Below are 40451 nucleotides of genomic sequence, written 5' to 3'. Positions count from 1 at the left end.
ACAAGACATTAAGTTTTTTGTGGGGAGTAGGGGTTGGGCGTCCCGCCCGCCCTTGAAAAACTATTACACAGCACCGAATTCTCAAGAACAGGCAAGATGCCTGTTCCACAAGACATTAAGTTTTTTGTGGGGAGTAGGGGTTGGGCGTCCCGCCCGCCCTTGAAAAACTATTACACAGCACCGATTTATTTGCGCCAACCTCAAAATTCCACATCTTCGCGCTCATTTTCGTCTGTTCTGGGAGTATCCAAACCTTTCGCAGCCCAGCGCATTGTTTCAATGTATTTTGCCAGACTCGCCACAGTCGGAGCCTCAAACAAATTGCTGACCGATAACTCGACTTGCAAAGCGTCTCGGATGCGAGAAATCAACTGAGTTGCTAGCAGGGAATGCCCCCCTAGTTCAAAGAAATTATCGTAGATACTAACCTGCTGTTTTCCCAAAACTTTAGCCCAAATTTTCCCGATCGCACTTTCGAGATCAGTCCGAGGCGCTACATAATTTTCTGTTATATCCTCGCTGTCTGTATCTATCTCAGGCAATGCGCGGCGGTCTACTTTGCCATTAGGCGTCAGTGGCATATTCTCCAACACTGCATAAGTTGCAGGAACCATATATCCTGGTAACTTTTCTTTCAAAAATTGGCGCAAGTCACTTGAGTTGAGATTGGGAATTTCTGATTTTTCCTTAATGCCGTCAGGAATAACATAAGCTACCAAATGTTTATCGTCGGGGATGTCTTCCCTCACAATTACTACTGCTTCGCCCACTTGTGGATGCTGGCACAAAGCCGCTTCAATTTCTCCCAATTCGATGCGGTAGCCGCGAATTTTTACTTGGTCGTCAATGCGGCCTAAAAACTCGATGTTGCCGTCAGCTAAGTAGCGACCTAAATCACCTGTTTTATAAAGGCTACAACCTGATTTATTGCTAAAAGGATTAGGAATGAATGCAGCAGCAGTTAAATCCGGCTGGTTGAGGTAGCCTTTCGCCAGTCCGTCACCGCCGACGTACAATTGACCAATAACACCGATCGCCACCGGCTGCAAATCCGCATCTAGGAGATAAATCTGCGTGTTGGCGATCGGGCGGCCGATGGGGATAGATGCTGCGGTTTCGGGTACGTCTTGCACGCAATAATAAGCGGAAAATGTGGTATTTTCTGTAGGCCCGTAAACGTGAATTAATTTAGTGGTTGAATTTTGTTTGAGAAGTTTTTTAACCCATCTCATATCCACCGCTTCTCCGCCAAACAGCAAGCAGCGCAGCGAATCAAAAGCTTGCGGTAAAACTCTAGCAATTTGTTGAAATAATGCCGTTGTTAAAAACAAAACGGTGATGCCTTGTTGGCGCAGTTCTAAGGCTAAATCGTGAGGCGAAAGGGTAATATTTGTGCTAATTCCCACGAGGTGAGCGCCGTTAAGCAAGGCTCCCCAAATCTCGAATGTGGCTGCATCGAATGAAGCGTTTGATGCTTGGGCAATTTTATCGGTAGGTTCTATTTTTATATAGTTGGTGTTGAGTACCAGCCGATTTACTGCTTTGTGGGTGACAGCAACTCCCTTGGGTTTTCCGGTTGAGCCAGATGTGTAAATAACGTAAGCTAGGTTGTCTGCTGTTACGGTGTTGGCGGGATTTTCGGCGCTTTCTTTGGCTATGTCTTCCCAGTCGCGATCGAAGTAAATCACCGAGTTTGAGAAGTCTCGGAAATTCTCAATCAATTTATCCTGAATTAGCAAGACTTTAACTTGAGCATCTTCCAGCATCAAGTTTAGCCGATCGCGCGGATAGCTCGGATCTAACGGTAGGTAAGCTCCTCCCGCTTTCAGTATAGCCAACATCCCGACAATTAGGTCGATCGATCGCTCTGCACAAAGCCCCACTAAAACCTCCGCCCCCACGCCCAGTTTTTGTAGGTAGCGCGCCAGTTGGTTGCTGCGACTGTTGAGTTCTCTGTAAGTCAGGTGCTTGCTATCGAAAGTTAGGGCTACATCCTCCAGATGCTGCTGAACCCGCTCTTCAAATAACTGATGAATGCACTTATTTTGAGGATAATCTGTCCGAGTATCTTTCCATTCTCTGAATAATTGATTCACTTCATCCTCGCTCAATAAAGGTAAGTTAGCGATTCTTTGTTCTGGATTAGCAACAATGCTTTCCAGCAGCGTTTTAAAATGCCTCAGCATTCGGGCGATCGTAACTTCATCAAATAAATCTGTATTGTACACAGCTACGCCTCTCAGGCCTTCCGAATCTTCCCACTGTTCGCCGTATCTGTTCCTAAACTTATCGGAAGCTTCCCACAAATGCAGCTCTAAATCAAAGCGGGTTGTTAGAGTCTCCAAATGAAAAGAACTCAACTTTAATTCGGGCAATTCTAGCTCGTCCACAGGCCCATTTTGCAGGCCGAATACCACCTGAAATAGCGGGTGGCGATTCAACGATCGCTCTGGATGCAATTCCTCGACTAGCTTCTCAAAAGGCACATCTTGGTGAGCATAAGCTCCCAGGGTTACTTCCCGCACCCGGCCCAAAAAATCTCGAAATGTCGGGTTTCCTGAGCAGTCTGTTCGCAGCACTAAAGTATTGACAAAAAAACCGATTAATGCTTCTATTTCGCTGCGGTTGCGATTGGCGATCGGCGAACCTACTACAATATCTTCTTGTTGCGAGTAGCGGTAAAGCAAAGTTTGAAATGCTGCGAGCACTGTCATAAATAAAGTCGCTCCTTCTCGCTGCGATAGCTCTACAAGTGCGTCCTTCAGCTTTTTAGGCAGTTCTAAATATTGAGTTTTCCCCCGATAATTTTGCCTAGCTGGTGCAGGGCGATCGGTAGGCAAATTTAACACAGAAATTCCGTGCAATTGCTGCCGCCAATAAGCTAGCTGAGTTTCTAATACTTCACCTTGCAGCCATTCGCGCTGCCACTCTGCAAAGTCGGCATATTGAAGGGATAATTCTGGTAGAGGAGATGGCTGTTGATTTATAAAGGCTGTATAGATAGCTTCTATTTCTCGAATTAGCACGCCGATCGACCAATCATCAGAGGCTATGTGGTGCATATTTACCAATAGAATATGCTCGGTTTCTGTCACCCGCAGGATGGTTACTCGCATCAGCGGCCCGGTGGATAAATTGAAAGGGCGAAGAGATTCTGCTGCGGAGAGTTTCTTTGCTTCTGTTTGTCGTTGTGCTGGCGGCAAATCTTGCAAGTCTAATATTTTTAAATTAGTCTTGAAAGCCGCAGAGATTATCTGCACTGGTTGGCCTGATACCGCTGCAAAAGTGGTTCGCAAAGTTTCGTGTCGCTGCACTATTTCGTTGAAGGTTTCCTCTAAGGCTGTTAAGTTGAGGGAACCAGTTAAGCGCAGTGCTGTTACTACATTATAGAAAGGGTTTTCCGGTGCGAATTGGTCGAGAAACCACAAGCGCTGCTGGGCAAATGATGCCGGAAAGACAAACACTTCGGCTTCTGAGGAAATATTCAGTTTTTCTATATCCTTTGTCAAGGAATTGTCAAAAATTTCGGAGGCCATATCTGTTGCTCTTGGGGGATGGGATGTGTTAATTTTTTGATGGCGCGGGGGGGATTTTTGACCGACAGCATCCAGGATACAAGCTCGCGGATTCATTCCTTCGCAGACTCAGGACGGAGAAATAAAAAACCTGTATCCGAGAAACTGGCCCCCCGAATTTATCCGTGGGGTCAATGCTTCAATCTAAAATCTAAAATCTAAAATCTAAAATCGATTGAGGGTGCGATCGCCTCTTAAAACTTTCGCAAGCAAAAGATCGGAACCTTTAATATAATAAATCCGGGTGCAGGAGTGCGGGAGAGACGCGGGGAATAGAAACGGGGTTTCTGCCTGCAGGATAAAGTTATCCATTGAGGGGCTAGGAGTGCCACCCCCCAATCAAATTTAGTCACAGAACGGGATCTTAGGTTTGTGAGTCGGGTGCAATCGGGTGAGTTATATGCGAGAATTACCGGGAGCAATTCGTGGAGAGGTCAAGCTGTATAGCAATCCTCAATGATTTGTGTAATTCTTGTAGGGGCAAACCCCCCGTGGTTGCCCCGCCTTGGCTGGGGTAGGCACTCTTAGCACTACCCCTACATATTTTTACAACTGATTTAGGATTGCTATAGTATGATTTCTAATTGCACAAAGTGTTCTTGGGGCGATTCCCTTCGGGATAGCTTTGCTTCACGCAATTTTCTCACATTTGTAGCTTAGCGACTACTATTGATTCAACAGTGTTCGCAATCTTTTAGAGCCACTCACTAGAACTTGCGACCAGATTTGCCAAAATACTTAAGAACACTGAACGTGCAGTTTAAATTAGAGGTTATAGGCTAATGGCGCAGCGGAACGTATACTCGTCAAAGGACGAGCCAGAGGATACACAATCAGCAGAAGAAGTCCTCCACTCAGTAATGCAAGAACTGGACGCTTTGCATCAAAATGTCAAAGGTCAGTTAAATCAAGACATTACTCGGCTGCAAACTGAAAAAAATCACCTGATTGAAGATATTGAAGACCTCAGAGAGCAATATCGCAAATTGCAGTCTCAGCAAATGGAATCTCTGTCTGGGCGATACATTCAGCAGCAGCAATTGTGGCTGAAGCAGTTGGCTCAAGTTTTGGCTCACAATTTGCAGGATTTGTTGGTGCAGCGGTTCAACGAACTCAGCGCTAATTCGGGAAATTCTCTCAGCAGCCCTATTCCCAGTGGCGAGTTCCCGATACCCTTGCCACCCAGCAACTACGACGAACGGGCCTCGCAGTTGCTGGCGGCGCTGGATGAAAGGATCGATCGCAGTTTCCAGATGCTGGAACAAGATTTAACCAGTTACGAAAGCGAGCTTTCTGTGCGGCTCAACAACATGAAAACCCTGGAACTGCAAGGGGAAGAGCTGTTACAAAATCTCGTAAACCGCATCAGGGAAGAACTCGAAGAAGAAGAAGCATATCTTGAGAATCCTTTCGATGCTCAAGATTCCTATGTCGAGGAATCAACTAATTCTCTTAATTCTGTCCGCCCGCAATTTCTGCAGCCAACACCTGCGGAAACGCCGCGAGAACCGGTGCCCCAGCCTTCTTCAGCGCCTGCTGCAACTGTTAAAGCATCTTCTCAAGTACAGACAGGTTTGGTGCTGGCTTTGTCTTCGGCGGTGGTATTGTCGCTGTTTAATGTTTGTTTGAGAATTCTGATTAAAAGCAAAAACCCTCGGATGGTTTTTGGGTTGTTTGAATTTCCGGGGGTGGTGACTCCTGGTTTTGGAAATTCTTTGTTGATTTTGTTGATGCGACTGATCGTGGTGATGGCTTTGATGCCGATATTGGCGACATTTCTGTATCCTTCTGTGTGGAAAGATATTAGGCGGTTGTTTGAGTCGGGCGATCGAGCTTTGTGGAGTAAGGTTTTAGGAAGCGCATTTTTTCTGTTTTTGTCTCAGGTTTTGATTTATTTGGCGATCGGCAATATTCCAGCCGGGATTGCGATTACGATTTTCTTTATTTACCCGATCGTCACCGTACTAGGTTCTTGGATCTTGTTTGGTTCTCGCCCTAGCAAAGTCGGCTTTTTGGCCATATTCGGGATTACCGCAGGTCTGATTTTAGCTGGGTGGCCGAGTTTTGCGGCCCCAGCTCCGGGCGGCGGCAATGTGGGAGTGGGAGTCGCAGCAGCACTGGCTTCTGGGATTACCTTTGCAGGTTACGTATTGCTGACGCAAATGGCCGCGGGCAAGCTGCACCCAATTCCTTTTAGTTTAGTCAATTTCGCCGCGATTTTTGTATTTTCCTCCCTGAGTTTGTGGGTGCCACTGTCGGAAAATTTTTCTCCTAAAATCGACCCAAATGTTTGGCCTGGTTTGATTTTGGGAGGCGTTGTTTTAGGGGTGCTGACGCTGTTTAGCTATCTTTTGAATAATTTTGCCATCCGGTTCGCGGGGGCGGCATTAGCGTCAGTAATTGGCACTTTGGGGCCGGCAATGACTGCACTCTTCGGTTTTCTAATTATCAATGAGAAGTTGCAGCCTGTGGCAATTCTCGGCATGGCTGTGGTGACGTTGAGCGTGGCTGCTATGAGTGTGGAACGCATAATGGCTCCTCAGAAGAAGGCTAGTTAAGGCAAGAATTTGGGCGATCGTCCATTCAGAAACCCGGTTTCTTCAAGAAACCGGGTTTCTCTGTGCGGAGACAAGATTAAACAACAGAAACAACCACTCGAAAACCCACAATACTAGCCTTACAATCCGGCTGATATCTGAGGCGACACGCGCTGCGACAATTCGGAGGATGATCGTTCCAAGAACCGCCCCGCAACAACCTCAGCGAAGACTCCCCGTCGGACTCCCAAACGCTACCATCCGCAGGCGCACCGTTATAATTATTGTGCCAAGAATCCGCGCACCATTCCCAAACATTTCCGTGGAAATCGTACAATCCAAAAGCATTAGGTTTAAAACTGCCAACATCTGTCGTTTGAAAGCGATAAACTCCCTTCGGCGCGTCAGCGTAATTAGAATTTCCGTTGTAATTTGCTAACTCGCTGGTAATCGTTTCCCCAAAATGAAACGGCCCCGTAGTTTGCCCCCGGCAAGCATATTCCCATTGGGCTTCGCTAGGCAAGCGATAATTCTTACCAGTTTTGCGAGAAAGTCGATCGCAAAACTCCACAGCCTCGTACCAAGATACATTTTCTACAGGTCGATTTGCACCTTTAAAACGGGCAGCATCGGGATTGAGAAACATTTTAATTTCCGGCAGCGCCGCCACTGCTGTCCACTGGGCCTGAGTGACTGGAAATTTGCTAATATAGAAAGAGCCTAAAGTTACTGGGTGCTGAGGTTTTTCGTCGCTGTCACCCCGATCTTTTGGAGAACCCATGAGGAAAGTACCGCCAGGAACAGATACCATTTCCAGCATTGTACTGCTACCAAGATGTTCTTCAAAAAAACGCGCTTGGCCGCTGTTAACATTAGTTGGCTTCCCGCGCTTGTCTACTGTCACCACCTGAAATTCAAAAGTGCTTTTGACAGCGGAAATTCTCTGTGCTGCCTTGTTCGGAGGCGGATTGGTGTTAGATTTTTCCCTCGGATTGACAGAGATATTGCTATTAATTTGCCCGCTTTGATTGAGCGGGGTATTGATGGCAAGTTGTCCTCCCTTTGTCCGAAAAGAATTTAGAGCAAGTTGTCCTCCATTGGCACAATGGGGTTGGGGAGGTAAAGAATAGAGATTTAAAGCTTTGATTACTTCATCAGCAGATTGATATCTATTTTTGAGATAATCTTGAATTAATTTATCTAAAACATTTGCCAACTCGCTGCTGATTTTTGTGCCGGCTGGCAACCGTTCTCTCCACATCCAGCCGCCGTTTATCGGGTCATAAAGGTCATCGGAACCGTCAATTTTTGGCAAACATTGAGTTAGTAGTCTCAGACAAGTTATTCCCAAACTGTACAAATCGCTGCCGGGAAAAACTTGACCGCGCATTTGTTCTACAGGCGAATATCCGGGCGTTCCTACCGTCGTGCCTACTTTGCTCATCAGCGAGCCCGTCACTTGTTTAGAAATGCCGAAATCTATCAAAACTAACTCTCCCCGGCCTCCCCTTCGGAAAGCTGAATTCCGAAATTTTCCCGCCTTTGGTAGGGATGAGCTAACAGAGGTGCGGCGCCGCATGATATTCTCAAGTTTGATGTCTCGGTGAATGACATTGCGATCGTGCACAAATTTCAAAATCGGCAGTACATCTGCCAACAACTGCCAAATTTTTTCTTCGCTAAAAACGCCCTGCTGAGTTAATTCTGCTAGTAAAGTTTGCCCCTCAATCAACTCTTGTACTAAATAAAGTCGCTTGTCTTGTTCAAAATAAGCAATTAATCGAGGAATTTGGGGATGTTCGCCGAGTTCGTAAAGTCGTTTCGCTTCTTCTTTAAACAATTGTGCGGCTTTTTCAAGTGCTGAGGTTCCTTGAAATTGGGGTACAAACTGCTTAATTACGCAGGGATCGTCCATGCGATCCGTATCTACCGCTTCGTAAGTTCTGCCAAATCCCCCTTCGCCCAACAGTCGAATCACGCGGTAGCGGTTTCTGAAGAGAGGCGTGAGGTCGGACTTGCCGCAACTTTGACAAAATTTAGAGTTGTCTGGATTGAAAGGATTAGAACATCTGGGATTAGAACAGTAGAACATATCTGGGAAGAAATGATCCGGTTAAGATGATGATATATCTTTTTGGCTTCCTCCAGGAAGACTAACAATTCATAATTAATTATTGACAATTGACGGTAGGGAGGGCATTACCCCCTGCTTGTGTAGCCCCAAGGGAGAAAGTAGAAGGCAGAATTTAAAACGCCAATTAATCCAAATAAAGTGATTTGAGGGCAAAAAATGCCAGCCTTATCGACCGATTTTACCAACCCGCTTACCGCCGATATTCGTCTGGGGATCTTGGTAATTGCTTTACAGAATCCAGTATAGTACAACTTGGCGATCGCCCAAACCAAAAAGCGATCGCACTCAAAGAACTATCCGACTATAAACTAAGAAAGCGATTTCAATAAGCAATTCCATCGCTTCATCGGGGTGTAAGAGTTCTACAAGCTCGATCGTCTTTAAAGGCGATCGGGGAAATTTTAACCTAAAATGTCATATTTATGCTGCTTTCACCAATATTGTAATCGCGCTAAATAACTTTATTTTTGAATAGTTTGACTAATAAAATAACTAATAAAAACAGACCACAGCATGATACTGACACTATTGTTTCGGTGATATTTGGTGAGATAAATATGATAAATCCCTGATCTTTAATCAAGGCAGAGAAGCTTGAGACACAAAATGGCATGAGATATAACCTGAATGCCTGCCAATGATCTCTTTTGCCTTTACTAGAAGAAACACTTAGCATCAGACCCGTACCGATTACAGCACTTATACCAATTGAATTGAGCCATATCTTGACCGAAGGATCGAAATGAAAACAAACTACTATAATATACCAAATGAGATAGCACCAGAGAATAGCTTTATCTAATTTGATTTCGTAAAGATATTGAATCAACCCTTTCATGGCTCTAAAAATGCTTGGCTTTTTTCAATTGTATTGATTAATACAACCCGGTGGATTGAATAATTAGGGATGGATAGCAAAAGAGCCTTCTAACGAGACAAAGCGGTTATTTTTAGCGACCAACCATGTCGCTCAAACATTTTGCCGAGTCCTTTGCCAGCAACATATTTCGCCTTAATCTTCATGATTAATCTATAATAGCTATCTGAACAGGATTTTAGCGCATCGCTTCAAAACTTGCTCCGGCGCGATCGCTCTACTGGTAATTTTAAAGTATGGGGTATTGCGATCGCGACCTAACGACTCGGTTCAGTGGCAGACAGCCCCGCAAGACCCCAAACATACACGCAGAAACAGGGTAGGCTTTCCGCTGCACGCTCATTGTTCGGCAACTTTTGATAACTTCTACCTGATTTGAACGAGGTTAATTGATTGTGCCAAAGTGGATAAGTGCTGCGCGGATCGCGATGAACCACACCGCGAGCGTGGCAAATAGGTAGAGGTAGAACCGAAGTATGATGAGATTGAATGTGCAATGGACAGCACTATGCAATGTGCGAAACACAACGAATACCCACGCGGCGTTCACATACACTGTATCCACCTGCTTTGTGATGAACAGATATAGGACAAGCGCATAGAAAAGTACCGGAACCTCGAACAGGTTTTTTAGATTATCCGATGGATTGGATACGCTGGGTGGCGAAATTTGTGCCAGTGTACCCGGTACAGCAAGCTCTTTTGGGCTGAGCTTTATATTGGTGATAAAACTGATACGGCGGATGTACATATACACCCAGACTAGGAATGTTAGAAACACTGTTGCAAAGAAGGGACTGAAAATTGTATCTTGCGTCATTTATACCTCTCAAATTTGATTATTGTGATAGTTGCTGAACGATAAAGTAGACGATATACGATGTACAAGGCTTGAAGAAACATAGAGTAACGTAAATCCAATTAGAGGATGCAGTATCTCTAGGTGAAGAGGACTTTTGAGATGAATGCTGGAAAATTGTAGTCCAAGCAGGATTGGCAAACTGGCGGCGAGATGTCGTATTCTGCGTGAGAATGGGGCGATTAACGACCATCCCAGTAATACTAATGACAGCCCACTGTACTCTCGCACGAACCAAACATGAATATTCCACCATGCAGGATTATGGAAGTAGGCAACTCCAACCGTTAATAACTGAGCAATCAAGCAGACATTAAAGATGATTGAAGTCACATAAAAGCTGATGAGTATCCCACGTGTGGGAGTGCGATCGGACTCGGTTTCCAAACTTGTTATCATGTCAAGTTGTTTTTGAGATTATAAGGGTAATATAAACTGAGTATTGCCATGCTTCCAGACCTCGATCGGGTACTCTTTTTGACACTCAAGCAATTTGGTTACAAGCCCCCAGATTCATCCGTGGAGAAATCAAAAACCTGTATCCGATAAAGGATCCCCCGAATTGATCCGTGGGGTCAATTCTAAAATCTAAAATCGATTGACACTCAAGCAATTTGGTTACAAGCCCCCAGATTCCTCCGTGGGGTCAATTCTAAAATCTAAAATCTAAAATCTAAAATCTAAAATCGGTTGACACCATGAGCATGACAAGTCCCTTGCAGCTTTTATTTGAAGCGATCGACCAGGTGAAGGATGAACAAGAGCTGCGATCGCAAATCGTGCCCAAAATCGGTGAGTATTTTGCAGCTAAAAGATCGGGAATCTTTTTCTTCGATGGACTTCCTTTAGCCGATAGCAATTTTCAGAAAACATTGAAAGTTGCGCTATCGATCGAACATAATCCTGTTGTGCGTTATTTAGCGGAACGTCACGCTCCTGTCCATGAAGCATTGGTGGCATCACCCAAGGTTTGGACAATAATTTGTCCCCGACCCGATCATTGGCACGTGATGGCGGGGCCGATTGTCAGTCGCGGTCAATTAATGGGTGTAGTGGGTTGTACGCGCGATCGCTCAATGCCCGCTTTCGATACAGAAAATCTAGCGGATTTGAGTGCGATCTGTTTGCATTTGTCTGTTTGGGCTGCAACAGTACGCGCGGCGAAGCTATCCCGTAGGGAATCGCAGCACCAACCTTTCAAGACCTCACGCCTAACGCCTCGTGAATTGCAAATTGCCGAATTGGTTGCTTTGGGGCGAACCAACGCAGGAATCGGGAGGGAACTTTGGATTACTGAGAATTCAGTAAAGCAAGCTTTGAAGCGAATGTTCCGTAAGCTTGAGGTTTCGTCTCGTGCAGAAATGGTTGCACAGCTTTCGGCGACAAAATATAATTTGCCAACCGTAAAAATGTCTCCATCCAACTTGATGCAGAACACTCACCAATAAACTTAAGGCTAGAAACCCTAAGAGCGATCCTCTTCTGCAAGCTTCGCTAACGCATTGAATTGAAGGGCGATCGATCTAGTGGTAATTTTGAAGTATTGAATAGGGCGATCGCGATCTAAGGGCTAAGATGAGTGGTGGCAGATTACCTCGGCGGCATCACAGCCGACATCTCCCGTCCGTTTGAAGAGAGTGCGTTGTGAGGTGGCTCGTCAGCAGATGACTTTTTGATTCCCTGTAAGCTATCACGATTTTGGACTAATACGAATGTGGCGACTACTAGCAGAAAGTAACCGAAGCCTTTTTGAAGTTGTTGCGCTGGAATAAACTGTGCAAGATAAGCCCCAATCACCGTTCCGCATCCAGCTAAAAAGGTGAATGAAACCGTGAGATTCCAGTCTAAGGAAATATGCCCTAAATAACCTAGCAAACCCGCGACCGAATTACACGCAATAATTAGCAGAGAAGTCCCTATCGCCTGTCGCATGGGTACGTTTCCCAATAAAACCAAGGCAGGGACGATCGCAAACCCGCCACCCACACCGACTAATCCTGTCAAAATCCCTACTGCAATCCCTTCAGTCATCAGCCATAGCCAGCAGTATTTGCAAACAGGTTTGACGTACTCGATAGCCTCTAGCTCATCCTTACTAGATACTACCGTCTTTGACAAGGTGGTGCGATAAATCATCAAGCCTGCGGCAATCAGCATCGACAATCCAAATAGGGTCATCTGGAATGCGCTGGTAATGAACGGCAGCGTCGCAATTCTTGCACCGAGGTAAGCCCCCAACATGGTTGCAGTTCCAAAAATTACTGCGGTTTTGAGATTAAGATTACCGCGCCGCCCATGGGGAATGCTGCCCAATAAGCTAACAGTCCCGACAATAATCAAAGTCATGGCGATCGCAGGTTTAGGCGCAACACCCATCACATAAACCAGCACAGGCAGTGCTAGCACAGAACCACCACCGCCCAATAAGCCTAAACTCACACCAATACCAACTGCCAGGAAATGTCCAATTATCCAGATCATCGTTTATTTCCGGCTTGTTGGTTGTAAGGTAACTTTGCCAGTAGCATTCCCATCGCACAGGTGTTAGTGATTCCAGCAAACACTAAGCCAGCACCCACAAATCCACTCAGAAGTAAAAAATTAGGTGAGACAAATACCCCTAAAACTGTTCCCACAAAAACCAATGAGCCTGCAACAATCTGCACTTGCCGAAACAAGCTAATCGGCGCATTTTGACTTTTTTCAATCGGATAGCCTGCATTTTTCCAAGTAGGAATTCCACCACGCAGATGAATCACAGAATTGAATCCTGCGTCTAAACATTGTCTGGCGGCTTTGGCAGAGCGATTTCCAGATTGACAGTAGAGAACGAGTTTTTGTCCCTCAGACGGTCGTACTTGAATTGGATCGAATTGTGACAGTGGATGCAATTTTGCGCCGGGAATACGTTCAGTTGCATATTCGGCAGATTCCCGAACATCCACTAAAGTTACGGCGTTTTCCTCAAGCAATTGTTTCAAGGTTTGAGCATCAATTTCTTGAAGTTGAGAATCGTTAGTCAGTGTCATAGTTGTACTCCAAATAAAATAGATCAAAGGTCTAGGCAGAAATTGAGGTGAGGTTGCCACACCGTTCATTAGCTGGCACGGCTTCCATCATTTTTTGAGGGTTGGGCAGATTCAGTGCATTCATAAATTGAATAAACTCATCCCGACTGCGCCCTGTAAACCTAGGGTTCCAGCGTTTTTCTTCCTCAATGGAAGAAACAGTTTGCCCGCGATAGTCGTGTCCTGGATAGATCGAGGTAGAATCAGGCAAGGTAAATAATCTTTGAGTAACTGAATCAAACAAGGTTCCGGCGTCCCCGCTTTGAAAATCCGTGCGTCCACAGCCACGGATCAATAACGCATCCCCGGTCAGCAAGTGACTTCCATTGACGAGGTATGCCATGTGGCTATCTGTGTGTCCTGGCGTGGCGATCGCCTGCACTTCCACAGTTCCAAGCTGTAGCGTTTCCCCTGGATGGATAAAACGGTCTGCACAGTTAACCTGTGCTTGGGCTGGAACCACACTCACACAGCCTGTTGCTTCCCGCAGTTGAGACGCGCTGGTAATGTGATCGGCATGAACATGAGTTTCCAAGCAATAACGCAATGTCAAACCCAGTTCTTTCAGCAATTTGATATCTCGCTCCACCTGTTCCAACACTGAATCGACCAATAGGGCTTCTGCGGAAGCGCGATCGGCAATCAGATAAGTATAGGTACTGCTTTCCCGGTCAAAAAGTTGACGAAACAGCATAGGCATCAGCCTCTCATTACATTTTTGGTGACAATATTACTATATAGTAGTATTGTCTAAAAAACAAGTCTCGCTCAAAATCTATTCACTCCTGCTTATGTCTCAAATCCCAGTTTCCGCTCTCGCTCAGGTGGCTGACTACTTCAAAGTTTTATCAGAGCTTAGCCGCCTGCAATTGCTGTGCGCGCTTAAGAGTGGTGCTAAAAATGTCACTGAAATCATTGAAGAAACAGGGCTGGGGCAAGCCAATGTTTCCAAGCACCTCAAGATTTTGACCCAGGCAGGCATCGTTCAACGGCAGCAGCAGGGAGTCAGTGTTTACTATCAAATCACTGACCCAATGATTTTTGATTTATGCGAACTTGTGTGTCAGAAGCTCGAAACTCGATTGCAAGAACAGTCACAACAGTTAAAAAACCTCGACAGATTGCGTCAACTCTAACCGCCCCTGATTGCAGCGTCTAGACACGCTTAATTGTTTCTATCCCAGGAGCGATCGCTCTACTGGTAATTTTGAAGTATTCGGTATTGCGATCGAGTGTTGGAAACTACAATTCATCAAATGAATGATTAAATATTACTTTGTAGTTTGGGGCAACAATTGATTTAGTGCACCACACAAGTATCCCTTCACAGTGTCCCTACTTGCACCTACGCCACTCGGAATGGTAAAGATCATCTCGACAGTTAATAGATTTCCGTCCGCTGAGGCAAATACATCGATCGGCAAAGCACGCTGAAATGCTGTTGCGGGATTTTCAGCTTTCATTACACCTGCGCTCACATCGGTGCTGATAGTTTTGATGCTCTCGCGGGCCAAAATGGGTCGTAATTGGGAAAATGCTCTTTCTATCGATAACCCTTCCACCTGAACGCGCGCAGAAAAGGCAGCACCATTGAAAAAGTCCCCCTTTTTTTGAAAGCTTTCCTCGCAGGTTGTGGCAACAGCGGGGGTGGCTAAACACATGAGAGCTAGAGTCAAGAAGAGCGATCGCATATTAATTGAGTTATCAGAATGAAACAATCATCAACATAATGATGAGTCATCAAGGGATGGTTTGGCAAGTGATGCGGGTACCTTCGATGGTTTTTAGGATGAGTTGCAGTTTGGTTAGTATTCCCATTAATGTTACCAAGACTCTAAAAACTCTTCAGCGGTTAAGTTGTGCGACGGCAAATAACCCTGAACTGCTACATAATTATCTGGATCGCGAATTGCATCTCGAACATCTGTTGATAACTGAGCGTCACCACTGATGAACCATAAAAATATGTGCGTATCTAGCAGAATCTTCATTTACCTTCAAATGCACTCAGGATATCTTCTGGCAAAGGATCGTCGAAATCATCGGGAACGGTAAACTCGCCTGCACACAAACCGAATGGTCGTAATTGCTTGCTGCTAGAAATAGGCCTGAGTTCGGCGATCGGCTTATCTGCTTGCAGGATAACAAAAGTTTCACCTGCCTCCACTTGACGCAGATACTTTGAAGGATCGCGCTGAATTTCGTCAACTGTCACGTTCAACATAAAAATGCCTCAGTATAAAGCTCAAAAGCAGTTTCATGGTCTTTCTCAACAACCGCAGTGAACGTTCTCATAAAGTTAAACTAAAGTAGATGAAATAACCATTACAACTGAGATAGCAACCTGTCGTACTCTGCGTGTGAACCAACCCAAAACCAGATCGCAGTATCTCCATCCAACTGACCAACGGCTCGATAGTTGTTGCTAATTCGAGCAGAGTAGATTGGTAACTCTGGATGCACTTTTTTGAAACGCAGACTTGGATAGCTTGGGTTTTCCTTGAACTGGCGATATGCCTCGCGTGTTTGCTCTTGAACTTGTTTTGGCAGTGCCGCAAAAGATTTACGGAATTCGGCTGTAGTACGCGATTTCACAATGTTTCGGGATCGAGTTCTTGGGTTTTACCTGCGTGATACTCAGCCATTGCAGTCGCTGCAAGTTTGGCAAGAGCATCGGGAGAACTAGCAAATGCTCGATCCCATCTCAGATCGTCTTGAAGTTCTTCCAAAATCATTGAAGCGATCGCATCTTGCTCGCTGGCCGATAAGGTTTTCAACTTAGCGATCGCACGCTCCAGTAACTCAGTCATGGCTAGCACTCTCTTAGAATGAAAATGGCATATTATTTATTATCGCTTATTCTAGCAAGTATAGAAACCAGAACAATTAAGAGTAAAGACTAAAAGGGCGAGCGCAACGAATAGTAGAGCGCTCGACCTAATGGTAATTTTGAAGTATTCGATATTGAGTATTGAGTATTGCGATCGCACCAACTTCGCTCAAAAACTGAGGGTAGCTGCCTTCTGGCACATCACCAAATTGAAAAAGCCAGTCCAGGGAATGCTTTGAATCCGCTATGAAACCGTCGAGACTAGATGCCGTGTAATACTGAGTTTTCATATCGCATGATTCAATCTAGCGAAACACCATAATTTCCCTCCAGCCACTTGCTGCCAGCTAACGGTGCCCATCACCCGCCGCAGATAACCTTGAATTCTAACCAATAACCTTTGGACGGTCGGTGTGCATGGGCATTGTTAGGCAGTAAGACGGCTAGTCAACTGAATAGCCAATAAAGAAGATTTCTGAGGGTTGATCGTTCTCATAAAGGATGATGTATCGGCTCTCACCCCGCCCGATCGTGTCCCAAAAATCATCCCATATATCGTAGCCCGTCTCTTCCCAATGCTCAAGCTCCCCCCCGGCAATAACAATATCTTCTACCATCTGCCTTGTAGGTTTATTTGTGCCAAATAAAGCCAGCGTTTCATCGGCGGATAAAGCCCAAGACGCGAGGACATCTGGGGAGTCACTAACTTTCTGGATATCAAGGATAGAGCCTGTTCCGCTGTCTTCAGCGTCTTCAAAAGCCGCTTCAATTGAATCGTGGCGGGCACCTGGAGATATAGATTGAGCATTAGGCGGAAAGTTGAATTGGAACATCCACAGTGAAGGGTCGTGCATATTCATAGCAGGATCATACCTTCCTGCTTCAAATTCCTGTTGACGTAGAGCTTGTAATGCACTGTTTACATCAGGTTGATATTTGGTGAAGTAGAAGTAAGGATGAGATCCCATTCAACTGTCCTCAATTTTCAGCTTGGATAATGAACAGTTTTCCAAAACCAAAGACGCTGCCTAACTATTAATTATACCGCAGTTGCGGTCTAACACTTCGATCGCGCTCATTGACCCCATACCCACTTTGTTTCTCAAATCCGACTCCAGATTGCTTAAGAGCCAAAATTTCTCCGATTTGTCTATCAACAAAAATAGAAAACCCCCCAACCCGATTCTTCTTAAACGAGTTGGGAGGTTTTCTCCTAAATCCAATTCAAATCACAACTTGCTCGGCTCGATCGCCGGAGCACGCAGAGAGACAGTTTTATCCGCAGCAGCCTTAGCCACAAGCGACGGCACAGAATCGCGCAACTTTGCAGTCAACTGTACAGTAGTCGCATCGTAAACCTGAGTCAGCATCTTGGGATACAAACCAATGCCAATAATAGGCACTAACAGAGCCGCAATAATAAACACTTCTCGCGGTTCCGCATCCACCAATTCCTCGTGCTCCGACAATTCCTTATTTTCAGGCCCGTAGAAGATTTCACGCAGCATCGACAGCAGATAAATCGGAGTCAAAATCACCCCGACAGCAGCTAGAAATACCACGCAAACCTTAAACACTGGATTGTAAGCATCGCTCGTTGCAAAACCCACAAATACCATCAATTCTGCTACAAAACCGCTCATTCCCGGCAAAGCCAAAGAAGCCATAGAACAAGCAGTCCACATGGCAAAAACCTTACGCATTTTCTGCCCCACACCGCCCATTTCGTCCAGCATGAGCGTGTGAGTGCGATCGTAAGTGCAACCTACCATGAAGAACAAACTCGCCCCGATTAAACCGTGAGAAACCATTTGCAGCATTGCACCGCTAATTCCCAAATCGGTAAACGAAGCTATCCCAATCAGCACAAACCCCATGTGCGAAATCGAAGAATAAGCAATTTTTCGCTTCAAATTGCGCTGAGCAAAAGAAGTTAAGGCGGCGTAAACAATGTTAACCACACCCAAAATTACCAAGATGGGTGCGAAGGTAGCGTGAGCATCCGGGAGCATTCCCGCATTCATCCGCAGTAAAGCGTAACCGCCCATTTTTAGCAGAATTCCTGCTAGCAACATATGGGCGGGTGCGGTTGCTTCCCCGTGAGCGTCAGGGAGCCAAGTGTGCAGCGGAAAAATCGGCAGTTTGACACCGTAAGCTATTAAGAAACCTGTGTACAGGAGCAATTCTACATTGGGGGCGTAATCTTTAGCTGCGATCGCCCGCATATCGAAAGTCACCGTATCGCCGTAAAACGCCATCGTCAGCGCGCCCAGCAAAATAAACAGCGAACCGCCTGCGGTGTATAGGATAAACTTAGTTGCTGCGTAGAGTCGCTTCTTGCCGCCCCAGATGGACAAAATCAGGTAAATCGGGACTAATTCCAGTTCCCAAACCAGGAAAAACAGCAACATATCCTGCACGGCAAAAACTGCGATTTGGCCGCCGTACATTGTCAGCATCAAAAAGTAAAATAGCTTCGGTTTAAATGTGACAGGCCAAGCAGCTAAAGTAGCCAGAGTAGTAATAAAACCAGTCAGCAAAATCAGAGGCATCGACAAACCGTCAGCACCCACAGACCAGTTCAAATCGAGTTGCTGCACCCAAGTATAGCTTTCTACCAGTTGCAAATCTGGATTGCTGAAGTCGTACTGAGTGTAAAAAGCGTAAACAAGTAGGGCAAAATCGATCAAACCGACAATTAGGGCATACCACCGCACCGTCTTGCCATCCTTATCGGGAATTAAAGGAATCAGCAAGGACGCAGCAATGGGAAACAGAATTGTTGTTGTTAACCAGGGAAAGTTAGCTGTATCCATTGCGTTTTAAAATGATCCATCAGTTATTAGGTTTAAACACATTTTGCCAATTTTAGCCTAAATTTTATACTTTCTTTAGACGGAACATTTTTTTTTGCTATTATCTGGACAAATTATGCGATCGCAACAGTTAAGTTTAATGAAAGATTTATTTCTATTTGCTAATTGTCAATTGTGAGTTATTGAGCTAATGCCCGTTCTTAAAATATCTTCTGGCGAGAAATGGCATTGCCCCTTGGTGTCAACTTCAGCCGCTCATCTGCAATTGGGCGAGTCCGCCAGGGAATGAATTCCCTGGCTAATAGCGAAAGTCCTCTCAAGAGGACTAATAGATATCTCCAAAAAAGCCAGTATTGGACAGGCAAGATGCCTGTTCCACAATAAGAGGTTTAAGGAGTTCTTCAGTCCTCATAGCGAGGACTTTAGCTTTGAGACAGGGAATTCATTCCCTGTCGGACTATCGGTTTTACCGGGAAAGTTGACACTAATGGACAAGGCCGTATCTCTACAGATTTAACCGACTCCAGAAACGATCGCAAAACCCAGAACTGCGACAAACACAATCAGAGCATAAAATTGAGCGCGACCGCTCTCAAAGTATTTCAAACCTTCGCCACTAACCAAGGTGAGAAACCCTGTTAAGTTGACGACACCATCGACGACTCGCAAATCAACTTCCATGACTTGCCGCGCTAAACGGCGGCTGCCTTTGACAAAGAGAAAATCGTTGATATCGTCGAGATACCACTTGTTCAGGGAGAACTCGTAAAGCGGTTTGATTTTTTGGGCGATCGCACTTGGGTCAATTTTACGGCTTAAATACATAAGAGAAGCCAAAGTAATGCCCAGCAAAGCAATACCTACAGAGCTTCCCCCCATAATCAAAAATTCCGTCAAATTGAACTCAGCAGCGTGTTCCAAAACTTCTTCGAGAGACTCGCCTGGAGCGCGAACAAACTGCTCGAAATAATTGGCAAACGGCGTACCGAGAAAACCGATAAACACAGAAGGTACTGCCAGCAACACTAGCGGCAGAGCCATTGTCAGAGGAGATTCGTGAGGCAAATGGTCGTGTTCATCGTGACTGTCGCCAGTTGATGCCAATTCCTTAACGTTCATCGCTCCGGGGCCAAAAACAAGACCGGGTTGCAACAGTTGCCGCTTGATGGCGCTGTCATTGCCCCGGAATTCGCCCTCAAAGGTGCTGAAATACATTCGGAACATATAAAACGCGGTCATCCCGGCAGTCAGCCAGCTAACAGCCCACAGAGCGGGATTTGCTGCGAAGGCGCTGGCGAGGATTTCGTCTTTTGACCAAAAACCAGCAAACGGCGGAATTCCGCAGATTGCCAAATTTCCGATTAAAAAGCAAGAAGCGGTAATCGGCATATATTTCCGCAAGCCGCCCATGACTCGCATATCTTGAGCGAGTGCGGGGTTGTGGCCTACAACTGCTTCCATACCGTGAATCACTGAACCTGAACACAGGAACAGCATTGCTTTGAAGTAAGCGTGAGTCATCAAGTGGAAAAGTCCGGCACTGTAAGCGCCGACGCCCATTGCCATCACCATGTAGCCGAGTTGGGAGATGGTGGAGTAGGCTAAGCCTTTTTTGATGTCATTTTGGGTAATCGCGATCGAAGCACCCATAAATGCCGTAAAACAGCCGGTGCAGGCGATCAAATTCATGACTGCAGGCAGCCCTTCAAACACCGGGTACATCCGAGCGATCAGGAATACGCCGGCGGCTACCATTGTCGCGGCGTGGATTAAGGCCGAAATCGGTGTCGGGCCTTCCATTGCGTCTGGGAGCCAGACGTGGAGGGGGAATTGAGCAGATTTGGCTGCTGGCCCCAAAAATATCAGGACGCCGAAGATTGTCGCCAGAGTCGCGCTGAGGGCACCGGATTCGACTAAGGAGTGCAGGCGTTCGCCCATCACCTCAAATTCAAAGCTGCCGGTGGCCCAGTAAATGCCGAGGATGCCCAGCAGTAGGCCGAAGTCGCCGACGCGGTTGGTGACAAAAGCTTTTTGGCAAGCGTCAGCAGCGGGTTTGCGATCGTACCAAAATCCGACTAGCAGGTACGAACACATACCTACGAGTTCCCAGAAAATGTAAATCTGAACGATGTTCGGGCTGATTACCAGACCCAACATCGACGCGCTGAAGATGCTCAGGTAGGCGTAAAAGCGCACGTACCCGTCATCGTGAGCCATGTAACCGTCGGTGTAAATCATCACCAAAAAGGCGACCGTAGTGACGATCGCCAGCATCACCGCCGTCAGCGGGTCGATGATATAGCCCATATTCAGCGAGAAGTTGCCAGCAGAAGCCCACTGAATAGTGCGGGTGTAGGGTGCGTGGCCCTGTAGTTGACTCCACAGCAATGCGAAGGAGAGTACCATTGACCCTCCGAGTGCGGACACGATTAATATCGCATTCGCTTGTCGGAGTTTGTTGGTTGCCTGGTTAAAGGTGATTAAGCCTAGACCTACTAGCATTGCGCCTGCCAGTGGCAGGACAGGAATCAGCCAAGCGTATTGATAAAGCAGTTCCATGACTGATAGGTAGTTTAAAGTTTCTACTAGATATGGCCAAAACTGTAAACAATTGTGACACACGCCTGCGCGACCCGGCAGAAATACTTGTTGTAATTCTCAAGCGTTGTCGATCGACAACGCTTGAGACCTACTGCCTATTTTCCGATCGAGCCGATCGATCTAGTTCGCCTTAAATCTATGCCCAAATATAGACTGACAAATCGAGCTTGGACGGAAAGAAATCAAGAAACCTGGTTTTTTAACCGATACCCTGGCGCTTCACACTATATTTTTGTAAAAAACACTGTTTCGGGGTTCAGGAATGCGACATTTGGCGCTCAGGTGGCCGATCGACAAATGAGGAATTGCTTCTGATTTCTACCTAAAAGCCGAATAACTTGCAGCCGTTACCTGTTGGCTACTTCCTGAAGTTGCAGCCGTTGAGATGGGGAAACTACGTGAGCGGCCAGCATCCAGGCATCCAGAGTCCGCCGCAGTTCCTCGCGTCCTTGGTAGTCTTCCAATCTAAATCGAACTTTATCGCCCTCAAACAAAATCAGCGTGGGCAGACTTGTCAGCCGATAAGTGTGGGCCAACTTGAAACATTGATCGGCATTCACCCCTACGAGCTTGACTTTTCCTGCCCACTGTGCTTCAAAAGTCTTAAGCGTGGGGTCGATCGCGCGGCACAAACCGCACCAAGGAGCCGAAAAGTGAACTAAAACGGGGGTAGAGGCTTGAAAAACCTCTTGTGCAAAAGTGCGTTCGCTAACCGACAACACCATGAGCCCTCAAAATTTAATAATTTTTTTCTATCCTAGGGATCATGCTACCAGTATATGTTCCTAGTGACACGCATCAAAAAAGGATGAATTTCCCACAGCAAACCAGTAAAAATGACTACACCTACGTAGGAAGGACGCACAAACTCAAGCAAATCAAGGGTTTGACGCTTTTGGAGGATTGCCAAAAAAGGCATGATTGAGGTTCGAGATTTGAGGGTTTCAAAGGATTCTCCAAAACGAGCCTGAAGCCGCCTGTCGCCGTGCCACACTCCGAACAGGTGGTGAAGTACCAAACCGATGGAAGTGACGAGGGTAAAGCTAGTGCCAATCCACAGGGTGTGGGCCACGCACCAGATCACTTGTCCCACCATTTGCGGGTGACGAGTGATGCGAATGATGCCAGTCTCGTAGAGGTGAACTTGGGGCTTTTGGACGGCGGCAATTTCTAGGAGGTTGAAAGTTGCTGGGTACAGAAACAGAAAGGAAATTGCCGAAAGTATCCAAACTGCAGGTTTAACTCCGGGTAATCCCTGTACTTGCCAAAGCTGTACGCCGTCGTAACGGTGGTTGAAAAAGTAGACAATCAGAATGACGGCTAGCGGCAAACTGACAAGGGCAAACAAAACGCGGTAAAGTCTCGGCCCGATCAGCTTTTCACCTTTGGGCCGGAGGGCTGCTAAACCGCTGTGGGCGATCGCAAAAACCAGTAATAAGCCCAGAATAACTAAGTGGGAGTCGAGCGCCAAGTCGATCGTCATTGCAAATATTAAGAAAAGTTATTGATTCTCGGCCAATTTGTGTCACAAAGTATCTATGGGAGCATTCAGCGGTTATCAGTCATCACTCATCAGTCATCAGTCATTAGTGACCCAATAGCAACTAAAGACCGCAGACAGAGGACGAGTACAACTGACTTTAAGGTTGCGTGTGTTGCAGCCAAATGACTGGCATCGAAGTCAACTCCGACTGTTGCACACCAAATCGAACCAGCTTGTCGATTGACCGCAGAGATTGACAGAAGACCCGCCCCTACACCTACTGACAATTTAGATATATGTCTGACCTTCCTTTCACTTTAGACCAGTTACGCATTCTCAAGGCGATCGCCTCTGAAGGAAGCTTCAAACGCGCCGCGGACAGCCTCTATGTATCCCAGCCAGCAGTTAGCTTGCAGGTGCAAAACTTAGAGAGACAATTGGACGTGCCGCTGTTTGACCGGGGGGGGCGGCGGGCGCAACTAACCGAAGCCGGACACCTGCTGCTGAGTTACGGCGAGAAAATTTTATCGCTTTGCCAGGAAACTTGTCGAGCTCTGGAAGACTTGCAAAATCTCCAAGGCGGTACTTTGATCGTCGGCGCTTCTCAAACAACGGGAACCTATTTGCTGCCCCGAATGATTGGGATGTTCCGCCAAAAGTACCCGGATGTAGCAGTACAGCTTCACGTTCACTCGACCCGCCGCACGGCGTGGAGTGTGGCAAACGGGCAAATCGATTTGGCAATTGTTGGCGGAGAAATTCCTACCGAACTTGTAGAAGCTTTAGAAATTGTTCCTTACGCTGAGGACGAACTGGCTCTGATTCTTCCTCCATCTCACCCGATGGTACAACAAGAAACTATCCAAAAAGAAGACCTTTACAAATTGCAGTTTATATCTCTCGATTCGCAGTCTACGATCCGCAAAGTAATCGATCAGGTACTGACTCGCTGCGGCATTGACACGCGCCGCTTAAAAATAGAGATGGAACTAAATTCGATCGAAGCCATTAAAAATGCCGTTCAGTCGGGGCTGGGAGCTGCTTTTGTCTCGGTTTCGGCGATCGAAAAAGAGTTGCTCATGGGCGTCTTGCACAAATCTCAAATGGACGAAGTTTTGGTAACTCGGATTTTGTCGCTGATTTACAACCCCAACCGCTACCGTTCTAAAGCAGCAGAGGCTTTCAGCAATGAAATTTTGCCCCAGTTTGCTACTTATTCGACCATCCTGGAGAAGAAAGAACCCCCGGTACTCGATTTGGGATTCATAGAAATAGCAACTCCCAATTCGGCGGGAAGTTAATCTCTTAGGTCGCTGGCAGTTAGCAGTTCGCGGTGAGTTGAGAAATCGAAATCTGGTTTAACCATCACTTTTTCTTCGTTCTTCCCTTTTCCTTCTTTCCTCTTCCTTCTTCCCTCTTCTTAGCAAACAAAAATGGAAGTTTACTGCACCCGCCCGGGCTGCCCGCGCCCTCAAAACTCTTTTCCCGACCTCGATGACAGTTCGCGGCTGAAAACGGTGCAGCAAAAGTTTTGCACCGCTTGCGGGATGCCCATGATTTTGAGGGGCCGCTATTTGCCCGTGAGGTTGTTGGGTCAAGGCGGTTTTGGGGCGGCGTTTTTGGCCAGAGACCGGGATACTCCGGCGATGCGGCAGTGCGTTGCTAAACTTTTGCAGCCGTCGGTAAGTCTGACTCCGCCCCAGCTAAAAATCGCTCAAACTCTGTTTGAACGGGAAGCGGCGGTGCTGGAAGAACTGGGAAACGAACATTCCCAAATTCCGAGTTTGCTGGCTTTTTTTGAGCTGACTGTTACGAGTTTGCAGCCGGGAAAAAACGATCAGTTTTTCTATCTGGTTCAAGAATTTATTGACGGTAAAAATTTGGAGGATGAACAGGCTGTTAAAGGCAGGTTTTCGGAGGCGGAAACGGTGGAGGTGCTGCGGGAAATTTTGAAGGTTCTCGATTTTGTACACTCTCGCGGTTCGATTCACCGGGATATTAAACCTGCTAATATTATGCGGGGTAAAAATGGTCGGCTTTATTTATTAGATTTTGGGGCTGTTAAACAAGTAACACAAAGTGTTGGGAGTGCAAAAGCTTCGACTGGTATTTATTCTTTGGGTTACGCTCCCCCAGAACAGATGAGCGGGCAAGAAGTTTATCCGGCAACGGATTTGTATGCTTTGGCTGTGACTTGTATTACTTTGCTGAGTGGTTTGCAGCCGACGGAGCTTTTTGATAGTTACAGAAACGAATGGAATTGGCATTCGCGGGTGCAGGTAAGTTCGCGTTTGGCTCATGTTCTCGATCGAATGTTATTATCAGCTCCCAGTCAGCGGTTTCAATCTGCGAGTGAGGTGGAAGCAGCTCTGATGTCTGGGCCTCAACAGCCTAACATCGTCGTGCAGCCACCGACCCTACGGACTCCGACTCCCCTACCGACTCAGCAGCTACCACCGACTCAGCCGCCTCCTGTGCCTGTTCATGCAACACCTCCATCCGGGCTGCAACCTTCGCAGAGAGCGACTTTTTCGATTTGGGAGGTTTTGTCGGGGGCGGCGTTTACGGGTTTTGAGGCGGGGGTGCTGGCGATCGCCCTGACGAGTTTGCTGCCCTCTCCTGGCTTGAGTATCGGATTGTTGGGGATGATTGTGGCGGGTTTGATTTACGGCCAGTATCGCAGGGCGATCGAACAAACTGAGATGTTGATTATTGGTGCAGGTACTGTGGCTTTGCTGTGGTTTTTCCCGGTTTTACAGACGGCTGCAGGTGCGATTTATCCGAATTCTCCGATCACTGGCGTGTTGTTTGTGGGATGGTTGGGTGCTTTGGGTGCGATCGCTGGAACAGCTATTTTTCGGTTGATTTATAAGTTACTTTCTAATATTTTTTAAGCTAATAGTCACCTGTAGAAAAGCCTGTTTTGAACAGGCAAGATGCCTGTTCCACAATAATTATGGGAGATGTTTTATTTAAAATGCAGACTCAGAAGTCTATCTACCCGAATTGGGTCATTGCTTGGGGCCCAGAAGCCCGATCGCACCCTGCAACTTGGGAAACGTCCGGTTTTGCCATAATCGGAGCTGAACCCACCTTCAGCCCCAATCAGCGATTTGTGCTGGTAGGTGACTGCTGCTTCGATCGCACCCCAATGCTCAAACAACAGATTGATACCGAGGGATTGACCGATTTGGCGATCGTCGGGCGGCTATGGGAGCAGTACGGTACTAAAACACTGAGCTTGCTGTCAGGACAATTTGCCCTTGCAGTGTGGGATCGAGAGGAGAAAACCTTGTGTCTGGGGCGCGATCGCGTTGGAGCCAAAACGCTCTATTACACCCGTGCAGGAACGACTCGCTGGATCGCGCCTCGACTGCGATCGCTCAATCCGTATCACGATCGAGAACTTGATTTAGTTGCTTTGCGCGACTACTTGTGCTGTGCGTTTGTACCCGGAGCACAAACACTGTGGGAAGCGGTGCGAGAGTTGCGCCCTGGTAGCTACTTGTATTTACCGGATGTTAAGGCGCAAAGATACTGGGAACCGCAGGAGCAAATTACTAATGCCGATCGCCCTTTGGAATGGCACAGTCAACAAGTGCGATCGCTTTTGGAACAACTGGTGCAGTCAGCGCTACCAGCGGGAAAACCAGTCGCAGCATATCTTTCCGGTGGTATTGATTCAAGTTGCGTCACGGCGATCGCAGCGCGACTGCACGATCGTCCGGTACACACTTTTTCGATGCACTTTGGCGCTCACTATCCCAGCGAGATTGAATTTGCCAACCTCGTCGCAGCACATTGTGGCACTGAACACCATATTTTAGAAGTTTCGCCAAAGCAAATTTGGGAGTTGCTACCGGAAACGCTGGCGGCGATGGATGATCCGGTGGGGGAAGGCTTGACGGTTCCCAATTTGCTGTTGGGGCGATCGGCAAAGCAATTTGCAGACGTGGTACTCAATGGCGAAGGTGGCGATCCGTGTTTTGGCGGGCCGAAAAATAAGCCGATGCTGCTGAATAGTTTGTACGGTTCGATTCAGGGTAAACCAGATCCGATCGCAGCTTATTTGACTTCGTTTCAAAAATGCTATGTGGATTTGCCGCGTTTGCTGAAGCCGGAGGTTTGGGAAAAGGTGAAGAATGCGCCTTCCGTCTTTGCTGAGGAATTGCAACAGACAGAAACGACGTTTTTGAATCGGCTGATGCGGCTCAACATTGAGTTTAAAGGAGCCGATTACATTTTGACCAAGGTGAATAATCTCACGGCTGCGGCGGGACTAAAAGCTCGATCGCCCCTATTCGATGCGCGGATGGTGGCACTGAGTTTACAAATTCCCCCAGAGTACAAGCTTTCGGGCGCGCAGGAAAAAGCGGTTCTCAAGGCTGCTGTGGCGGATTTGCTGCCCGATGTCATTGTCAACCGTCCGAAAAGCGGGATGGTGATGTCGATGCAGCAGTGGTTTTTGAGGGATTGGCAGCGACAAGCGCGATCGTTGCTGCTGAATCGTCATGCGGCGATCGCGCCTTACCTCGATCAAACACTAATCCGCGAGTGGCTAAACTATCGTGGGGAAGTTTTTCCCCGCTATGGGCTGAAGCTGTGGCTGCTGGTGACGCTGGAAATTTGGTTACAAGTGAATCGCCGTTAGGATCGCGAATTAAATAACTTACAATTTTAATTGTTATTGTGGGATGGGCCTAAGAGCCCGTCCAAAAAAGACGGGCTCTTAGGCCCATCCCACTTTCAAGAGTGGAAGTTATTTATACCAATTTTAAAAAAGAATGCAACAGTATTCTTTTTTGAAATTGGTATAGAATCTAAAATCTAAAATCTAAAATCTAAAATCGAATGACCCCCTAATTTGTCGATCGACAATGGAATTTTCCTTATGCGGTTTTAGCTCTTGTTTATAGAACCGAATTAAACCGCAGAGGGCGCAGAGGATACAGAGAAAAGGAAGAGACAGATGAATCGTTCCGATGCCAACGGATTTGATATACAGCGTATTCTAGGTGTATTTCATAAACCTGGAATACGCTGTATATAAGCTGCTACGCATTTAAATTGAATCCAGAGACGGGATCTAACTCCCGACCAATTTTGGCCGGGTTTTTTTTGTCAATCGCCCGCCCTCGCCACAAATTCTCCTAAATTCTGCCAAAGTGTCCTGAAAGAGGTGCTGTGAGGCGAAAGACTAAATTAGTAGATGCACCCGTCGCTAATTTAGGATGATTGCATTTATGTATTTGTGTAGTTAATTCTGTCTAACTACTTATCTAACACAACTACGTCAATAATCTTTCAAGGAAAAAAATATGTCCAGTAAACAAGGTCAACCCCCCTGTCAACATACTGTAGAGTCTGGAGATACATTTTCCAATCTTGCACTTGCCTACTATGGTGATGGTAGCGATGCGAACGCGAACAAAATTGCAGGTGCAAATCCTGGCGTTTCCCCTACAAGTTTGCAAATTGGTCAGAAACTTCAAATTCCTGCTTAACAGATTTGGAAAGCTTGTCAAACTAACCACTGCTAATAGCAGTTATTAAGAGTGCAGAAGGTTAGCCAATCAAACTGACCTTCTGCAACTAACACTTGCCAAGGGATTTATATTGACCCGAAGAAGCCAGAGATAACTATTTTTCAATTTTTGGAGCGTTAATTATGTCAGTCGAAATCTTTACAGATTCCAATTTCTCTGGAACTAAATCCGGTTCTCTTGAGCAGGACTCTTCCTGGATTGGAGATTTTTGGAACGACAAAATATCCTCGATAAAAGTTTACTCCGGCACTTGGGACTTTTTTGAACATTCAAAATTCCAGGGTCGAAGCCTCCGACTTGGACCAGGCGAATATCCCAGCTTCAACAATGAAGTTAATGATACCATCTCGTCATTTAAAAAAGTGGCAGTAGGTGATTCAACTGGTTCAGATAATGATGTTCTGAAAAGAATCCTAGACCTTACAAACAATGAGCGTGGTAAAGTGGGTTTATCTCCGCTCACACTTAATTCCCAACTGACTGCTGCTGCACAGAAACACAGCCGGAGCATGGCAATGCAGGACTTTTTTGATCACCGCCAAATGGGGGAGCGGGTCAGAGCGGAAGGTTATCATTACTCACGAGTGGCGGAAAACATTATCGCTGGCCACTCTACACCAGAGGATGCCATTAAAGGCTGGATGAATAGCTCAGGACATCGTGACAACATTCTGAATTCTAACTATCGAGAGCTTGGGGTCGGTTACTACTTTTTGGAAAACGATCAGGGTAGCGTCAACTACAAGCATTACTGGACTCAGGTGTTTGGCACACCCCAGTAACGCTCGATAGCCCGATCAATTACAAGTTGGGCAAACACCTCAAATTCCATAAACCTGAATCGCCGTAGGAATAGCTGATTTTAATTGCAGTTATTGAGGATACAGAAGTTTAGTAACTCAAACTAACCTTCTGTAATTAATACCAACCCCTGGATCTATATTTAGCGAAAGAAGTTGAAAAATGGGAATTTCTACAGATTACTCAAACGTTCCTGACTGGGTAGCTAAACCCGAAGGGTACCCGACCGGATCGATGGTCAAATACAATGGCAACATCTTTTATGCCAACTTCTGGGCTTCAGAACCAGGGGTAGGGGATGCAGATCATAATGGTTGGCGGTTTTACGATGAGTTGTACGATCAAACATCTCACACGCCTACCGCACAAGCTAAAATCATTGCCTATATTCCTACTTGGAGAAAGAAAGAGGGATTTAACTATGCCAATGATGAGATGTATCGATACATCACACACGGCATCGTCTCATTTCTCATGTTTAGTGAGGTAAATCTCGGTGAGTTTGAACCAAAGTCTTTGGATGAGGTTAAGGCAATCCTCTCAGATGTGGTCAACACCGGACATCGAAACGGTACGAGAATCTCAATTGCGCTGGGAGGTGCAGTTGATTATGGATTCCTCAATTTGATGACTTCTATAGGAAATAATCCCGATAATCCACTTCTGGATCGCGCCGTACAAAATGTAGTAAATTTTGTCAAGTCAAACAATCTCGATGGCGTAGACCTGGATTTAGAGTGTTGGTGGGGCAAACCTGGCGAACAGGATCAGGGAGGAAGACCAAAAGGTGATGGACCTCATCCGGCTGGATCTGCTTTGACTTTGTTTGCTCAAAAATTAAAGCAAGCTATTCCTGATAAATTGGTTTCCGCAGCTATTTTTGGCACCTCATGGTATGGAAATAACTATGACCCAAAATTAGCAGATTATGTGGATTGGCTGGGAATTATGACCTACGATCTTACTGGATCTTGGAATAGTTCTCCAGTGGGGCCACATACAACCCTGTATAAGATACGCAATCAGGAGTCATATGTTGAAGAACAACAGGGAGAGTGGCCTGGTGGTGGGATTGTAAATAATCCTATTCTTTCAGTGGAAGACACACTTTGGTACTGGACGAATCCGTTATTTGTGAACTGGCAGGGTGCAGGACAAAATATACCCAGAAATAAGATCGCCGCAGGAGTTCCGATCTATGGCTATGATTTTGCCTACGGGAAAGACCCAGATGACCTGAGCGGTCAAGTACCTCCAGGGTATAAATCGATTCGGTACAAAGATATCCTGGCTCAATTTCCGGATGCTCATACGGCTGCCAATGGCAATATTAAAGTGCCGGGAAGTACACCTAGACCTCCTTTTATCTCTGCTTCAGGAAGCTATCGATATACTCACAATATCTACTTTGAAACTCCAGACACTGCTGTTACCAAATTGAATTTTTTAAAGGATGTGGGAGCGCAGGGAGTGATTATTTGGGAACTTTCTAATGATATCTGGGAAGAGGGGAAAAGCATCATTAAGGCACTTTACCAAAACTCTGGCAACCCGGAAACCAGACCGGCATTGCCTCCAAGTGGGAAGACACCTGTGCCAAGCGATATACTCACCCCGCTCATCGAACGTATCGGAAGCTACACAAATGAGTTCGCGGCTGAGATAGCACAAGGACGTGAAAAGGAAACATCTCGATTAGGCTTGCTTGTCGATCCAAGTTTGGTAGAAGCAATCACAAAATTTTTCGATGAAGCTGGAAAAACAGAGGGCGAAGAAACCTCAAAGGACGATAAAGATAAAATAATTGGATTGTGGATTGAGATAGAGGAAACCGCAAAAAGATATAGGGTAGATAGTCCAGATGCTCTAAATGTCTTAACAGAGCTCAAGGATAAAGTCGCCGGATTGGTCGGGCTGGTTGGGTTGATGATCGGAGGAGTGGCTGGTTGGGTATTTGTACCGTTCTTCTCAATGATTACTTTGTTCCAGGCACATGTTTTGCTGGAAGGGTTTGCACGACAAAATCCTTCACAAGGTCGAGATCCAGATACTGACAATGATGAGGATGAGGAAGAGGAACAAAAAGAATGTGAGCGTGAAGCCGATGAGGTTTCACAACAAATACAGCGAGCCATAGATGTGCTGAAAGGTGCTTTTGATAAATGGCCCACAAAGGATTTAGGAGATATAGGATCGGTCTTAGGTATCCCAGGTATCCCAACCCCTCCTGCTCCACCTGTTGATCCACCTTCTCCTGTGGAGTATAACTATAACGTAGAGATATCAATAACGTATGAGTTATTGCCCCCCCCTGCACACACGTATATTAAGGTAGATTTTCAGAACTCGGATCAAACAGGAAAGTTAGCAACCTTTGGAGGGGACGCTTATATCTCTACACCAAGTTCGCCTATTTTTGGTGGTGGTTCTTGGCAAGGTACGGCAAAGCTCAACTATGGGGTTGACTGGCTTGCGAGTCAGGGCTGGAGAGCTAACTTTGATTTGACCTATGGTCCAGGTGGGATGAATTTGCATTTACGGGGTTTGTCTGGCGAAGAAATAGGTCACATTTCATCAAGTGACCAGGGATTGGTTATCCCTGGAGCTGGAACTGGTGAAGGTGGGTTTTACCTATGACGCAAAAGCAAAAGACCAGTACCTAAAAAGGGTCTGGGTCTTCATGTTCAATAACATAGAATTAGGGTTTCAGGAATTCCGATTTGATGATTTAGCCCTGTTTGCTCAAGTTTCTGGGCTGAATAGTACCTTAACCCCTATTAACTTCTGAGGTGAACGATTATCACCGAAAGAAACAAAAAAACTGAGTATGCTCACACAAATCAATCTAGTTCACTAAACAGGATAATTTATCATGTTCACTACAATTCGTGACAATGCCAAAAAAGCAAAAAACCGTTGCAAGAAGCGACCTAAATCCTATGTAATTCTATGCAATAGTGAATACATGATCGTACCTATTAAGGCTGATCTGAATCCATATAGGAATCCTCCTACGCTTTGGTTTATGGGTGGTACTCCTCAGTTTTTTGGTGGTTCTGCGGATGGTGAGGGTGCTCCTCTAGAGACCCTGCAACGAGAAGTAGGAGAAGAAAGTCGAGGAACTTTGCGATTAAATACTATCTCTGGGGAAGTTTTTACAGCTCTACCAGCCAACGAAGATCGAAATACATATAATTTTTTCTATTCGATAGATTGGCAACGTACTCAAACTCAGTGGAATGACAATGTCACGAATCCAGCGGAAAGAGAAATGCAGAGATTAGTGGAGGTCCCAAGGGGACACTTTGACCCGCAGCAAGACAACGATGACGACATCCGTGATATCCTCCTGCTCGAAACTGGTACTACTCAGGCGAGAGGTGTTGACCAATTCCGTACCTCGCATACTAAGAATGCTTTTGTAATTTTCATCAGAGATATTTGGCCTCATCTCTAAAGGAGTATTCCCAGCGATCGCCGCTTTTGAAGCGACTGCCTCAAAAGTTAAGCGATCACTCATGGAGGAAGGATGATTTAGTGCGATTTCTATTCGTCCAAGTCGAATCTCTACAAATACAGGTTCATCTGAGAATGACTTTGCTGTCGATACCAATCAATTTTTATGGAGAATAAATATACCCATGAATAACTTACAAACTGGCGATCCAAAAGGGAATCAAGCCGAGGAAAACATGATATCCAAAGAAATCATCAGTACAGCAATGCAAAATCTTCGCGAAGCTGTCACGAGCATAGCGCAAAGCTCCAACAAAGAAAAAGTTATAGTCGAAGAGTTTCAGGTCATCGGCTTCGACCCCCAGTCTGCTGTAGCACTTCTCACTCTCCTCGAAGACTCTCAAGGCAATCTCCTCGAAGACCAATGAATATCTAGAGGCTCTGCCTCGATTGAAAAATAGTAGAAAAGATGAGTTTTTACCGCCGGCTTAATAGCCCTGAAAAAAATCCGTTTTATTGACTTATTCTCAGGAAGAGGGGGCATGAGATTAGCGTTTGAATCCGCCGCTCGTTCCTTGAATCTGGGAACGGAATGCCTCTTAAGCAGCGAAATTAATCCCGACGCTCAGTTACTTTACCAGTACCGGGTAGGCGACTAATTGACTATCGCGGTGGCACTTCTCTTCATTCTTGGGAACTGGGTTTGCGAGGCGAGTTCAGTTTAGACAAAATTGAGTTGATGAAGAGTTTTATTTTGAAAAGGCGAAATAAATAATTTGGGCATGACCCAGATGACAAGCTATTAACTAAAGAGCAAATAGCTACTTTTGTGGCTCATCCCAATCTCGATAAAGTTTTGGATTCCTTGGTAACAAAAAAGTACCTGCAAGGGAACAACAATCAGCACAAACCTGTAGCCGGTAACTTTTCCTTTGAAGTCTATAAATTTCTCGATCCGCATAAGATTTCGGTAACAATTGTTGCCAGTGATGCTAATAGATTAGGAGTTTACTCTCATAACCGAGTCCGCAGGATTACTCCCCGCGAAGCAGCACGGTTACAAGGTTTTTCAGATAGTTTTATTTTGCATCCTAACGATGATAAAGCTTATCATCAACTGGTAATAGTGTAAGTATTAATGTAGTTAAAGCTGTTGCTCTAGAAGTTATCCATAATTGTTTATCCTCAGCAAAGCAAGTTCCTTTGAAAAATGCAGTTTAATAATTCTCAATCATAACCTAAAACTGTATAGGATGGGCAAAGCGATTCGCCCGCCCAACTAATTATTGCGTCACGATCTGTATTATGCAAATGGTGAGTAGTATGGGGAGCATCTCATATTTGTAAAAACACTTCTTCTGGCTCCTTCCTTCTTCCTCTTTCCTTCTTCCTCCTGCCTTCTGCCTCAAAACTTAGATTTCTACCTGGCTTGGCTGCAAAAGTGAGATGCTCCCGTAGTATGACCGGATCTCCTGCCCGTTCCACAATAATTGTATAAAAATTGACTGTCAAATTAGGTGTACAACAGCTTAGCAATCCTCGCATCATTTGTGAATTTCTTACTCCCTCCCCTTGGTAAGGGGAGGGTTGGGGTGGGGTAAAAAATTTACTGCTCCTGCAAGGATTACTATAGCTTTCCTGGGATGATTATGGGATGTTTGGTTTCACCTTTTTTAAATTCGCCACCAGTCTCTTGAAATCGCCCGCAATTCTTCAACCCGCAAATTTAACCACCCGCATTTTTAATCCCCAATTTCAAGCACTATTTTACCGGTTACTGAGCCTGTTTCTAACAGTTCGTGAGCGGCTTGCGCTTCTTCGAGAGGGAAAGTTTTGCTGACGTGAATTTTTAGCAAGTTGCGATCGCACAAACGAGCACACTTCTGCAAAATATGAGCCTGCTGTTCCTGTTCCTCCACCAAACCTTCCAGCATTGGTGTCAACATTAATTCCAGACTAATTCGCAGATTCCGCATTCTCGCTGTTTTCAAATTGCCCAAAGCTGGATCGGGTTCCAAAATGGTTACTAAATCTCCATAAATCTTCACAGCCGGAATAGTTTGGTAAAAAGTTTCTCCCCCGACAGTATCGAAAGCCAAATCAACTCCTTGTCCTTGAGTCCAAGTCAAAACCTCATCGACAACATTGGTATTTTTGTATAAAATAACTGAATCTGCACCTAAGTGCTTGACAAAATTGGCTTTTTCCTCCGAACTAACAGTCGTGCAAACCTCTGCACCCTGCAACTTCGCCAACTGTACCGCGACGTGGCCGACACCGCCGGCACCAGCTTGAACCAGGACTTTTTGACCGGCTTGCAAGCGCCCTCGATCGTACAGCGATTCCCAAGCTGTAATTAAAACTAACGGTGCCGCCGCCGCCTCAGCAAAACTTAAAGCAGCAGGCTTGAGGGCGAGAAAACGTTCGTCTACAACGGCAAACTCAGCATAAGTCCCGATCGATCCGCCCAAACCGCCATTGCAGAAAAAAACCTCGTCTCCCACTTGGAAACTTTGCACACCAGCACCGACAGCCTCTACGACTCCAGCACCGTCGCACCCCAAAACGTGAGGAGTTTTATCGGGGTAAAAAGTGCCGCGCGATCGCAACTTAGTATCTATCGGATTGATACCCGCCGCTCGCAACCGCACCAAAACTTCAGTTTCTCTTTGTATAGTAGGGGCGGGGATATCTTGCACTTTCAATACGGACGGGCTTCCGGGGGTTTGAAAAACGATCGCTTTCATCATGAGTGTTACACTAGATCAGATAATCCCTAGACTTTATTGTACATTGCTTAGCAAAGCAACAAAAAACTTTTCGTTTATCCCAAAATTTATGAGGGTTGTTGAAAGGCATTACATAGATCGGCAGCATCAGTTTTATAAACAGTTTGATGGCTTATCATTTCTGTTCAAAAATCTCTACGATCGTGGTAAATATTTATGAGGACACACTTTTTCACTTCGGGTTCTAAAGTTGGTGGCACTAAAATTATCAGACAGTTATTTGCCATCTTCAAACCTAGAGACTTCTCTCACTCATTCCCTGCTAATATTAGCAAGCAAGTTTTCAAACAAGTTGTTCACGATTGGGAGGATTGCCAAAAATCAAGAATAGCGTATGACCGAAATATACCTAAATTTTCATTTCTCCCCAGCATCCCCCAATACAAACATAGAATCTGTACAGGTAACTTGTTCAGTTCTGATAACCAATCCATAAAAAAAAGGGGGAGCGACTCCAATAAGGGACTACTTCATTTCTTTCCAAGTGACATAATAATTTCTACAAAGTCCCAAGATGTCATAAAGGTAAGAATAGTTCCTGCAACAGCGCTCTACTTTGTTGAGGCTGCCCATCAAAAGCTTGTAACGTTGGTGAATTTAAATTGCCACCTTAGAGCAAGTATAGATTTAGGGATAGATCGCCTCGTAGCTGTGGCATCCAATAAGCCAACATTTATTCCAACTATTTATGATTCTCAAAAAAATCTCACATCAATCAATCAATGTTTCAATCAGCGCCAAGCATTTTTACTGTCAAAAATTGAGCAGGGAAAATCTACCAGGCGCCAAATTCAGCAAATCACCTTTAAACGAAATAAACGATTAGAAAACTACCAAGATAAAACCAGCAGTTTGATTATCAAGCGGTTGGTGGCTCGGAAAATAATTCAGTTCATTATTGACACAAATGTGAGAAATAAACACAATATAAAATTACAAAAAAAGCATCAAATTTTGGGTGTAATTCCTCATACCGAAATCGTAAAGTTTATTATTTACAAAACTGAGCTAGTCGGTATCAACATAATAGTTACACAAGCATATTATACAAATAAGTGCAGATTAGGGGATTTAGAGCCTGTCGGTAAGCAAGACTCTTATCAGGGTAAGATCGATAAACGCGGGTGGTTTCGGTCTTGGAATGAAAGTCGGATTAATGCTGATGTGAATGCAGCGTTAATTATGATTAGAAAAGTAAACGTAAACTCACCCCCTTAGAGGAGTGCCACAATCGTATATATGTGTTTACAATTTCACCTGTACGGTTTCAGCCTGTACGAAAAAAAATACAAAAAGTTCGGTAATGTCAAGTATTGCCAGGTTTTTTGTGAACTGTTAACTCTCTTGTCGCTTTCAGGGCGATCTGACCTTGTATTCGTTACCCATCCGTGACGATACTTAGTTATTTTTAAATAGATTGGCTTCAGATAACTACAATAATTGTCGAGCGGTGCTAATCGATGTTCGATCGAGATTTATTTTTTTACTTTGAGATTCTTGCATATCTTCTGGGATTATTGACGACTTTAGCCGTGGTGTCCGCGATTTATCTCAAGTGGCACCGAAGGCCTTCTAGTCTACCGCTAGCCAAAGAGCAACGGCAGTTGGCAGAATTAAAACCCGACGATTTATCTGCGGGATTGAAAATGCGGAAAAACTTTTTGATTTTTCCCAACTCAAATCTGTGGCCGGCAACTGACAGCTTCTTGGGTAAAGTTTTAGGTATGGGTCGCGCTGTATTCTTGGCTAAGCAACAGCGCCTAAGTGTGAATTCTTCGCCTATTCTGGGGCCTGGAAATAGCAAAACGCTAAGTCTGAGCATTGCGGGTTCGATGGGGCAAAATCCCGATCGCCCGAATGCCGAGAATCCTCCCAAAGTTAATGCTTTCGCGCAATTAGAGGAAGATTTGCTGGGCGAAATCCTAGCAGGTACTGATTCGCCGGGGGGAGCAGAATTCTTTGATGCCTTAGTGTGCCACTTAGCTTCAGCACTCGGAGTTCGCACCGCCGTCGCTGCCAAATCGATTAAGTCGAAGGCACGCACCGATGCTGCTGCCGATAGATTGCAAGTTATCAGTTTTTGGAGCGACGGACAGCAGCAGCCAAATTTTGAGTGCGACACTGCCAATACTCCCGAAGCGCGGGTGCTGGAGGAGGGAATGTATTCCTGTCCAGACTACCTCGGGGAAACCTTTCCAGAAGACCGCAGACCGGTAGTTACGGGTGCGCGCAGTTTCCTGGGAGTCTTGCTGAAAAACTCTTACGGCGAACCTTTAGGGATTATTTGTATTTTTCACGATCGACCCCTGGTGGAAGCACATCTTGCCAAATTCCGATTAATTCTCAGTATCTTTGCCGGACGGGCAGCCGCTGAATTAGAGCGGCAGCGCCTAGAAGCAGCACTGTCCACTGTAGAAGCGAAATACTGCGCCCTGGTAGAACAAATGCCCGCTGTCACCTACATTTCTCCCCTCAACCGCAAGGCTGCCAAACTTTACATCAGCCCGCAAATCGAGACTTTTCTGGGTTATTCTGTATCTGAATGGAGAGCCGATCCCGACCTGTGGCTGAAACTCGTTCACCCAGAAGACCGTGACCGCGTGTTAGTTGAAAACGCTACACAGAAATTCAGCGATGGAGAAGATATCTTCTGCGAGGGGTCGCTGGTTTCAGAATACCGCGCGATCGCCCGCAACGGTCGAGTCGTCTGGTTCCGCGATCAAGCTACCGCAGTTCGCGATGAAGCAAGCAAGTCTGTCATCCTTCAAGGCGCAATGTTTGACATCACAGAGACTAAAGTAGCTGCCAGCGCGTTGCTAGAAAGCGAATATCGCTATTACACCTTGGCAAAAATACTGCCGGTCGGGATTTTCCGCGCCGATGCTGCTGGAGATTGCTTGTACGTCAATGAGCGATTTTTGGAGATGGCGGGACTGACTGCGCCAAAGGCACTCGGCGAAGGTTGGGCGCAAAGTTTGCATCCCGAAGACCGCGAGCGTGTTTTGAGCCAGTGGTATCGCGCTGTCATAGACAAGTTGCCATGTAAGTTAGAGTACCGCTTTTGCAACGGTGAGTTGACAACCTGGGTATTTTGGCAAGCAGTGCCAGAAATTACCAAAAGCGGGGAAGTTCTAGGCTATCTCGGCACGTTGACCGATATCACCGATCGCAAGCAGGCAGAATTCGCGCTGCAACAGGCCGAAGAGAAATACCGCAGTATTTTTGAAAATGCGATCGAAGGCATTTTCCAGACAACGCCCGACGGACGCTACCTCAGCGCTAACCCTGCTTTGGCGAGAATTTACGGCTATTCCTCGGCCGCCGACTTGATCGCGAACATACGCAACATCGACAGCCAACTCTACCTCGATCCCAACCGCCGTGTCGAGTTTTTGCGCGCGATCGAAAAACACGGTTTTGTGTCTGAGTTCGAGTCCCAAGTTTACCGCGCTGACGGCACTACTATCTGGGTTTCCGAGAACGGCCGGGCAGTTCGCGATCCTGACGGAAATTTACTTTACTACGAAGGCACTGTCGAAGATATTACCCTCCGCAAAATAGCAGAAGATAAGTTGGTACACGATGCTTTGCACGATATGCTAACCGGTTTGCCCAACCGAGCTTTATTTATGGATCGCTTGGGGCACGCGATCGATCTTTCCAAACGCCGCCCCGAAATTTTGTTTGCGGTGCTGTTTATCGATCTTGATCGCTTTAAGGTTGTTAACGACAGTTTGGGGCATTTAGTGGGCGATCGGTTGCTCATCGCGATCGCGCAGCGCCTGGGAATCTGTTTGCGCGCTGGAGATACCGTTGCGCGTCTTGGTGGCGACGAATTCGCTATTTTGCTGGAAAATATCAAAAGCACCGAGGATGCGATCCAGATTGCCGAACGAGTGCAAGCGGAACTGGCAGAGCCTTTTTACCTTAACGAATATCAAGTTTTTACCAGTGCTAGCATTGGGATTGTTTGTTCTGGTTTGCCTCGATATCCAAGGGAAACCAGCAAACTGTCGAGTCCCGAAAATTTGGGAAATATCGATCGGGAAACTTCTTTGTCTTGCTTATCTTCCGACTCTCCTGTTCCCAATGTCCCGTTCCCAATGTTGTACGATCGGCCTGAAGAACTGCTCCGAGATGCAGATGCGGCCATGTATCATGCTAAGGGATTGGGCAAAGCTCGCCACGAAGTTTTTGACTTAAGTATGCACACTCGCGCCGTCGCCCTTTTGCAACTGGAAAACGACCTGCGACGCGCTTTAGACTCCCAGGAATTTCAGCTTTACTATCAGCCTATCGTCTCTCTTGTTACTGGTAGAATCAGCGGTTTTGAAGCGCTGCTGCGGTGGTATCACCCGCAGCGGGGTGTCGTAGCTCCTGGCGAGTTTATTTTAGTAGCTGAAGAAACTAGATTGATTATACCTATTGGCTGGTGGATGATGCGATCGGCTTGCCATCAGATCCACGAGTGGCACCAAAAATTCCCCGAAAATCCGCCGTTGACTGTCAGCGTCAACCTTTCTAACCAACAATTTAAACAACCGGATTTAATCGATCGCATTCGCGACATTTTACAAGAAACTCAGCTTGACCCCCGCACTTTAAAGGTAGAAATTACTGAAGGCGTCATCATGGAGAATGCCGAATCAGCAGTGGCTATCCTCGCGGAATTGAAAAATTTACAAATTCAATTATATATTGACGATTTCGGCACTGGCTATTCTTCTTTGAGCCGCCTGCACACTTTTCCAACTGATGCTTTAAAAATCGATCGAGCTTTTGTCAGCCGCATGACTGAAGATGAAGGAAACGAAGCGATTGTACAGACTATTTTAATTTTAGCCAGTCATTTAGGCATGGATGTAATTGCTGAAGGCATCGAAACCAGCGAACAGCTTAATTTACTTAGAGCGCTGCAATGCGAATACGGACAAGGATACTTTTTCTCAAAGCCGATAGACAGCATCGCAGCCACACTTTTGATAGAAAGTCAACCCCAATGGTAAGGATCGCGAATTAAATAACTTACAATTTTAATTGTTATTGTGGGATGGGCGTCCCGCCCGTCCAAAAAGGACG

General features: G+C 46.0%; 34 protein-coding genes. 15 read left to right on the top strand and 19 right to left on the bottom strand.

Going from position 1 to position 40451, the window contains the following annotated elements:
* Positions 1 to 200 precede the first annotated feature (200 nt).
* On the bottom strand, positions 201 to 3536 hold the full coding sequence (locus QT987_RS18705; protein WP_445299717.1) for a non-ribosomal peptide synthetase: 3336 nt from the start codon (positions 3534 to 3536) through the stop codon (positions 201 to 203).
* Positions 3537 to 4357: 821 nt separating this feature from the next.
* On the opposite strand from QT987_RS18705, the gene QT987_RS18700 reads away from it, so the two are divergent.
* Positions 4358 to 6133, top strand: a complete 1776-nt coding sequence (locus QT987_RS18700; protein WP_333242736.1) for a DMT family transporter — start codon at positions 4358 to 4360, stop codon at positions 6131 to 6133.
* Positions 6134 to 6209: 76 nt separating this feature from the next.
* Here QT987_RS18700 and QT987_RS18695 read toward each other — a convergent pair whose 3' ends face one another.
* From QT987_RS18695 to QT987_RS18685, 3 genes are all read right to left on the bottom strand, one after another.
* Positions 6210 to 8204, bottom strand: a complete 1995-nt coding sequence (locus QT987_RS18695) for a bifunctional serine/threonine-protein kinase/formylglycine-generating enzyme family protein (RefSeq protein WP_333242734.1) — start codon at positions 8202 to 8204, stop codon at positions 6210 to 6212.
* A gap of 1304 nt (positions 8205 to 9508) precedes the next feature.
* Positions 9509 to 9943 carry an MAPEG family protein gene (locus QT987_RS18690; protein WP_333242731.1) on the bottom strand — a complete coding sequence of 145 codons (435 nt, stop codon included), beginning with the start codon at positions 9941 to 9943 and terminating at the stop codon, positions 9509 to 9511.
* 9 nt (positions 9944 to 9952) lie between these two features.
* Positions 9953 to 10381 (bottom strand): DUF6220 domain-containing protein, encoded by a 429-nt coding sequence (locus QT987_RS18685; protein WP_333242728.1) that lies wholly within the window; start codon positions 10379 to 10381, stop codon positions 9953 to 9955.
* Positions 10382 to 10686: 305 nt separating this feature from the next.
* Between QT987_RS18685 and QT987_RS18680 the strand changes: the two genes are divergently transcribed.
* Positions 10687 to 11430, top strand: coding sequence for a LuxR C-terminal-related transcriptional regulator (locus QT987_RS18680; protein ID WP_333242725.1), 744 nt, complete (start codon positions 10687 to 10689; stop codon positions 11428 to 11430).
* A 142-nt stretch (positions 11431 to 11572) separates the two neighbouring features.
* Here QT987_RS18680 and QT987_RS18675 read toward each other — a convergent pair whose 3' ends face one another.
* From QT987_RS18675 to QT987_RS18665, 3 genes are read right to left on the bottom strand one after another with little or no spacing between them, the layout of a single operon-like run.
* Positions 11573 to 12463 (bottom strand): sulfite exporter TauE/SafE family protein, encoded by an 891-nt coding sequence (locus QT987_RS18675; RefSeq protein ID WP_333242721.1) that lies wholly within the window; start codon positions 12461 to 12463, stop codon positions 11573 to 11575.
* Positions 12460 to 13011, bottom strand: a complete 552-nt coding sequence (locus QT987_RS18670) for a rhodanese-like domain-containing protein (protein WP_333054390.1) — start codon at positions 13009 to 13011, stop codon at positions 12460 to 12462. The genes QT987_RS18675 and QT987_RS18670 overlap by 4 nt, the downstream gene beginning before the upstream one ends.
* Positions 13012 to 13042: 31 nt before the next feature.
* Complete coding sequence (locus tag QT987_RS18665; RefSeq protein ID WP_333054391.1) at positions 13043 to 13744, bottom strand: MBL fold metallo-hydrolase; 702 nt, start codon at positions 13742 to 13744, stop codon at positions 13043 to 13045.
* Positions 13745 to 13841: 97 nt separating this feature from the next.
* Here QT987_RS18665 and QT987_RS18660 point away from each other — a divergent pair, with 97 nt between their 5' ends.
* Complete coding sequence (locus QT987_RS18660; protein WP_333054392.1) at positions 13842 to 14186, top strand: metalloregulator ArsR/SmtB family transcription factor; 345 nt, start codon at positions 13842 to 13844, stop codon at positions 14184 to 14186.
* Positions 14187 to 14321: 135 nt separating this feature from the next.
* Here QT987_RS18660 and QT987_RS18655 read toward each other — a convergent pair whose 3' ends face one another.
* From QT987_RS18655 to QT987_RS18605, 11 genes are all read right to left on the bottom strand, one after another.
* Positions 14322 to 14711 carry a hypothetical protein gene (locus tag QT987_RS18655; RefSeq protein WP_333242718.1) on the bottom strand — a complete coding sequence of 130 codons (390 nt, stop codon included), beginning with the start codon at positions 14709 to 14711 and terminating at the stop codon, positions 14322 to 14324.
* Between the two features lie 162 nt (positions 14712 to 14873).
* Positions 14874 to 15041, bottom strand: a complete 168-nt coding sequence (locus QT987_RS18650; protein WP_333242715.1) for a hypothetical protein — start codon at positions 15039 to 15041, stop codon at positions 14874 to 14876.
* Positions 15038 to 15274, bottom strand: coding sequence for a type II toxin-antitoxin system Phd/YefM family antitoxin (locus QT987_RS18645; RefSeq protein ID WP_333242712.1), 237 nt, complete (start codon positions 15272 to 15274; stop codon positions 15038 to 15040). Before QT987_RS18645 ends, QT987_RS18650 begins: the two co-directional genes overlap by 4 nt.
* A gap of 101 nt (positions 15275 to 15375) precedes the next feature.
* Entirely contained in the window at positions 15376 to 15645 is a 270-nt protein-coding gene (locus tag QT987_RS18640) for a ParE family toxin-like protein (RefSeq protein WP_333242710.1), read from the bottom strand.
* Positions 15642 to 15860 (bottom strand): hypothetical protein, encoded by a 219-nt coding sequence (locus QT987_RS18635; protein ID WP_333242707.1) that lies wholly within the window; start codon positions 15858 to 15860, stop codon positions 15642 to 15644. The genes QT987_RS18640 and QT987_RS18635 overlap by 4 nt, the downstream gene beginning before the upstream one ends.
* Positions 15861 to 15987: 127 nt before the next feature.
* Positions 15988 to 16170: a hypothetical protein gene (locus QT987_RS18630; RefSeq protein ID WP_333242704.1), complete on the bottom strand. Its 183-nt coding sequence runs from the start codon at positions 16168 to 16170 to the stop codon at positions 15988 to 15990.
* A 153-nt stretch (positions 16171 to 16323) separates the two neighbouring features.
* Complete coding sequence (locus QT987_RS18625) at positions 16324 to 16848, bottom strand: hypothetical protein (RefSeq protein WP_333242703.1); 525 nt, start codon at positions 16846 to 16848, stop codon at positions 16324 to 16326.
* Positions 16849 to 17109: 261 nt separating this feature from the next.
* Complete coding sequence (ndhD1, locus tag QT987_RS18620) at positions 17110 to 18696, bottom strand: photosynthetic/respiratory NAD(P)H-quinone oxidoreductase subunit D1 (protein ID WP_445299615.1); 1587 nt, start codon at positions 18694 to 18696, stop codon at positions 17110 to 17112.
* A 513-nt stretch (positions 18697 to 19209) separates the two neighbouring features.
* Positions 19210 to 21255: an NAD(P)H-quinone oxidoreductase subunit 5 gene (locus tag QT987_RS18615; RefSeq protein ID WP_333242701.1), complete on the bottom strand. Its 2046-nt coding sequence runs from the start codon at positions 21253 to 21255 to the stop codon at positions 19210 to 19212.
* Positions 21256 to 21644: 389 nt separating this feature from the next.
* A complete protein-coding gene (locus QT987_RS18610) occupies positions 21645 to 22022 on the bottom strand; it encodes a thioredoxin family protein (protein ID WP_333242698.1) in 378 nt (125 codons plus the stop codon).
* Between the two features lie 44 nt (positions 22023 to 22066).
* The gene (locus tag QT987_RS18605) at positions 22067 to 22780 is read right to left on the bottom strand and encodes an NnrU family protein (RefSeq protein WP_333242695.1); all 714 of its coding nucleotides are present in this window, start codon (positions 22778 to 22780) and stop codon (positions 22067 to 22069) included.
* Positions 22781 to 23076: 296 nt separating this feature from the next.
* Here QT987_RS18605 and QT987_RS18600 point away from each other — a divergent pair, with 296 nt between their 5' ends.
* From QT987_RS18600 to QT987_RS18555, 10 genes are all read left to right on the top strand, one after another.
* Entirely contained in the window at positions 23077 to 24081 is a 1005-nt protein-coding gene (locus QT987_RS18600) for a LysR family transcriptional regulator (protein ID WP_333242691.1), read from the top strand.
* 132 nt (positions 24082 to 24213) lie between these two features.
* Positions 24214 to 25674, top strand: coding sequence for a serine/threonine-protein kinase (locus QT987_RS18595; RefSeq protein WP_333242688.1), 1461 nt, complete (start codon positions 24214 to 24216; stop codon positions 25672 to 25674).
* Positions 25675 to 25703: 29 nt separating this feature from the next.
* Complete coding sequence (locus tag QT987_RS18590; RefSeq protein ID WP_333242686.1) at positions 25704 to 27431, top strand: asparagine synthase-related protein; 1728 nt, start codon at positions 25704 to 25706, stop codon at positions 27429 to 27431.
* Positions 27432 to 28098: 667 nt separating this feature from the next.
* Positions 28099 to 28284, top strand: coding sequence for a LysM domain-containing protein (locus QT987_RS18585; RefSeq protein WP_333138832.1), 186 nt, complete (start codon positions 28099 to 28101; stop codon positions 28282 to 28284).
* Between the two features lie 164 nt (positions 28285 to 28448).
* Positions 28449 to 29108, top strand: a complete 660-nt coding sequence (locus tag QT987_RS18580) for a CAP domain-containing protein (RefSeq protein WP_333233957.1) — start codon at positions 28449 to 28451, stop codon at positions 29106 to 29108.
* Positions 29109 to 29289: 181 nt separating this feature from the next.
* Complete coding sequence (locus QT987_RS18575) at positions 29290 to 31764, top strand: glycoside hydrolase family 18 protein (protein ID WP_333233956.1); 2475 nt, start codon at positions 29290 to 29292, stop codon at positions 31762 to 31764.
* A gap of 388 nt (positions 31765 to 32152) precedes the next feature.
* Complete coding sequence (locus QT987_RS18570; protein ID WP_333233955.1) at positions 32153 to 32584, top strand: hypothetical protein; 432 nt, start codon at positions 32153 to 32155, stop codon at positions 32582 to 32584.
* 184 nt (positions 32585 to 32768) lie between these two features.
* A complete protein-coding gene (locus QT987_RS18565) occupies positions 32769 to 33011 on the top strand; it encodes a hypothetical protein (protein WP_333233954.1) in 243 nt (80 codons plus the stop codon).
* Between the two features lie 114 nt (positions 33012 to 33125).
* Positions 33126 to 33242, top strand: coding sequence for a hypothetical protein (locus tag QT987_RS18560; RefSeq protein WP_333233953.1), 117 nt, complete (start codon positions 33126 to 33128; stop codon positions 33240 to 33242).
* 170 nt (positions 33243 to 33412) lie between these two features.
* Positions 33413 to 33715 (top strand): DNA cytosine methyltransferase, encoded by a 303-nt coding sequence (locus QT987_RS18555; RefSeq protein WP_333233952.1) that lies wholly within the window; start codon positions 33413 to 33415, stop codon positions 33713 to 33715.
* Positions 33716 to 34325: 610 nt separating this feature from the next.
* Here QT987_RS18555 and QT987_RS18550 read toward each other — a convergent pair.
* Entirely contained in the window at positions 34326 to 35330 is a 1005-nt protein-coding gene (locus QT987_RS18550) for a zinc-dependent alcohol dehydrogenase family protein (protein WP_333242764.1), read from the bottom strand.
* Between the two features lie 198 nt (positions 35331 to 35528).
* Here QT987_RS18550 and QT987_RS18545 point away from each other — a divergent pair, with 198 nt between their 5' ends.
* Entirely contained in the window at positions 35529 to 36590 is a 1062-nt protein-coding gene (locus tag QT987_RS18545; RefSeq protein ID WP_333242681.1) for a transposase, read from the top strand.
* 242 nt (positions 36591 to 36832) lie between these two features.
* A complete protein-coding gene (locus QT987_RS18540; protein WP_333242678.1) occupies positions 36833 to 40378 on the top strand; it encodes an EAL domain-containing protein in 3546 nt (1181 codons plus the stop codon).
* Positions 40379 to 40451 lie beyond the last annotated feature (73 nt).

This window comes from Microcoleus sp. SVA1B4 (assembly GCF_036700545.1).
GTDB lineage: Bacteria > Cyanobacteriota > Cyanobacteriia > Cyanobacteriales > Microcoleaceae > Microcoleus.
This window is presented reverse-complemented; position numbering and strand designations above follow the sequence as displayed.

Bases quoted from the DNA above. Each gene is read 5' to 3' on its own strand.
- QT987_RS18705 (WP_445299717.1), bottom strand. From the start codon at position 3,536: ATGGCCTCCGAAATTTTTGACAATTCCTTGACAAAGGATATAGAAAAA.
- QT987_RS18700 (WP_333242736.1), top strand. From the start codon at position 4,358: ATGGCGCAGCGGAACGTATACTCGTCAAAGGACGAGCCAGAGGATACA.
- QT987_RS18695 (WP_333242734.1), bottom strand. From the start codon at position 8,204: ATGTTCTACTGTTCTAATCCCAGATGTTCTAATCCTTTCAATCCAGAC.
- QT987_RS18690 (WP_333242731.1), bottom strand. From the start codon at position 9,943: ATGACGCAAGATACAATTTTCAGTCCCTTCTTTGCAACAGTGTTTCTA.
- QT987_RS18685 (WP_333242728.1), bottom strand. From the start codon at position 10,381: ATGATAACAAGTTTGGAAACCGAGTCCGATCGCACTCCCACACGTGGG.
- QT987_RS18680 (WP_333242725.1), top strand. From the start codon at position 10,687: ATGACAAGTCCCTTGCAGCTTTTATTTGAAGCGATCGACCAGGTGAAG.
- QT987_RS18675 (WP_333242721.1), bottom strand. From the start codon at position 12,463: ATGATCTGGATAATTGGACATTTCCTGGCAGTTGGTATTGGTGTGAGT.
- QT987_RS18670 (WP_333054390.1), bottom strand. From the start codon at position 13,011: ATGACACTGACTAACGATTCTCAACTTCAAGAAATTGATGCTCAAACC.
- QT987_RS18665 (WP_333054391.1), bottom strand. From the start codon at position 13,744: ATGCTGTTTCGTCAACTTTTTGACCGGGAAAGCAGTACCTATACTTAT.
- QT987_RS18660 (WP_333054392.1), top strand. From the start codon at position 13,842: ATGTCTCAAATCCCAGTTTCCGCTCTCGCTCAGGTGGCTGACTACTTC.
- QT987_RS18655 (WP_333242718.1), bottom strand. From the start codon at position 14,711: ATGTGTTTAGCCACCCCCGCTGTTGCCACAACCTGCGAGGAAAGCTTT.
- QT987_RS18650 (WP_333242715.1), bottom strand. From the start codon at position 15,041: ATGAAGATTCTGCTAGATACGCACATATTTTTATGGTTCATCAGTGGT.
- QT987_RS18645 (WP_333242712.1), bottom strand. From the start codon at position 15,274: ATGTTGAACGTGACAGTTGACGAAATTCAGCGCGATCCTTCAAAGTAT.
- QT987_RS18635 (WP_333242707.1), bottom strand. From the start codon at position 15,860: ATGACTGAGTTACTGGAGCGTGCGATCGCTAAGTTGAAAACCTTATCG.
- QT987_RS18630 (WP_333242704.1), bottom strand. From the start codon at position 16,170: ATGAAAACTCAGTATTACACGGCATCTAGTCTCGACGGTTTCATAGCG.
- QT987_RS18625 (WP_333242703.1), bottom strand. From the start codon at position 16,848: ATGGGATCTCATCCTTACTTCTACTTCACCAAATATCAACCTGATGTA.
- ndhD1 (WP_445299615.1), bottom strand. From the start codon at position 18,696: ATGGATACAGCTAACTTTCCCTGGTTAACAACAACAATTCTGTTTCCC.
- QT987_RS18615 (WP_333242701.1), bottom strand. From the start codon at position 21,255: ATGGAACTGCTTTATCAATACGCTTGGCTGATTCCTGTCCTGCCACTG.
- QT987_RS18610 (WP_333242698.1), bottom strand. From the start codon at position 22,022: ATGGTGTTGTCGGTTAGCGAACGCACTTTTGCACAAGAGGTTTTTCAA.
- QT987_RS18605 (WP_333242695.1), bottom strand. From the start codon at position 22,780: ATGACGATCGACTTGGCGCTCGACTCCCACTTAGTTATTCTGGGCTTA.
- QT987_RS18600 (WP_333242691.1), top strand. From the start codon at position 23,077: ATGTCTGACCTTCCTTTCACTTTAGACCAGTTACGCATTCTCAAGGCG.
- QT987_RS18595 (WP_333242688.1), top strand. From the start codon at position 24,214: ATGGAAGTTTACTGCACCCGCCCGGGCTGCCCGCGCCCTCAAAACTCT.
- QT987_RS18585 (WP_333138832.1), top strand. From the start codon at position 28,099: ATGTCCAGTAAACAAGGTCAACCCCCCTGTCAACATACTGTAGAGTCT.
- QT987_RS18580 (WP_333233957.1), top strand. From the start codon at position 28,449: ATGTCAGTCGAAATCTTTACAGATTCCAATTTCTCTGGAACTAAATCC.
- QT987_RS18575 (WP_333233956.1), top strand. From the start codon at position 29,290: ATGGGAATTTCTACAGATTACTCAAACGTTCCTGACTGGGTAGCTAAA.
- QT987_RS18570 (WP_333233955.1), top strand. From the start codon at position 32,153: ATGGGTGGTACTCCTCAGTTTTTTGGTGGTTCTGCGGATGGTGAGGGT.
- QT987_RS18565 (WP_333233954.1), top strand. From the start codon at position 32,769: ATGAATAACTTACAAACTGGCGATCCAAAAGGGAATCAAGCCGAGGAA.
- QT987_RS18560 (WP_333233953.1), top strand. From the start codon at position 33,126: ATGAGATTAGCGTTTGAATCCGCCGCTCGTTCCTTGAATCTGGGAACG.
- QT987_RS18550 (WP_333242764.1), bottom strand. From the start codon at position 35,330: ATGAAAGCGATCGTTTTTCAAACCCCCGGAAGCCCGTCCGTATTGAAA.
- QT987_RS18545 (WP_333242681.1), top strand. From the start codon at position 35,529: ATGAGGACACACTTTTTCACTTCGGGTTCTAAAGTTGGTGGCACTAAA.
- QT987_RS18540 (WP_333242678.1), top strand. From the start codon at position 36,833: ATGTTCGATCGAGATTTATTTTTTTACTTTGAGATTCTTGCATATCTT.